This is a genomic window from Pseudomonas sp. TH04 (genome assembly GCF_016651355.1).
Classification (GTDB): Bacteria; Pseudomonadota; Gammaproteobacteria; order Pseudomonadales; family Pseudomonadaceae; genus Aquipseudomonas; species Aquipseudomonas fluorescens.
Genome location: NZ_JAEKEA010000001.1, coordinates 4,122,153 through 4,179,823 on the forward strand (window position 1 = coordinate 4,122,153; position 57,671 = coordinate 4,179,823).

45 protein-coding genes and 1 tRNA gene (2 of these 46 cut by a window edge) are annotated in these 57,671 nt (G+C 59.8%); 16 read left to right on the forward strand and 30 right to left on the reverse strand.

The window, feature by feature from the left end; translation table 11 throughout:
* Both JFT85_RS18470 and JFT85_RS18475 read right to left on the reverse strand, forming a co-directional pair.
* Positions 1–325, reverse strand: the 5' portion of a protein-coding gene (locus JFT85_RS18470) for a TOBE domain-containing protein (protein ID WP_187601251.1). 440 nt of this gene lie to the left of the window's left edge; only the first 325 of its 765 coding nucleotides appear in the window; it begins with the start codon at positions 323–325; the stop codon falls past the left edge of the window.
* Positions 326–382: 57 nt separating this feature from the next.
* Positions 383–1,120, reverse strand: a complete 738-nt coding sequence (locus tag JFT85_RS18475; RefSeq protein WP_201230253.1) for a ComF family protein — start codon at positions 1,118–1,120, stop codon at positions 383–385.
* A gap of 92 nt (positions 1,121–1,212) precedes the next feature.
* Between JFT85_RS18475 and bioB the strand changes: the two genes are divergently transcribed.
* From bioB to JFT85_RS18525, 10 genes are all read left to right on the forward strand, one after another.
* Entirely contained in the window at positions 1,213–2,268 is a 1,056-nt protein-coding gene (gene bioB, locus JFT85_RS18480) for a biotin synthase BioB (RefSeq protein ID WP_053258347.1), read from the forward strand.
* A gap of 144 nt (positions 2,269–2,412) precedes the next feature.
* The gene (bioF, locus tag JFT85_RS18485) at positions 2,413–3,594 is read left to right on the forward strand and encodes an 8-amino-7-oxononanoate synthase (protein ID WP_078827442.1); all 1,182 of its coding nucleotides are present in this window, start codon (positions 2,413–2,415) and stop codon (positions 3,592–3,594) included.
* Entirely contained in the window at positions 3,587–4,318 is a 732-nt protein-coding gene (locus tag JFT85_RS18490; RefSeq protein WP_078827441.1) for an alpha/beta fold hydrolase, read from the forward strand. The genes bioF and JFT85_RS18490 overlap by 8 nt, the downstream gene beginning before the upstream one ends.
* Positions 4,311–5,123 carry a malonyl-ACP O-methyltransferase BioC gene (gene bioC / locus JFT85_RS18495; protein WP_053258344.1) on the forward strand — a complete coding sequence of 271 codons (813 nt, stop codon included), beginning with the start codon at positions 4,311–4,313 and terminating at the stop codon, positions 5,121–5,123. The genes JFT85_RS18490 and bioC overlap by 8 nt, the downstream gene beginning before the upstream one ends.
* Entirely contained in the window at positions 5,120–5,800 is a 681-nt protein-coding gene (bioD, locus tag JFT85_RS18500; RefSeq protein ID WP_069551980.1) for a dethiobiotin synthase, read from the forward strand. Before bioC ends, bioD begins: the two co-directional genes overlap by 4 nt.
* Positions 5,801–5,906: 106 nt before the next feature.
* Positions 5,907–6,188, forward strand: a complete 282-nt coding sequence (locus tag JFT85_RS18505) for a hypothetical protein (protein ID WP_053258342.1) — start codon at positions 5,907–5,909, stop codon at positions 6,186–6,188.
* A gap of 281 nt (positions 6,189–6,469) precedes the next feature.
* Complete coding sequence (locus tag JFT85_RS18510) at positions 6,470–8,275, forward strand: phenylacyl-CoA dehydrogenase (RefSeq protein ID WP_053258341.1); 1,806 nt, start codon at positions 6,470–6,472, stop codon at positions 8,273–8,275.
* A 205-nt stretch (positions 8,276–8,480) separates the two neighbouring features.
* Positions 8,481–9,770: a GGDEF domain-containing protein gene (locus JFT85_RS18515; protein WP_053258340.1), complete on the forward strand. Its 1,290-nt coding sequence runs from the start codon at positions 8,481–8,483 to the stop codon at positions 9,768–9,770.
* Positions 9,771–9,860: 90 nt separating this feature from the next.
* Positions 9,861–11,630 carry an acyl-CoA dehydrogenase C-terminal domain-containing protein gene (locus JFT85_RS18520; RefSeq protein WP_078827440.1) on the forward strand — a complete coding sequence of 590 codons (1,770 nt, stop codon included), beginning with the start codon at positions 9,861–9,863 and terminating at the stop codon, positions 11,628–11,630.
* 122 nt (positions 11,631–11,752) lie between these two features.
* Positions 11,753–13,531, forward strand: a complete 1,779-nt coding sequence (locus tag JFT85_RS18525) for an acyl-CoA dehydrogenase C-terminal domain-containing protein (protein ID WP_069551978.1) — start codon at positions 11,753–11,755, stop codon at positions 13,529–13,531.
* A gap of 226 nt (positions 13,532–13,757) precedes the next feature.
* Here JFT85_RS18525 and JFT85_RS18530 read toward each other — a convergent pair whose 3' ends face one another.
* A complete protein-coding gene (locus JFT85_RS18530; protein ID WP_053258337.1) occupies positions 13,758–14,657 on the reverse strand; it encodes a LysR family transcriptional regulator in 900 nt (299 codons plus the stop codon).
* A gap of 209 nt (positions 14,658–14,866) precedes the next feature.
* Here JFT85_RS18530 and JFT85_RS18535 point away from each other — a divergent pair, with 209 nt between their 5' ends.
* Positions 14,867–16,126, forward strand: a complete 1,260-nt coding sequence (locus JFT85_RS18535) for an aspartate aminotransferase family protein (RefSeq protein ID WP_069551977.1) — start codon at positions 14,867–14,869, stop codon at positions 16,124–16,126.
* A 181-nt stretch (positions 16,127–16,307) separates the two neighbouring features.
* Positions 16,308–16,466: a YqaE/Pmp3 family membrane protein gene (locus JFT85_RS18540; RefSeq protein ID WP_010207008.1), complete on the forward strand. Its 159-nt coding sequence runs from the start codon at positions 16,308–16,310 to the stop codon at positions 16,464–16,466.
* 5 nt (positions 16,467–16,471) lie between these two features.
* Here the strand turns inward: JFT85_RS18540 and pqqE are convergent, their stop codons facing one another.
* The 10 genes from pqqE to JFT85_RS18590 form a co-directional block, all read right to left on the reverse strand.
* Entirely contained in the window at positions 16,472–17,602 is a 1,131-nt protein-coding gene (gene pqqE, locus JFT85_RS18545) for a pyrroloquinoline quinone biosynthesis protein PqqE (protein ID WP_064454410.1), read from the reverse strand.
* A complete protein-coding gene (pqqD, locus tag JFT85_RS18550; RefSeq protein WP_038843051.1) occupies positions 17,595–17,870 on the reverse strand; it encodes a pyrroloquinoline quinone biosynthesis peptide chaperone PqqD in 276 nt (91 codons plus the stop codon). Before pqqD ends, pqqE begins: the two co-directional genes overlap by 8 nt.
* Complete coding sequence (gene pqqC / locus JFT85_RS18555) at positions 17,867–18,619, reverse strand: pyrroloquinoline-quinone synthase PqqC (RefSeq protein WP_053258334.1); 753 nt, start codon at positions 18,617–18,619, stop codon at positions 17,867–17,869. The genes pqqD and pqqC overlap by 4 nt, the downstream gene beginning before the upstream one ends.
* Positions 18,620–18,630: 11 nt before the next feature.
* Complete coding sequence (pqqB, locus tag JFT85_RS18560; RefSeq protein WP_053258333.1) at positions 18,631–19,542, reverse strand: pyrroloquinoline quinone biosynthesis protein PqqB; 912 nt, start codon at positions 19,540–19,542, stop codon at positions 18,631–18,633.
* 71 nt (positions 19,543–19,613) lie between these two features.
* Positions 19,614–19,688: a pyrroloquinoline quinone precursor peptide PqqA gene (pqqA, locus tag JFT85_RS18565; protein ID WP_003194766.1), complete on the reverse strand. Its 75-nt coding sequence runs from the start codon at positions 19,686–19,688 to the stop codon at positions 19,614–19,616.
* Positions 19,689–19,846: 158 nt separating this feature from the next.
* On the reverse strand, positions 19,847–22,222 hold the full coding sequence (gene pqqF, locus JFT85_RS18570) for a pyrroloquinoline quinone biosynthesis protein PqqF (RefSeq protein ID WP_201230254.1): 2,376 nt from the start codon (positions 22,220–22,222) through the stop codon (positions 19,847–19,849).
* A gap of 48 nt (positions 22,223–22,270) precedes the next feature.
* The gene (locus JFT85_RS18575; protein WP_053258331.1) at positions 22,271–23,065 is read right to left on the reverse strand and encodes a carbon-nitrogen hydrolase family protein; all 795 of its coding nucleotides are present in this window, start codon (positions 23,063–23,065) and stop codon (positions 22,271–22,273) included.
* A 10-nt stretch (positions 23,066–23,075) separates the two neighbouring features.
* Entirely contained in the window at positions 23,076–24,758 is a 1,683-nt protein-coding gene (locus tag JFT85_RS18580) for a flavin monoamine oxidase family protein (RefSeq protein WP_053258806.1), read from the reverse strand.
* 167 nt (positions 24,759–24,925) lie between these two features.
* Positions 24,926–25,372 (reverse strand): Lrp/AsnC family transcriptional regulator, encoded by a 447-nt coding sequence (locus JFT85_RS18585; protein WP_053258330.1) that lies wholly within the window; start codon positions 25,370–25,372, stop codon positions 24,926–24,928.
* A gap of 134 nt (positions 25,373–25,506) precedes the next feature.
* Positions 25,507–26,729 (reverse strand): IS3 family transposase gene (locus tag JFT85_RS18590; RefSeq protein ID WP_167422752.1). Its coding sequence is split into 2 segments (ribosomal slippage): positions 25,507–26,378 and positions 26,378–26,729, totalling 1,224 coding nucleotides; the frame shifts between segments, so codons are not numbered across the junction.
* 444 nt (positions 26,730–27,173) lie between these two features.
* On the opposite strand from JFT85_RS18590, the gene JFT85_RS18595 reads away from it, so the two are divergent.
* Positions 27,174–32,546 (forward strand): NACHT domain-containing protein, encoded by a 5,373-nt coding sequence (locus JFT85_RS18595; protein WP_201230255.1) that lies wholly within the window; start codon positions 27,174–27,176, stop codon positions 32,544–32,546.
* Positions 32,547–32,741: 195 nt separating this feature from the next.
* On the opposite strand, the gene JFT85_RS18600 is transcribed toward JFT85_RS18595, so the two are convergent.
* The 5 genes from JFT85_RS18600 to rpsU all read right to left on the reverse strand — a co-directional run bounded on the left by JFT85_RS18600 (position 32,742) and on the right by rpsU (position 41,258).
* Positions 32,742–32,818, reverse strand: a tRNA-Ile gene (locus JFT85_RS18600).
* 15 nt (positions 32,819–32,833) lie between these two features.
* Positions 32,834–36,577, reverse strand: coding sequence for an EAL domain-containing protein (locus JFT85_RS18605; protein WP_053258329.1), 3,744 nt, complete (start codon positions 36,575–36,577; stop codon positions 32,834–32,836).
* 135 nt (positions 36,578–36,712) lie between these two features.
* The gene (gene rpoD / locus JFT85_RS18610) at positions 36,713–38,563 is read right to left on the reverse strand and encodes an RNA polymerase sigma factor RpoD (RefSeq protein ID WP_053258328.1); all 1,851 of its coding nucleotides are present in this window, start codon (positions 38,561–38,563) and stop codon (positions 36,713–36,715) included.
* Between the two features lie 67 nt (positions 38,564–38,630).
* Positions 38,631–40,601, reverse strand: a complete 1,971-nt coding sequence (gene dnaG, locus JFT85_RS18615; RefSeq protein WP_053258327.1) for a DNA primase — start codon at positions 40,599–40,601, stop codon at positions 38,631–38,633.
* 441 nt (positions 40,602–41,042) lie between these two features.
* Positions 41,043–41,258, reverse strand: a complete 216-nt coding sequence (gene rpsU / locus JFT85_RS18620) for a 30S ribosomal protein S21 (protein ID WP_002551877.1) — start codon at positions 41,256–41,258, stop codon at positions 41,043–41,045.
* Between the two features lie 203 nt (positions 41,259–41,461).
* Between rpsU and tsaD the strand changes: the two genes are divergently transcribed.
* A complete protein-coding gene (gene tsaD, locus JFT85_RS18625; RefSeq protein ID WP_053258326.1) occupies positions 41,462–42,487 on the forward strand; it encodes a tRNA (adenosine(37)-N6)-threonylcarbamoyltransferase complex transferase subunit TsaD in 1,026 nt (341 codons plus the stop codon).
* 33 nt (positions 42,488–42,520) lie between these two features.
* On the opposite strand, the gene plsY is transcribed toward tsaD, so the two are convergent.
* Complete coding sequence (gene plsY / locus JFT85_RS18630; RefSeq protein WP_053258325.1) at positions 42,521–43,090, reverse strand: glycerol-3-phosphate 1-O-acyltransferase PlsY; 570 nt, start codon at positions 43,088–43,090, stop codon at positions 42,521–42,523.
* A gap of 72 nt (positions 43,091–43,162) precedes the next feature.
* On the opposite strand from plsY, the gene folB reads away from it, so the two are divergent.
* Positions 43,163–43,516, forward strand: coding sequence for a dihydroneopterin aldolase (gene folB, locus JFT85_RS18635; protein ID WP_053258324.1), 354 nt, complete (start codon positions 43,163–43,165; stop codon positions 43,514–43,516).
* Complete coding sequence (gene folK, locus JFT85_RS18640) at positions 43,507–44,025, forward strand: 2-amino-4-hydroxy-6-hydroxymethyldihydropteridine diphosphokinase (protein WP_053258323.1); 519 nt, start codon at positions 43,507–43,509, stop codon at positions 44,023–44,025. Before folB ends, folK begins: the two co-directional genes overlap by 10 nt.
* Here folK and JFT85_RS18645 read toward each other — a convergent pair.
* From JFT85_RS18645 to JFT85_RS18695, 11 genes are all read right to left on the reverse strand, one after another.
* Positions 44,020–45,249 (reverse strand): multifunctional CCA addition/repair protein, encoded by a 1,230-nt coding sequence (locus JFT85_RS18645; RefSeq protein WP_053258322.1) that lies wholly within the window; start codon positions 45,247–45,249, stop codon positions 44,020–44,022. The two genes, folK and JFT85_RS18645, sit on opposite strands and share 6 nt — an antisense overlap.
* Before the next feature lie 63 nt (positions 45,250–45,312).
* Positions 45,313–46,875 (reverse strand): SpoVR family protein, encoded by a 1,563-nt coding sequence (locus JFT85_RS18650; RefSeq protein ID WP_053258321.1) that lies wholly within the window; start codon positions 46,873–46,875, stop codon positions 45,313–45,315.
* Positions 46,872–48,143 carry a YeaH/YhbH family protein gene (locus JFT85_RS18655; RefSeq protein ID WP_201230256.1) on the reverse strand — a complete coding sequence of 424 codons (1,272 nt, stop codon included), beginning with the start codon at positions 48,141–48,143 and terminating at the stop codon, positions 46,872–46,874. The genes JFT85_RS18650 and JFT85_RS18655 overlap by 4 nt, the downstream gene beginning before the upstream one ends.
* A 113-nt stretch (positions 48,144–48,256) precedes the next feature.
* Positions 48,257–50,179, reverse strand: coding sequence for a PrkA family serine protein kinase (locus JFT85_RS18660; protein ID WP_003194732.1), 1,923 nt, complete (start codon positions 50,177–50,179; stop codon positions 48,257–48,259).
* 284 nt (positions 50,180–50,463) lie between these two features.
* A complete protein-coding gene (gene glpE / locus JFT85_RS18665; protein WP_053258320.1) occupies positions 50,464–50,793 on the reverse strand; it encodes a thiosulfate sulfurtransferase GlpE in 330 nt (109 codons plus the stop codon).
* Positions 50,794–50,802: 9 nt separating this feature from the next.
* Complete coding sequence (locus JFT85_RS18670; protein WP_053258319.1) at positions 50,803–51,651, reverse strand: symmetrical bis(5'-nucleosyl)-tetraphosphatase; 849 nt, start codon at positions 51,649–51,651, stop codon at positions 50,803–50,805.
* Complete coding sequence (gene apaG, locus JFT85_RS18675) at positions 51,651–52,031, reverse strand: Co2+/Mg2+ efflux protein ApaG (RefSeq protein ID WP_069551974.1); 381 nt, start codon at positions 52,029–52,031, stop codon at positions 51,651–51,653. The genes JFT85_RS18670 and apaG overlap by 1 nt, the downstream gene beginning before the upstream one ends.
* A 106-nt stretch (positions 52,032–52,137) precedes the next feature.
* Complete coding sequence (gene rsmA, locus JFT85_RS18680; protein ID WP_053258317.1) at positions 52,138–52,950, reverse strand: 16S rRNA (adenine(1518)-N(6)/adenine(1519)-N(6))-dimethyltransferase RsmA; 813 nt, start codon at positions 52,948–52,950, stop codon at positions 52,138–52,140.
* Positions 52,947–53,936 (reverse strand): 4-hydroxythreonine-4-phosphate dehydrogenase PdxA, encoded by a 990-nt coding sequence (pdxA, locus tag JFT85_RS18685; protein ID WP_069551973.1) that lies wholly within the window; start codon positions 53,934–53,936, stop codon positions 52,947–52,949. Before pdxA ends, rsmA begins: the two co-directional genes overlap by 4 nt.
* Positions 53,933–55,267: a peptidylprolyl isomerase gene (locus JFT85_RS18690; RefSeq protein ID WP_073638414.1), complete on the reverse strand. Its 1,335-nt coding sequence runs from the start codon at positions 55,265–55,267 to the stop codon at positions 53,933–53,935. The genes pdxA and JFT85_RS18690 overlap by 4 nt, the downstream gene beginning before the upstream one ends.
* On the reverse strand, positions 55,248–57,671 hold the 3' portion of the coding sequence (locus JFT85_RS18695) for an LPS-assembly protein LptD (protein ID WP_201230257.1). 402 nt of this gene lie beyond the right edge of the window; the window shows 2,424 of its 2,826 coding nt (coding positions 403–2,826); its start codon lies beyond the right edge, outside the window; it ends in the stop codon at positions 55,248–55,250. Before JFT85_RS18695 ends, JFT85_RS18690 begins: the two co-directional genes overlap by 20 nt.

Sequence of the window (57,671 nt, forward strand, 5' to 3'; positions counted from 1 at the left end):
CCAGCAGGTTGAAGTCGCTGGCATCTTCGGCCGAACCGAGTACCTGCGCTTGCAGCACTTGCAGGCGCTGATAGAGGCGCAACACGCGCTCACCTTCGGCCGTCAGCCTGGCGCCGCCGCCGCCCTTGCCGCCGACGCTGCGTTCAACCAGCGGTTTTTGCGCCAGGTTATTCAGTTCATCGATGGCGTCCCAGGCCGCCTTGTAACTCAAACCAGCGCTTTTGGCCGCGCGGGTGATCGACCCCTGCTCGGCGATATGCGCCAGCAGGGCGATGCGCTGGGGACGGCGGAGGATGTGTTGGCTGAGGGAGGTCGGCAGAGACATGTGCGCACGCTTGGATAAGGTCAGCCGACGTTGCAGGCGTGGCGCACGGGAGTCAAGTCATGCACCGGGTTTTGGCGTGCGTGCCAGGCAATAGACGTCGACCTGGCGCGCACCGGCTTCCAGCAACAGCCGGGCCACACTGTGGGCGGTGGCGCCGGTGGTGAGTACGTCGTCCACCAGCGCGAAGTGGCGGCCTTGCACGTGGGCGCCGGGCGCCAGTGAAAACGCCGTGAGCAGGTTGCGTTTGCGGGTCTTGGCGTCCAGGGCTTGTTGCGCGACGGTTTCATGGGGGCGTAACAACACCTGTTCATTGTGTGGGAGGTCGAGGTCTTCGCTGAGCCAGCGGGCCAGCATCAAGGCCTGATTAAAACCCCGTTGCCGCAGGCGTTTGCGCGCCATGGGCACCGCCAGCAGGCAGTCGGGCCGGGTCAGTTCAGCATTGTCGAAGCGGTGTTGCAGGTGTTGTCCCAATAAACCCGCGAGCAGATGGCCGAGCGGCCAGCGCGACTGGTGTTTGAAGCGGCTGATAAGGGTGTCGACCGGGAAGCTGTAGATCCAGGGCGCAATCACTCGTTTAAAGGCCGGTGGTTGCTTCTGACATTGGCCGCAGACCAATCCATCCATCGGCAGCGGCAGCGCACAGATGTCGCAGGCGTCCATTAGCCACGGCAGCTCGATTTCGCAGACGTTGCACACGCAATGGCTCGATTCCGTGGCTTCATCGCAGATTAAACACGTCTGGTTGTTTTTTAACCAGATGTAAACCTTGTGTTTGTGTTCGGGTTGACAGTGCATGAATCTTCCTTAAATATGCCGAGCATCCGTGTCGTGCCTGTGGGTATTGCCCTTCCCACAGCGAAAGCCCAAGCATAATCAAGGAATCGCCCATGAGCGCCAGCACCACTGCCACCCTGCGTCACGATTGGTCCTTAGCCGAAGTCAAAGCGCTGTTTGTACAGCCCTTCAATGACCTGTTGTTCCAGGCGCAGACCGTGCACCGCGCGCATTTCGACGCCAACCGGGTGCAGGTGTCGACCTTGCTGTCGATCAAAACCGGTGCCTGCCCGGAAGATTGCAAATATTGTCCGCAGTCGGGCCACTACAACACTGGCCTGGAAAAAGAAAAGCTGATGGAGGTGCAGAAGGTCCTCGAAGAGGCCGCTCGCGCCAAGGCCATCGGTTCGACCCGCTTCTGCATGGGCGCCGCCTGGAAACACCCATCGGCCAAAGACATGCCGTACGTGCTGGAAATGGTCAAAGGCGTGAAGGCCATGGGCCTGGAAACCTGCATGACCCTCGGGCGTCTCGACCAGGACCAGACGCAAGCCCTGGCGCAGGCCGGCCTCGACTACTACAACCACAACCTCGACACCTCGCCCGAGTTCTACGGCAGCATCATCACCACCCGCACCTACGGCGAGCGTTTGCAAACCCTAGCTTATGTGCGCGATTCCGGGATGAAGATCTGTTCGGGCGGCATCCTCGGCATGGGCGAGTCCCTCGACGACCGCGCCAACCTGCTGATCCAGTTGGCCAACCTGCCGGAGCATCCGGAGTCGGTGCCGATCAACATGCTGGTGAAGGTGGCCGGTACGCCGCTGGAAAACGCTGAAGACATCGACCCGTTCGATTTCATCCGCATGTTGGCCGTGGCGCGCATCCTGATGCCGCAATCCCATGTGCGCCTGTCGGCCGGTCGTGAGGCGATGAACGAGCAAATGCAGGCCCTGGCGTTTTTTGCCGGTGCCAATTCGATCTTCTACGGCGACAAATTGCTGACCACCGCCAACCCTCAGGCAGACAAGGACATGCAACTGTTCGGGCGCCTGGGCATCCTGCCGGAAGCCCGCGAAGAGCATGCCGACGAAGTGCATCAGGCGGCGATTGAGCAGGCGCTGGTGGAGCAAAAGAGCAGCGAGCAGTTTTATAACGCTGTTGTTTGATTGAAATGCACTCCAAATGTGGGAGCGGGCTTGCTCGCGAAGGCGATCGGTCAGTTGATAGATGCAGTGACTGATACACCGCCTTCGCCAGCAACCTCGCTCCCACATTTTTGACCGAGTTCCACCTGATCTGCCGAGGCCTGCATGTCTTTTGATCTCGCCGCGCGTCTCGCTGCCCGCCGTGCCGAACACCTTTACCGTCAACGCCCCTTGCTGGACAGCCCGCAAGGTCCGCAAGTGGTGGTGGACGGCCAACCGCTGTTGGCGTTCTGCAATAACGATTACCTGGGCCTGGCCAATCACCCGCAAGTGATCGAAGCCTGGCGCGCCGGTGCGTCCCGTTGGGGCGTGGGCGGTGGCGCTTCGCACTTGGTGGTCGGCCATGCCACGCCGCACCACGAACTGGAAGAAGCCCTGGCCGACCTGACGGGGCGCCCGCGTGCGCTGCTGTTTACCACCGGCTATATGGCCAACCTCGGCGCGGTCACCGCGCTGGTAGGGCAGGGCGATACGGTCCTGGAAGACCGGCTCAACCATGCGTCGCTGCTGGACGCAGGCTTATTGTCGGGGGCGCGATTCAACCGCTATCTGCATAACGACGCCGACAGTCTGGCCAAACGGCTGGAGAAGGCGACCGGTAATACCCTGGTGGTCACCGATGGGGTGTTCAGCATGGACGGCGACCTGGCCGACCTGCCCGCGCTGGCCCGCGAAACCCGCGCGAAAGGCGCCTGGTTAATGGTGGACGACGCCCATGGTTTTGGCCCGTTGGGCGCCAAGGGTGGCGGGATCGTCGAGCACTTCGGCCTGAGCCAGGAGGACGTGCCGGTGCTGGTCGGCACCCTGGGCAAAGCATTTGGCACCGCCGGGGCGTTTGTGGCGGGCAGCGATGAGCTGATCGAGAGCCTGATCCAGTTCGCCCGGCCGTATATCTATACCACCAGCCAGCCGCCGGCATTGGCCTGTGCAACCTTGAAGAGCCTCGAGCTGCTGCGCACCGAACAGTGGCGACGCGAGCACCTCAATAACCTGATCCGCCAGTTCCGTCGGGGGGCCGAGCAGATCGGCCTGGCATTGATGGACAGCTTTACGCCGATCCAGCCGATCATGATCGGCGACAGCGCCAAGGCCATGCGCCTGTCACAGATGCTGCGCGAGCGCGGCCTGATGGTGACCGCTATCCGCCCGCCTACCGTGCCCGCCGGCAGTGCCCGACTGCGCGTGACATTGACGGCGGCCCACAGCGAGGCACAGGTGCAACTATTGTTAAGCGGGTTGGAAGAGTGTTTCCGGTTGTTAAGCATCACGGAGCCCGACCATGCGTGATCGACTGATATTGCTGCCTGGCTGGGGCCTTGGCGTTTCCCCGCTGGAGCCTTTGGCCGCCGCGTTGCGCGGCCTCGACGAACACCTGCACGTGCACATTGAGCCCTTGCCGACGCTGGCCTCGAGTGATCTGGATGAATGGCTCGACGAACTCGACGCCACGCTGCCGGACAACGCCTGGCTGGGCGGCTGGTCACTGGGCGGCATGCTCGCCTCCGAGTTGGCGGCGCGACGTGGCGAGCGTTGCTGCGGCCTGCTGACGTTGGCGAGCAACCCGAGTTTTGTCGCACATGCGCGCTGGCCCAACGCGATGCCCGCCGAAACGTTCGATGCGTTTCTTGCCGGTTGCCACGCTGATTCCCAGGTCACCCTCAAACGCTTCGGCCTGCTGTGCGCCAAGGGCGCCGAAGACCCGCGCGGGCTTTCGCGCTTGTTGGTCAGCGGGGCACCGAATACGCCTTCCAATGCGCTGATGCCGGGCCTGGAACTGCTCGCGCAACTGGATACCCGCGCGGCCTTGCAAGCCTACCGCGGCCCGCAACTGCACCTGTTTGGCGGTTTGGACGGCCTGGTGCCCGCCGAAGCCGCGAGCGACCTGCTGGCCCTGCTGCCTGATGTTGAAATCGGCCTGATTGAACAGGCCGGCCACGCTTTTCTTCTGGAGGACCCTCACGGTGTAGCGGGGGCCATCCAGGCTTTTTTGCATGAGTGCGTTGATGACTGATTTATCCCACCCCCCACTGCCGGGTGCCTTGCCGGACAAGCGCCAGGTGGCGGCGTCGTTTTCCCGTGCGGCGGCCAGTTATGACAGCGTGGCCGAGTTGCAGCGCGCAGTGGGGGCTGAACTGCTGGCTCGCTTGCCGCCGGGCAGCGCGCCGCAACGCTGGCTGGACCTGGGCTGCGGCACGGGATTTTTCAGCCGCGTATTGGCCGAACGGTTACCGGCCAGCCAGGGCGTGGCATTGGATATTGCCGAGGGCATGCTCAACCACGCGCGGCCATTGGGCGGTGCCGAGCATTTCATCGCCGGGGATGCCGAGCGCCTGCCTTTGCAGGCCGACAGTTGCGGGTTGATCTTTTCCAGCCTGGCGGTGCAATGGTGTGCGAACTTCGACGCTGTGCTCAGCGAGGCCCATCGCGTGCTGCATCCCGGCGGCGTGCTGGCGTTCGCGAGCCTGTGCGTGGGCACCCTGGATGAATTGCGCGAAAGTTGGCGGGCGGCGGATGGGTGGGTGCACGTCAACCGTTTCCGCACCTTCGAGGCTTATCAACAGCTGTGCGCCGCCAGCGGCTTGCGGGTGGTGAGCCTGGAGCGCCGGCCCCATGTGCTGCACTACCCGGATGTGCGCAGCCTCACCCACGAACTCAAAGCGTTGGGCGCACATAACCTCAACCCGGGTCGCCCGGGAGGGTTGACGGGACGCGCGCGGATTGTTGCACTGGTGGACGCTTACGAGCAGTTCCGTCAGGCCCGGGGCCTGCCCGCCACGTATCAAGTGGTGTATGCCGTACTGGAGAAACCTCTATGAGCGCCGCTTACTTCATCACGGGCACCGACACTGATGTCGGCAAGACCACCATCGCCGCCGGCCTGCTGCATGCCGCTCGGCTCGCGGGCAAAAGTACCGCGGCCGGAAAGCCGGTGGCCTCCGGCTGTCAGGTGACGCCCAAAGGTCTGCGCAATGCCGACGCGTTGGCGCTGCTGGCTGAATGTTCGTTGCCGCTGAGTTATGCCGAAGTCAACCCGGTGGCATTAGAGCCGGCCATCGCGCCTCACCTGGCGGCGCGCGAAGCGGGCGTTGCACTGACGGTGCAATCGCTCTTGAAGCCGATGCAGCAAATACTCGCCCGGCAGGCAGATTTCACCCTGATTGAAGGCGCGGGCGGCTGGCGTGTGCCGCTGGCCGATCAGGACAACCTGTCGGACCTGGCCATGGCGCTCAAGCTACCGGTGATCCTGGTGGTGGGCGTGCGCCTTGGCTGTATCAGTCATGCCCTGCTCACCGCTGAAGCCATCGCGCGCGACGGTTTGCCGTTGGCTGGCTGGGTGGCGAATATCATCGACCCGAAGACCTCTCGTCTGGAAGAGAACCTCGCCACCCTGGCGGAACGCTTGCCTGCGCCATGCCTGGGGCGAGTGCCGAAACTCAAGCACGCCAGCGCCGAAGCCGTGGCTGAGTACCTGGAATTGGACCTGCTTGACTGATTTTGGCTATCGCTAAGGCATTATGCCATTAGTGTTTTTGACGAGCGTTTTGCCAGGATCTCTGCTTCAATTCAGGTTCACGATTCTCTAAAGGCAGGCTTACGCCATGGAAATCTCTGGAAGCAGCGCGTTTTATTCGGGGCTGAGCACTATTCAGGCCGGGCAGAACCGCGTCGATCAGGCCGCCGGCAACATTGCCAGCGCCGCGACGACCCAGCCCTCCGACGCCCAAAGCGACCGTTTGCAAGCCAACGATCGCGCCCAGCCGTCCAACTCGGCGAGCAATATGGTCGAAATGGCCCAGGGCAAGTTTCAAGTGGAGCTGGGCGCCAAAGTCGCCAAGGCTTCGAATGAAATGCTCGGCACCTTGATCGACACCTACGCTTAAACGCCTCATAACCCGGCTCTCGCTGTCTGCGGGAGCTGGCGTGTGTGGGCGCTGGCTCCCACATTGTCCTGCGACATCTTGCTGAACTTCTAAACTCCTTTTAAACGTGGCACTGCGCCGCAGGCCTTGCCGTGCGTGGCATTGATGCGCGTCATGACAACGGCTTCGGTGCGATGCTTGACAACCCCAGGTCGTAAACGTATGTTTCAAACACCTGTTTGACCGCCATAACAAATCCACGCGGTTGTTCATCCCAGATACATCAGCAGAGGTTTATCGCTATGCCTGACTACAAGGCCCCCTTGCGTGATATTCGCTTCGTTCGTGACGAACTGCTCGGCTATGAAGCGCACTATCAGAGCCTGCCGGCTTGCCAGGACGCTACCCCGGACATGGTTGACGCCATTCTCGAGGAAGGCGCCAAGTTCTGTGAGCAAGTGCTGGCACCGTTGAACCGCGTGGGTGACATCGAAGGGTGCACCTGGAGCGAGTCAGGCGTTAAGACCCCTGCTGGTTTTAAAGAAGCCTACAAGCAGTTCGTCGAAGGCGGCTGGCCAAGCCTGGCTCACGACGTTGAGCACGGTGGCCAAGGCCTGCCGGAATCCCTGGGCCTGGCTGTCAGCGAAATGGTCGGTGAAGCCAACTGGTCGTGGGGCATGTACCCGGGCCTGTCCCACGGTGCGATGAACACCATCTCCGAGCACGGCACCCCGGAACAGCAGAACGCTTACCTGACCAAACTGGTCTCGGGTGAGTGGACCGGCACCATGTGCCTGACCGAGCCTCACTGCGGCACCGACCTGGGCATGCTCCGCACCAAGGCCGAGCCTCAGGCGGACGGCTCCTACAAAGTCTCCGGCACCAAGATCTTCATCTCGGCCGGTGAACACGACATGGCCGACAACATCGTCCACATCGTGCTGGCTCGCCTGCCGGACGCACCGGCCGGCACCAAAGGTATCTCGCTGTTTATCGTGCCCAAATTCCTGCCGAACGCAGATGGCTCGATCGGTGCGCGCAACGCGGTGACCTGTGGCTCCCTGGAGCACAAAATGGGCATCCACGGTAACGCCACCTGCGTGATGAACTTTGACGCGGCCACCGGTTTCCTGATCGGCCCGGCGAACAAAGGCCTGAACTGCATGTTCACCTTTATGAACACCGCTCGCCTGGGCACCGCACTGCAAGGCCTGGCCCACGCTGAAATCGGCTTCCAGGGCGGCCTGAAATACGCTCGCGATCGTCTGCAAATGCGCTCCCTGACTGGCCCGAAAGCGCCGGACAAAGCGGCTGACCCGATCATCGTGCACCCTGACGTGCGCCGCATGCTGCTGACCATGAAAGCCTTCGCCGAAGGCAACCGTGCGATGGTGTACTTCACCGCCAAGCAAGTGGACATCGTCAAGTACGGCACCGACGACGAAGCCAAAAAACAGGCCGACGGCCTGCTGGCATTCATGACGCCGATCGCCAAGGCATTCATGACCGAAGTCGGTTTTGAGTCCGCCAACCACGGCGTGCAGATCTACGGCGGCCACGGCTTTATCGCCGAGTGGGGCATGGAGCAGAACGTTCGCGACAGCCGCATTTCGATGCTGTACGAAGGCACCACCGGCATTCAGGCGCTGGACCTGCTCGGCCGTAAAGTGCTGATGACTCAAGGCGAAGCGCTCAAGGGCTTCACCAAGATCGTGCACAAGTTCTGCCAGGCCAACGAAGGTGTTGAAGCGGTCAAAGAGTTTGTGACACCGCTGGCTGCACTGAACAAGGAATGGGGCGAGTTGACCATGAAGGTCGGCATGGCCGCGATGAAAGACCGTGAAGAAGTCGGCGCCGCTTCGGTGGATTACCTGATGTACTCCGGCTACGCGTGCCTGGCTTACTTCTGGGCCGACATGGCGCGCCTGGCTGCCGAGAAACTGGCTGCCGGCACCACTGAAGAAGCGTTCTACACCGCCAAACTGCAGACTGCGCGCTTCTACTTCCAGCGCATTCTGCCGCGTACCCGCACCCACGTTGCAACCATGCTGTCGGGCGCCAGCAACCTGATGGACATGAAAGAAGAAGACTTCGGCCTGGCTTACTAAGCCTTACCGGGTCTTTCGAGAGCCGCCGCTTCCCTTGGGAGCGGCGGTTTTTTGTTGGCTGATAAAAAACACAGCCCCGCACTCAGGGATTGCTATTGGCTGCCGTTACAGTGATGGCAATGTGATACAGGTCACACTGAGTGTGCTTAACTGTGCGCAGTCAGGGCACTGTGCCATCTTTTTTGAGCGGGTCGGAGCTTTACCCTTGTTGCGCGTGTCGGCTGTACGTTTCAGTCATTTTCTTCCTTCATTACTGCTGTTACTGGCCGGGCTCTCGGCTGCGTACGTCAAAGATCTCAACGTCTTCTTCACCTCACTGTTCAACGTGTTGCCTACCCTTGTGCTGTTGCTCGGCGGTTCGTACTGCGCGGTGTATCGTCGCCAACGTGAGCTGTTCCTGATGATCACGGTGTATGTGGTTTACTTCCTGTTGGACGCCCAGACCGATTACTACCGCGACAACGGCCGTGTCCGCGAAGACGCGGCGGTGGTCTTTCATCTGTGTTGCCTGTTGCTGCCGCTGCTGTTCAGCATCTATGCGCTGTGGCAGGAGAAAACCCACCTGTTCCGCGACTTCGTGGCCCGTTGCGCGGTGCTGCTTGCCATCAGCAGTGTGGCGCTGGCGCTGGAGCAAAGTTTCCCACAGGCCTTGCTGAACTGGCTGGCGGAGATTCGTTGGCCGGCGTTGCACGGCAGTTGGATGAGCCTGATCCAATTGTCGTACCCCATGTTCCTGATAGGTTTTGTCACCCTGGCAGCGCAGTACTGGTACCAGCCGCGGCCTCTGCACGCTGCGCAGTTGGTCGGTTTGCTGGGGCTGTTCTGGATGTTGCCGCAAACCTTCATCCTGCCGTTCACCCTGAACATCATGTGCAGCCAGGTCATGCTGATGATCGCGGCCGGTGTGGCGCATGAGGCCTATCAAATGGCCTTTCGTGATGAACTCACCGGCTTGCCGGGCCGCCGCGCACTTAACGAGCGGATGCAGCGCCTGGGGCGCAATTATGTGTTGGCGATGAGTGATGTCGATCACTTCAAACGGTTTAACGACACCCACGGGCATGACGTCGGCGACCAGGTATTGCGCCTGGTGGCCAGCAAGCTGTCCAAGGTCAATGGTGGCGGGCGGGCCTATCGATACGGCGGGGAAGAGTTTGCCGTGGTCTTTGCAGGCAAGACCCTCGATGAATGCATGCCGCACCTGGAGGAGATCCGCGAGATCATCGCCAGCTACGACATCAAGCTGCGCAACCCAGACCGTCCCCATGACGACCAACAGGGCCGTCAACGCCGCGCAGGCAGCGGCGCGTCGAGTGTGTCGGTGACGGTCAGCATCGGTGTGGCCGAGCGCCAGGCTGAACAGCGCAGCCCTGAGGAAGTGCTCAAGTCCGCCGACCAGGCGCTGTACGCCGCCAAGGGCGCCGGGCGTAACTGCGTGGTCGCGGCCGGGCAAACCCGGCGCGGCGCGGTACGCATGGAAAGCGCTGCCGGTTGAGTGATGGTGGTGTATTCAGCGGTTCTACAGTGATTGTTTGCGGTCGTGGCCGGCAGTAGGTTGAAACCATCTGCTGCCGGAGACATCGCCATGCCTGAGTACAAAGCTCCCCTGCGCGACATGCGCTTTCTGATCGACAACGTGTTTGATTTCCACGGCCATTACGCTGCCTTGGGCGCTACCGACGCCAGCCCGGACATGGTCAGTGCGATCCTCGAGGAAGGCGCCAAATTCTGCGAGAACGTGCTCGCGCCGCTCAATCGCAGTGGTGATGAAGAGGGCTGCCATTTCGATAATGGCGTGGTCACCACGCCCAAGGGCTTCAAGCAAGCCTTTGCCCAGTACGTGGAAGGCGGCTGGCACGGCGTGGCGGCGGACCCGGCCTACGGCGGTCAGGGTTTGCCGCATTCATTGGGCCTGGTGCTGAGCGAAATGATCGGTTCCAGCAACACCTCGTGGGGCATGTACCCGGGGCTCACGCACGGCGCGATGTCGGCGATCCATGCCCACGGCACCGCAGAACAGAAAGCCACCTTCCTGAACAAACTCACCGCCGGTGAATGGACCGGCACCATGTGCCTGACCGAAGCCCACTGCGGCACCGACCTGGGGCTGATCAAGACCCGCGCCGTGCCTCAGGCGGATGGCAGTTACGCGGTCACCGGCAGCAAGATCTTCATCTCGGCCGGCGAGCATGACCTGAGCGCCAATATCATCCATCTGGTCCTGGCCAAGTTGCCGGATGCGCCGGCAGGCACCAAAGGCATCTCCTTGTTTATCGTGCCCAAGTTCCACGCGGATTCGGGCGAGCGCAACGCGGTGCACTGCGGCTCAATCGAGCACAAGATGGGCATCAAGGCTTCGGCGACGTGCGTGCTGAACTTCGACGGTGCCAAAGGCTTCCTGATCGGCGAGGCGAACAAAGGCCTCAACTGCATGTTCACGATGATGAACCACGCCCGCTTGGGCACTGGCATGCAGGGCTTGTGCAATGGCGAGACGAGTTTTCAGGGCGCGGTCAAGTACGCTAACGACCGCCTGCAAATGCGTTCGCTGACCGGCGCCAAAGCCCCGGACAAAGCCGCCGACCCGATCATCGTGCACGCCGATGTGCGCCGTATGTTGCTGACCATGAAAGCCTTCAATGAGGGCAACCGGGCGCTGACCTATTTCACTGCACAATTACTTGATACGGCGCACCTGAGCAGTGACGCCACGCAACGTCAGGAAGCTGAAGACCTGCTGGCGTTCCTCACGCCGATCTGCAAAGCCTTTATGACCGAAACCGGGCTGGAAGTGACCAACCACGGCATGCAGGTATTTGGCGGCCATGGCTACATTCGCGAATGGGGCATGGAGCAGTTGGTGCGCGATTGCCGGATTGCGCCGATCTATGAAGGCACCAACGGCATCCAGGCCCTCGACCTGCTGGGGCGCAAGGTGCTGGGTAGCCAGGGCAAGCTGCTGCGCGGGTTTACCAAGCTTGTGCATAAGTTCTGTGCGGCGAATGCCGGGCATCCGCAGCTCAAGGCCCATGTGGAGCAGCTTAATCAGCTGAATCAGCAGTGGGGCGAGTTGACCGTCAAGGTGGGGATGGCGGCGATGAAAAACCCGGATGAAGTGGGCGCAGCGGCGGTGGATTACTTGATGTACAGCGGCTACATCATCCTTGGTTACCTGTGGTTGCGTATGGCGATCACCGCCCAGGCACTCGACGACACCGAGTTTGCCAACGCCAAGCTGGCGACATGCGACTTCTACTTCAAGCGTTTGCTGCCGCGCACAACGATGCACCAAGCGGCAGTGGAAGCGGGCAGTGACTGCCTGATGAGCTTGCCGGCTGAAGCATTTGGCTTGTAGTGACTAAAAAATACCAATCAGTCACAAGTGGACCCTATGTGTCTGAAAAGTTGTTCGGGTACACTCGGAGTCTGTAAAACCGATCCTATCGAATCACTTTTCATGTTCTCACGAGGTTTGCCATGGCTGATTACAAAGCGCCGCTGCGTGATATGCGCTTCGTCCTCAACGAAGTGTTTGAGGTCGCTGATACTTGGGCCCAATTGCCGGCATTGGCAGACACCGTGGATGCCGAAACCGTTGAGGCGATCCTTGAGGAAGCGGGCAAGGTTACCGCTAAATCCATCGCGCCCCTGAGCCGCAACGGCGATGAGCAAGGCTGCCGCTGGGCCGACAGCGTGGTCAGCACGCCGGAGGGTTTCCCTGCAGCGTACAAAACCTACGCCGAAGGCGGTTGGGTGGGTGTCGGCGGCGATCCGGTGTTCGGCGGTATGGGCATGCCCAAAGCTGTCTCGGCCCAGGTTGAAGAGATGATCAACTCGTCGAGCCTGGCGTTTGGCCTGTACCCGATGCTGACGTCCGGCGCTTGCGTGTCGATCAACACCCATGCCAGCGAAGCGCTCAAGGCGACCTACCTGCCGAAGATGTACTCGGGTGAGTGGTCCGGTTCCATGTGCCTGACGGAAGCCCATGCCGGGACTGACCTGGGCATGATCCGCACCAAAGCTGAGCCTCAGGCGGACGGTTCCTACACGATCAGCGGCACCAAGATCTTTATCACCGGTGGCGAACACGACCTGACCGAAAACATTATCCACCTGGTGCTGGCCAAGCTGCCGGATGCGCCGGCGGGCCCCAAGGGCATCTCGCTGTTTCTGGTGCCGAAGTTCATGGTCAATGCCGACGGCAGCCTGGGCGCGCGTAACCCGGTCACCTGCGGCTCGATCGAACACAAAATGGGTATCCAGGCGTCTGCCACCTGCGTAATGAACTTCGACGCAGCGGTGGGTTACCTGGTGGGTGAGCCCAACCGTGGGTTGGCGGCGATGTTCACCATGATGAACTACGAGCGTTTGGGGGTGGGTATCCAAGGCTTGGCATCCGGCGAACGTTCCTACCAGAACGCGATTGAATATGCGCGTGACCGCCTGCAAAGCCGTTCGCCGACCGGCGCCAAGGCCAAGGATAAAGTGGCTGACCCGATCATCGTGCACCCCGACGTGCGCCGCATGCTGCTGACCATGAAGGCTTCGAACGAAGGCGGCCGTGCGTTCTCCACCTATGTGGCCACACAGTTGGACATCGCCAAGTTCAGCGAAGATGCCGCCGCCCGTCAGCGCGCCGACAACCTGGTGGCGTTGCTGACGCCAGTCGCCAAGGCCTTCCTCACCGACCTCGGGCTGGAAACCACTGTGCTCGGCCAGCAGGTGTTTGGCGGCCACGGCTACATTCGTGAGTGGGGCCAGGAGCAACTGGTGCGTGACGTGCGCATCACCCAGATCTACGAAGGCACCAACGGCATTCAGGCGCTGGACTTGATGGGGCGCAAGATCGTCGGCAGCGGCGGTGCGTTTTATAACGTGTTCGCCGACGAAATCCGCCAGTTCATCGCCTCGGCAGACGCCGAGCTGAGCGAATTCACCCGACCGCTCAGCGCGGCGGTGGATAACCTGGATGAGCTGACGGCCTGGGTGTTGGACCGCGCCAAGACCAACCCGAATGAAATCGGCGCGGCTTCGGTGGAGTACCTGCATGCCTTCGGCTATATGGCTTACGCCTACATGTGGGCGCGCATGGCCAAGGCGGCGTGGGGCAAGGAGTCTGAAGAAGACTTCTACGCCAGCAAGCTGGGCACCGCACGCTTCTACTTTGCCCGTCTGCTGCCACGTATTCATTCGCTGAGTGCGTCGGTCAAAGCGGGCAGTGAATCACTGTTTTTGCTGGATGAGGCACTGTTTTAAGGGCTTGGAGGGCGTGTAAGCATTCTCTTACATGACGTGCTGCTATTCGTCCTCTATCGCCAAATTGGATCCACGGATAATCTACTTCACATGGACGTCGCGCAGGAAGCGCAAAGCAACAACACGGACACGTAGGATTCTGCCAGGACGGCGGAGTGAAATGGATGTCAGGGAAACAGTCTGCAAAGCCCCGCTTCGGCGGGGTTTTCTTTTGCCCGCGAAAAAGTCAGGCCGGCGCCTGAGGGGCATTCATCACGTCCTCCAGCAGCGTGCGCAACAGCGCTACGGTCGCTTGCTGGCGCTGTACGTCGCGGCACACCAACCCCACTTTCAGCGGCACCCTCGGTTCACTCAAGGGTTTCCACAACAATGCTTTGCTGTTGTGTTCATCCTGGGAGCGCCCCGGCAATACGGTGGCAAGTTTGGTATGGGGCAGGCTGTCGAGAATCCCCACCATGGTATTCAATTCCGCTTGCACCTGCGGTCGTCGCCCAAGGTTGGATAGCTGGCCTTGCCAGATCTGCCGCACCTGGAACTCCTCCCCCAGCAACAACATCGGCAACTCGGCCGCCTGTTTCAGCGAGACTTTTTTGAACGCCCGTAGCGGATGGTCTTCGGGGATGACCACCTTCAACTCATCTTCATACAACAGCACGCCATGCAGCCCTGGCTGGCGCGGCGGCAAGTAGCTGATGCCGATGTCCAGCGAGCCGTTAAGCAACCGGCGTTCGATTTCCAGCCCGGTCAATTCGTAAATCTGCACCACCAAATGCGGCTGGGCCTTGCGCACGCGCTCCAGCATTTGCGGGACCAGGCTGGTGTGCACGGTTTGCAGTACGCCAATGGCCAAGGTGCGCATCGCCTGGCCCTTGAAGTTGCGCAGGGCTTCGACGGCGTGCTGCATGCCATCAATCAAAGGCAACGCATGGTTGTACAAGGTATGCGCCGCCAGCGTGGGTAAGAGGCGCTTGCTGCTGCGCTCGAACAGGCTCACATCCAGGTTCTGCTCCAGTTGGCGAATCTGTTGCGACAGCGCCGGTTGCGAGATCGAAAGTCGCTCCGCGGCACGGCCGACGTGGCCTTCCTCATACACCGCGACGAAATAACGCAGTTGCTTGAAATCCATAAGACTTACTTATCGAAAAAGCTGGAAAATCGAAATGGCCGCTGGCCCTTGAGACGCCTAGTCTAGCGCCTATTCGCAGGGCTTACAGGGCCGGATCGGGCAATGAACAACGTTTATCTTGATAGCGTTTACATAGGCAAGGCAAAAAACCTTCAGGCAGTGTTTGCACGGAACGCCGACCAACGTCGGGTTGCCATGGGGGGTGAGCTGTGAATCTGTTTCGTCGCCCTGCGCCGAGCCTGGATGATTTGATCCTGGACGCGCCGCATGAATTGCCCAGTGAATCCTTGATGCCGACGGTGGCCAGGCCTGCGCAGGTTTTCGTGCGTGGCCAGGGCTCCTGGCTCTGGGACAGCGACGACCGAGCCTACCTGGATTTCAGCCAGGGCAGCGCCGCCAACAGCCTCGGCCACAGCCCACGGGTATTGATCAACGCCCTGGCCGATCAGGCTCAGGCGCTGATCAACCCGGGCAGCGGCCTGCACAACCGCGCCCAACTGAACCTCGTCGACCGGCTGTGCCAGCACACCGGCAGCGATCAGGGTTACCTGCTCAACAGTGGCGCGGAAGCCTGTGAAGCTGCGATCAAGCTGGCACGCAAATGGGGGCAACTGCATCGTGGCGGCGCGTATCGCATCATCAGTGCGAGCACCGGTTGCCATGGCGGTAGTTTTGCGGCGATGGCGGCTTCGGCCAGCGCGGGTACAAGCCGATTTGAACCGCTGTTGCCGGGCTTCAGCCATGTGCCCTTTAACGATTTGCCCGCCCTGCATGCGGCGGTGGACGCGCAGACCGTCGCCATCATGCTGGAGCCGATCCAGGGCGAAGCCGGCGTAATCCCCGCCTCGGAACTTTACCTCAAGGGTGTTGAGCGCCTGTGCCGCGAGTTGGGCATCCTGCTGATCCTCGACGAAGTGCACACCGGTATCGGGCGTTGCGGCACCTTGCTTGCCGAACAGCAGTACGGCGTGCGCGCCGACATCGTCACCCTGGGCAAAGGCCTCGGCGGCGGCGTGCCGTTGGCAGCACTGCTGGCGCGTGGCAAGGCGTGTTGCTTCGAAGCGGGCGAGATGGCCGGCACCCATCACGGCAATGCGTTGATGGCCTCGGCCGGGGTGGCGGTACTCGAATCGGTGCTGGCGGACGGTTTTCTGCAACACGTCCGTGAATCCGGCCTGTACCTCGGCGAAGGCCTCGCCCGGTTGGCCTATCGATACGACCACGGCCAATTACGCGGCCATGGCCTGATGTGGGGCCTGACGTTATCGGACGATTGCGCTGATGCCGTGGTAAAAGCCGCTTTGCACGAAGGCCTGATCCTTAATGCCCCGCAACCTGACTGCCTGCGCTTTACTCCGGCGCTCACGGTCAGCAAAAACCACATCGACGAAATGCTCCTGCGCCTGGCCCGTACCTTCGCGCGCGTGCGCACCGCGCAACTGCAATGCCGCAAGGGCATCGCCGTTTAACCCTCCTTCCAGAACCGTCTCGCGGCATACGCGGCGCCTCCAGCCTGATTCTTTTGGCTGGGGGCGTTTTTTTGTCTGCTCACTGTGGGATGGCCCAATGCCAGATTCCACTGAACCCTCACGAACGGCCAAGGTCGATTAGCTACACGGCTCACACGAGCCGACTTTTTGGAGCTGACCCATGGACATCATTCGCATCATCATCGCCATTCTGCTGCCGCCACTGGGTGTGTTCCTGCAAGTGGGTTTCGCCGGCGCGTTCTGGTTGAACATCCTGCTGACCCTGTGCGGTTATTTCCCGGGCATCATTCACGCGGTGTACATCATCGCCAAACGCTGAAGCCGTCAGCCTTTTGCGATGAGCCGTGAGTTGCGCTCATTGCGAAAGGCCAGTTGCTCAATGGTCTGAGTGGCGTGTTCGGCCTCTTCCCGCGCTTGCAGGATGATGCCGTGCTGCTCGGACTTGCTGCACACCGGGTCGGCATTGCTCGCGTCGCCCGTGAGCATGAAGGCCTGGCAACGGCAGCCGCCAAAGTCCTTTTCTTTTTCATCGCATGAGCGGCAAGGCTCGGGCATCCAGTCGTAGCCGCGAAAGCGGTTGAAGCCAAACGAGTCGTACCAGATGTGCTGCATGCTGTGGTCACGCACATTGGGAAATTGCACCGGCATCTGTCGGGCACCGTGGCAGGGCAGGGCAGTGCCGTCCGGCGTTACCGTCAGAAAAATACTCCCCCAGCCATTCATGCAGGCTTTTGGGCGTTCCTCGTAATAATCTGGTGTGACGAAAATCAGCTTGCATGGATGGCCTTCGGCTTCCAGCTTGGCGCGGTACTCGTTGGTGATGCGTTCGGCGCGCACCAGCTGTTCTTTGGTCGGCAGCAACCCAACACGATTGAGCTGCGCCCAGCCATAGAACTGGCAGGTGGCGAGTTCGACGAAGTCTGCTTCCAGTGCGATGCACAGCTCGATGATGCGGTCGATTTTATCGATATTGTGCCGATGGGTGACGAAGTTCAGCACCATCGGATAGCCATGCGCTTTCACCGCACGGGCCATTTCGAGTTTTTGCGCGAAAGCTTTTTTCGAGCCTGCGAGCAAGTTGTTCACCTGTTCATCACTGGCTTGGAAGCTGATCTGGATATGGTCCAGGCCGGCTTTCTTGAAGTCACTGATCTTCTGTTCAGTGAGGCCAATCCCGGAGGTGATGAGGTTGGTGTAGAAGCCCAGCTTGCGCGCCTCGGCGATCAGCTCGGCAAGGTCCTGGCGCACCAACGGTTCACCGCCGGAAAAGCCCAATTGCGCAGCACCCATCTCCCGGGCTTCGCGAAATACCTTGATCCACTGCTCAGTGCTCAGCTCCTTGCCTTGCTCGGCAAAATCCAGTGGATTGGAGCAATACGGGCACTGTAGCGGGCAGCGGTAGGTCAGCTCGGCGAGCAGCCACAGCGGCAGGCCAATGGGCGGTTTTTCAGGCAAGGGTAATCCAGTGCTCAGCACGGGCGACCTCCATGAAATCCTCGATGTCTTTACCGAGCTCAGGCACGCCAGGGAATTGTTTATCCAGTTCGGCGATGATGGCCGCTACGTCGCGCTCGCCGTCGATCAAGCCACCGATCAACGCGGCGCTGTCGTTGAGCTTGATCATGCCTTCGGGGTAGAGCAACACGTGGCCTTTTTGCGCTGGCTCGTACTGGTAGCGGTAGCCCTGGCGCCACGTCGGTGTTTTGCTGCGATCAAAGCTCATAGGGTGATCCCTTTATGCCAGACCCGCTGCTCGGTCACGCTGTGATAGGGCGGGCGGTTCAGTTCATAGGCCATGCTCATGGCATCCAGCATGCTCCACAGTATGTCCAGTTTGAACTGGAGAATTTCCAGCATGCGCTCCTGGCCTTCGCGGGTGGTGTAGTGCTGCAAGGTGATCGCCAAACCGTGCTCCACGTCGCGACGGGCCTGGCCCAGGCGGGTGCGGAAATACTCATAACCGGCAGGGTCGATCCAGGGGTAGTGCTGCGGCCAGCTGTCGAGGCGCGACTGGTGGATCTGCGGCGCGAACAGTTCGGTCAGCGAGCTGCTGGCGGCTTCTTGCCAGCTGGCGCGGCGGGCGAAGTTGACGTAAGCGTCCACGGCAAACCGCACGCCGGGCAGCACCAGCTCCTGGGAGCGCAGCTGGTCCGGGTCGAGGCCGACCGCCTGACCCAAACGCAGCCAGGCTTCGATGCCGCCATCCTCACCGGGGGCACCGTCGTGGTCGAGCAGGCGCTGGATCCACTCGCGGCGGATTTCGCGGTCCGGGCAATTGGCCAGGATGGCGGCATCCTTCAAGGGGATGTTCACCTGATAGTAAAAACGGTTGGCAACCCAGCCCTGGATCTGCTCGCGGGTGGCGCGGCCTTCATACATCGCCACGTGGTATGGGTGATGGATATGGTAGAAGGCGCCTTTGGCCCGTAAGGCGTGCTCGAACTCGGCGGGCGTCAGTGGTGTGTCAGTCATTTCGGTTGCTCCTACAATTCGAGGCTCATGCCGTCGTAAGCCACTTCAACGTTACGTCGCACCAGCTCGGCCCTTTCGGGGGAGTCTTCATCGAGGATCGGGTTGGTGTTGTTGATGTGAATCAGCACTTTGCGTTGCTTGGGCAACTGCTCCAGCACTTCCAGCATGCCGCCGGGGCCGTTTTGCGCCAGGTGGCCCATCTCGCGACCGGTGCGCGTGCCGACGCCACGGCGCTGCATTTCGTCGTCGTCCCACATCGTGCCGTCCACCAGCAGGCAATCGCTGCCGGCCATGATCTCCAGCAATGGCGCGTCGACTTTGCCCAGGCCCGGGGCGTAGAACAGTTTGCCGCCGGTGCGCAGGTCTTCAACGATCAGGCCGATGTTATCGCCAGGGTGCGGGTCGAAGCGGTGCGGCGAGTAGGGCGGTGCGGCGCTGCGCAGTGGCAGCGGGGTGAAACGCAGGTTAGGGCACGCCGGGATGGTGAAGCTGGCGTCCAGTTCGATGCGGTTCCAGGCCAGGCCGCCGTTCCAGTGCGTGAGCATGGTGAACAGCGGGAAACCGGTGCTCAGGTCTTCATGGACCATGTCGGTGCACCACACCTGGTGCGGGCAGCCTTCGCGCAGGCTCAACAGGCCGGTGGTGTGGTCGATCTGGCTGTCCATCAAGATGATTGCGCTGATGCCGGTATCGCGCAGGGCGCGGCCGGGTTGCATCGGTGCAAAGCCCTGCAGTTGCGCGCGGATATCCGGCGAAGCATTGCACAGCACCCAGTTAACCCCATCGTCAGAGATCGCGATGGACGACTGAGTACGCGCCTGCGCCCGCAGGCTGCCAGCGCGAAAGCCTGCGCAGTTCACGCAGTTGCAGTTCCACTGCGGGAAGCCACCGCCGGCGGCGGAACCTAGAATCTGGACAAACATGGTCGCTCCATCAAGCAAAACTCAAAACAAAAACGCCCCGGGCGAGCCGAGGCGTTGTCTTACCCAGCCAATCAGCGGCTGGCGAAGTACATGGTGACTTCAAAACCGATACGCAGATCAGTGTAAGCAGGTTTGGACCAAGTCATATTCATACTCCTACCAAAGGATGGGACGTTCACTACTGAGTCATACATATAGTCCACCTCCAATCGGAGATGTTCAGATATTGCCTATTAATGTTACGCAATTCTTTTCAAGTTAGCGCTGTCTTGGTGGAAAAAGCCTGTTGCAGGGTTGGCAATGATCAACCTGCCGGTTGCCAGGCGTCCGTGATGCGCGGGCCGTTGGCCACACAGCGCCAGCCACCTGTCGCGTCGTTGAGTTGCTGGGCGGCGTGCTGCAAATCCTCGCGCGTCAGGGTTTGGATCAGGTGCTGAAGGTGCCCCAGATAATCCGACGTGTGGCCCGCCAGGTGGGCATGCCAAAGCAGCTCGGCGGCTTGGGCGACAGGTAGCTCCGCGGCAGAGAATTGCTGCGCCAGCCGCTGGTTGTCGAAGTCGGCGCTGCGCTCGACCAATGCCGGCAACTGTTCCAGGAAGGTGTTCAGGTGATCAACGATCCCGCTCAGCGACACGCTGGGGGATTGCACGCCAAACAGCAGCCCGGTTTGCCCGTTGACCTGTCGGATGCCGCTGAATACCGCGTAGCCGATTTGCAGTTCGACGCGCAGGCGCTGGTAAAACGGACCCTGCAGCAGGTGCCCAAGCAGTCGCCATGCCGCTTCGTCTGCCAGCGCGCGCGTCGGCGTTGGGCAAAACAGCAACAACGCGGCCTCGTTGGAGTCGGTGCTTATCGCGTGCCATAGCTTCTGGCCGCTGAGCGTGGGTGAGGTGGACTCAAGGTTCGCCGGCTGCCCAGGCAGCCGCGCTGCCGCGACTTTGATCGCAGCTTCACAGGCGGCGGGTAAACCGATACCCAACCCTTGCCACCGGGCGGTCGTCCATGTGCCTGGCGCCTCGCACGTGCCGGAATGATCACCGCTGCAGCAAGCAGGCAACGCCTTGAGCAATGCACGAATAGCGATCAGCGGCGTTGGGGCGGGTGACGCCAGGTGTTCATCCAGTGAGCCAAGGCGACGAGCCAGTTCTTCAAGCACTGCCGGCATGGGCTCGTGAAGGCCGATCATTTTCACCTGCCAGTCATTGCCAGTGGTTTCGAAAGACAACTCGATTCCGGCCTGATGGGCATTCTCACGTAAAGACTGCAATGCGCTTTCCAGCCCGGCGGGTACGGCTGCGTCAAACCGCCAGTGCAGGTAGAGCGCGCCTTCATCGGTGTCATCTGCCACTGCCTGGCTGAATACCAGCGCCGAGACCTCGCGGCGGCCGCGGGAGCGGTCCTGGGCAAAGGTGCGCAAACCACGGTGGGCACTGGTCTGGCCGCGAATCAGGCCGGCGCGTTCTGCTTTGACGGGCGGGCGCAGAAACGGGTTGTGGGGTGCCAATTGCCAGGGGTATTCAGACGGCGGCAAGTGCAGGGCATCCAGCATGGTCTTCAGGGCCGCGCAATCTTGTTGCGACAGGCCTTTGCTGTCGTGGCGAGCCAATGCCAGGGCGCCTTGGACCTGTTGTTGGCGAGCCGCAAGCAGGGCGAATTCTTCGCGCAACGAAGACCAGTCGCTGTGTACGAAAAAGCTCAGCCAGTCGTGCAGCAGCGCTTCGATTCGAGTCGCCGAACTGTCTTGGTTGCCAAGGGTAAAGTCGATATCCAGCACGGCCTGGTCAGCGAAGTGATAAAGCACCGACGCCTGCACTGCGCTGGCCAGTTTTCGTGCTTTCAGTTCGGCCAGCAGCCCGCCCGGCGCCGAGGCGTTGAGCCACGTGCAGAGAAAATCCAGTGCTTCACGGGGGGCGTCACAGGCAATGACGTGGTGCAGGTGGTGGTGGGCGGTGTGTTGATAAACCCGTGCCTCGCCCTGCATCAGCGCTGGCGGCGCAGCCTGTGGGCGCGCTGGCCCTGAAGCCAATGCTTGGCTGAACTGTTGGGCCAACGCGTGCAGCGCCTCCAGCGGCTGCGGGCCGGCGAGGCTCAAGGTCATCTGCCCGGTCCGATAGAACCCGGCGTGGAATTCCCGCAAGGCCTGTTGAAATGCCTCACGCTCCAGCGGCAGGCTGTCGCGATTGCCGGCATGAAAGCCTCGCAGGGGATGGTCGGCTGCCAAACCTTCCAGCAGTGCGACTTGCTGTTGCGCGTTGGCGTCTTCAGACCAGGCAACAAACTCCGCTTGCAGCACTTCGCGTTCACGCCGCTGGTCCTCAAGCGCCAGGCGCGGATGGGCGAGCATATCGGCCAGCCGTTCCAAGCCCCCCGCAAAGGGCGCTACCGGCAACTCAAAGAAGAAGTCCGTGGTGCGTTCGCGGGTGCTGGCGTTGACCTGCCCGCCATGGCGCTGCACGTAGGCCATCAACCCTTCGTTTGTCGGAAACCGTTGGGTGCCGAGAAACAACAAATGCTCAAGAAAATGCGCCAACCCTGGCCAGGCCAATGGCACGTCATGGCTGCCGGCGGCCACGCGTAACACCGCGGCGCAACGCTTCAAACGCGGCGCATGGTGCAAGGAAACTCGCAAGCCGTTGGCCAGCGTCAGGTGCAGGTGATGAGGGTGGGCCGGCGCAGGCATGGGCACTTCCAAAACGTAGAATGTGCCTATGCTAACAAACCGGCCGGGTCAGGGCTTGTGCAGTGCGCCGTATAGCTCGGGGCGTCGATCCTGAAGGTAGTGATTGGCAGTGCGTGCGTCCGTGATGGCTTGGCGGTCCAACTGCCCGACGATCAAGGCTTCATCCAGGCCGGCCTGGGCGATTCGCTGACCATTTGGCGCGGCAATGCTGCTTTGTCCGCAGTATTGAATCGTGTCTTCGTGCCCGCAGTAGTTGGCATAGGCCACATAACACTGGTTTTCAAAGGCCCGCGCTCGCACGGTCACGTCGGCGACGAAGTCGAACGGCACCATGTTGGCGGTGGGCACCAGGATCAGTTCGGCCCCGGCCAGGGCCAGGCGACGGGTGTTTTCCGGGAATTCCAGGTCATAGCAGATCAGAAAACCGAGCGTCCAACCGTTCAGTTCCACCAGCGGGAAATCATCCTCCCCGGCACTGAACATCGAGTGATCCAGGTCGCCAAACAGGTGGGTCTTGCGATAGTTGCACAAGCGCCGGCCGTGGGCGTCGATCAACTGCACGGCGTTGTAGATCTGCCCGTCCTCGGCACGCTCCGGGTAGCCATAGAGGATCGCCAGCCCGGCGCTTTTCGCCAGGTCGGCAATCGTCTGTGCTGACGGCCCATCCTGAGCTTCGGCCAACGCGCCAACCGCTTCGGCACCGATGTTGTAGCCGCTGAGGAACATCTCCGGCAGCACCAGCACATCGGCACCCGACGCTTCATGCGCGAGTGAATGCAGGCGCGTGAGATTGCCGGCGACATCCAACGGCAGCGGTGGGCATTGGTACAGGGCGACGCGCATGTTCAACTCCTTAATCGGCCAGGGCGATCGGTCCGATTTCATCAAATACGTCACCCGGCCCCGGGTTCTCCGGGTGAGTGCTGCCACCGAAGTGAGTCATGATGCCCCACACCGCGTTCAGCGAAGTCTGCACCGCGCCTTCCACCCAGGCGGGGGTCCAGGACACGTCGTCACCGGCGATAAAAATCCCACGTTGTTCGGCGGGCATGTCCTTCTGCATGAAGTGCGCATACATCCGCTGGTTGTAACGATAGTGGCCGGGCAATGCGCCTTTGAAAGCCCCGAGGAAATGCGGGTCGGCTTCCCACGATACGGTAATCGGGTCGCCGATGATGCGCGCCTTGATGTCGACTTTCGGGTAAATCTTCTTCAGCGCGTCGAGGGCCAGCTTGACGCGTTTGTCGATGGGCTGCGGGAGCATTTTCAGCGCGTCGCTCATCCACGAGTACGACAGGCAGATAACCCCAGGCTTGTCGTCGCCGTTGTCGAACAGGTACGTGCCACGGGTCAGGCGATCGGTGAGGGTCATGCTCATCAGGTCGCGGCCGGTTTCCGGGTCTTTGTCTTTCCAGAACGGGCGGTCGACCATCACGAAGGTTTTCGACGACTGCATGTAGCGCGTGCGGTCCAGGGCCATCCACATTTTTTGCGAAAACAGGCTTTCGTCGCATTCGATCTGGGTGGTCAGCAGCCAGCTTTGGCAGGTGGTCAGCACGGCGGCGTATTCGCGGGTGTCGCCGTAGTTGTCGGTGACTGCGAAACGGCCATCGGCGGCGTGGGCAATGCGTTTCACCCCCGCCCGTGGCGCGCCGCGATGCAGCGAGCTGAGGCTGGTGCCCGCCGGCCAGTGGGCGCAACGCTCAGGCACATGGCGCCAAATGCCCATGGGCACCTGCGCCACACCGCCGACCACCAGGTGTTGATGGTCGTCGCAGTTGGTCATCACCACGCGGAAGATCTCGAGCATCGAGTTGGGGAAGTCCGAGTCCCAGCCGCCGGTGCCGAAACCGACCTGGCCGAACACTTCGCGATGATGGAACGACAGCTTGGCGAAGGCCTTCGAGGTGGCGACGAAGTCATAGAAGGTGCGGTCGTCCCACAGTGGCACCAGCTTATTCCACAGCGCTTTGAGGCGCGGCACGTCGCGGTCGCGGATGGCCTGCTGGATATCACCGAATTGTGAACCGGCTTCCAGCGCATCCGCCCAGGCATCGGCAACTTCCTGGAACAGTACCGGCAAGTCGGAGATTTTTTGCGCGTAGTGAGTCTGGCCTTCGAGGTCGATCACCGTGCTGCCGGAGGCCGGCGTCAGCGGGTTGGGGAAGGGTTTGGTTTCCAGGCCCAGCTTGTCTACATAGTGGTAGAACGCGGTGGACGACACCGGAAAACGCATGCCACCCAACTCGGCGATGATGCCTTCGGCCCCTTCAAACGCCTGGGAGCGCAGGCGACCACCCATTTTCGAGGCTTCATACACCACGGGCTTGAGGCCCAGCTTCATCAGCTCGTAGGCAGCCACCAGACCGGCGATCCCGGCACCGACAATCGCTACTTCGGCGCCATGGTTGGCCGCCGGGATGCTACCCAGACCGGCCGGGTGCTCGATCCAGTCATCAAAGGCAAACGGAAAGTCCGGGCCAAAGATGGTGATGGGTTTTTTACCGTCGGCGGGGTGGCGATTGGTCTTACTGATGGTGCTGGACGGAATGCTCATGGCTGACCTTACTGGCGACTCGGCGGGATTCGGCCCGTTGAGTATAGGAAAAGATGGCAGCCAGTTTAGGCAGCGTTGCGTTCGTTAATAAGACGCAAAGTGTCGTCGGATTGGATTGTTTTTAGTCAAAGTGACGAAGTTTTCAGTCAAATTGGTTGGCCGCGATCCAATTTGTTACTGAGGATGATCGAGGTAGTGGTTTTCTCCACGCCGTCGACGCTGCCGATCTGGTCCAGCAACTGATCGAGCTGTTCCGGCGAATCGGTGCGCAGCCAGGCCACGTAATCGAATTCACCACTCACCGCACACAGTTGCTGCACCTGCGCCATGGCGCTCAGCCGGCGCAACACTTCCTTGCCCGAACGCGCTTGAACGGTGATCCCGACATACGCCTGCAAACCACCATCGATCACACGTTGCCCGAGGCGCACGCCATACCCGGTAATCACCTGGGTTTTCTCCAGACGTGCCAGGCGCGACGTCACCGTGGTGCGCGCAATACCCAACTGCCGGGCAAGCATGGCCACGCTTTCGCGGGCGTTGATCTGCAAGGCGGCGATCAATTGGCGATCAATTTCATCCAGGGTGGGCAAGGGCAGGGCTCCAGTGCGGGCGGCAATGGGTGGCCATGTTACAGGTTTGCGTGGGTGTCGAGGGGGTAGGCGAACAGCCGACAAACCATCTGCGCCATGTCTAGTCCTGAAATAGGTTTACACCTGTTTCAGTCTCAAAACGCCCGATGCACCGCATCGGGCGTTTTGTATTTCAGGGATAAGTGCGGCCGCTCCCGATTGTAGATTTGCACCGATTCATCCACCATTTTCACTGCATCCGCCAGGTCTTTGGGACGATGCAGCAAAAACTCAGTCTTCAAAATCCCATTTATCCTCTCCGCCATCGCGTTCTGATAGCAATCATAGCCGTCAGTCATTGAGCACCTGATTCCGTGCCGGGCATGCATCCGTTGGTATAAATCGGAGCAATACTGGGCTCCGCGATCTGAATGATGAATGAGCGGTTGATTGGATTTTCGCTGACTAACAGCCTTCTGCAGTGCCCTGACCACCGACTCCGTATGCAGGCTGCCGTGCACATGATGACCCACGATTTTGCGGGAGTACGCGTCTGTTATCAGGCTGACGTAAGCGACACTTTCCCGCGTTGGGAGATAGGTAATGTCTGCGACCCAAACCTGCTCAGGTCTGCTGGCTACAACTTGTTCCGGGCCAGCTTTGAGTAGGTTGGGGTGACGGCGGAAGCGATGATGGCTATGCGTGGTTTTATGATAAGCACGTTTGCGAGGGACCAGCTCTCGCGCCTCACGCAAGATGGAAAACAGGCGGTCTCGACCGACACGTAGCGCCGCTGCGGCTTCAATTACCATCAGGTGGTGTAGTTTGCGCGTCCCAAGCCTCGGCTGGCGACGACGCTTTTCCAGAACGAATTCCACTACCTGCTGGTCTTGGCAAACTCTCGCATCAAAGGCTCGGTTGCGCTTGTAATACGCTTGGCGCGAAATGCCCATAAACAGGCAAGCCCTGGTAATGCTCAGGTCTTGGATTTGCCCTTGCGAGAGGACTTGCCGGGTCGCTTTTTTACGATGGACACACCGTAATCATTTTTCAAGACGTTCACGACAGCTTCAAAGAACTGGGCCTTCTGATTGCTCAGCGCCAATTGTTCTTCAAGCTCTTTGATCCGCTGTTCGGGTGTCAGCGGGAGGTTGGGGTCGGTCATCGGCCTGCTCCGCGGCGCTCGGATTGAGGCGCCTTGGCTCCAGTCCTGTCGGCCGTGCTTGCGTAACCAAACCAGCACCGTGGACCGGCCTTGAATGCCAAAGCGCCGTTGAGCCTCTTTATAACTCAACTCGCCTTTTTCGACTTGATCTACGACTGACAATTTAAAAGCTAGCGTGTAATCGCGCTGGCTCCGCCTTTTTCCCGTATCCATTGAATCCTCCTGAAGATCGGTCAGAAGGTGTAAACCTTATTCAGGACGGGACACCAGACACACAAAAGCCGCGCAATGCGCGGCTTTGAGTATGGTGGGCCCAGTAGGACTCGAACCTACGACCAAGGGATTATGAGTTGCTGGGCGAGCTGGTATGCCTAGAGAAAGCGTTCGAAGGTGAACGTAGGTTGGCATAGCTGGAGGCCCCGTCGTTACTGGTGTTGAGCGTAATTTTGAGAAGGTTGCTCAAGCTGGGTACTGTACCGTGATTGTACCGATCATTAAGAGGGAAGGCTAAGGCTTCGATCTAGCTCACATTGATCGTATAAGATTGTTCGCAGCTCATTCAAATTTACTCCTTTGGCCCTAGCAAGTTGAGAGCTTCCAAAGGCGGTCATGCTTGAGAGCGCTTTTAGGACGAGACTATAAGGGGCACGGACAAGCATGACTTCGCCTGAACTTACTGGTGGCGCTGGATTCACCTACGAGGACGCTGTCACGGCGCAGTACCTGGCGGCCATGGTCGGTGATACGACTGCAGCCGCCCTTGATGGAAGGGTTGTGAAGCGGGTTGCACAGCAGCAGGCTGACTTTGGTGAGCCACTCGATGACGTGATCGTCGATGCGGCGTCCTTGGCGGATGGAACAATCATGCGCTTGTCGCTCCAGGTTAAGCGTTCGCTCACTATTTCGGGGGCGGAGACCAACACCGACTTCCGAGATGTTATTCAGCACAGTTGGCAAACGTTACAAAAGCCCGACTTTCGCGAGCACATAGATCGTGTTGGGGTGGTAACAGGGGCTGTGGCGGAAGAGACATCCCGGGCTTTCACGACCGTCTGTGAGTGGGCACGTGGTTCTGATACAACTGCGTCCTTCATGCCTCGGTTTGAAGAGGGCGGGAGTGCCTCGGCCGCTCACCGTGCTGTAGTCGCGGCGGTTCGAATGATTGCTGTGAGCGCAGGCAAACCTCTGTCTGACGATCAGTTGCATCGCCTTTTTTCGCACTTAGTACTGATCCGATTTGACTTCCTTCACGTCGGATCGACGCACGAAGCGGAGGCAATTGCCAGCCTGCAGCGTGCGCTTGCCCCTGGGCAAGTGGCGCGTGCTAGAGATTTGTGGGATCTGCTGCGCCAGATTGCTCGCGATGGCGCAGGTAGCAGCACCGTGCATACCCGCGCATCGCTGGTGCTCGCGTTGGCAGGTTGGCGTTTCGCAGGAGCTCCCGCTTTTGTCGGCGACATGCAGATTTTGCGCGAGGGTACCCGCCACTGGCTTGATCAACAGGCCAATGACATCGGAGGGACGCACCTAACTCGTCAGGTGCTACGCGACCAGCTCAGTAATCAAATTGCGGCCCACCGCCTGACGCTGATCAAAGGGCTTCCCGGTACCGGAAAGACAGTTCTGTTACGCGATCTTGTGCATGAGTTGGCCGCCGAGGGAACCACTTTGTTTCTCACGGCTAACCGGATTTCTAGCCGCAGTTGGTCGGAGCATGCTCGCGCGATAGGCTTAACGACAACCTCGATTGAGCCGTTGCTCATAGAGGTTGCGGCCACCGGTCATGCCTTGCTGCTCATCGATGGTCTAGACCGTATTGCGCCGGAACAGAGGTCTATTGTGACCGACTTGTTTGGCCAGCTTCTGACGAATCCGACGCTTTCTAATTGGCGCGTTGTCGCTACCGCGCGCGATGCTGGTATCGAGCCTCTACGCAACTGGGTTCCTCCTCTGCTGCTGGCGAGTGGTGTGGGTTATGTGGATGTGGAGAACCTGACGGACGAAGAGGCTAGCGCGCTCGCGGATTCTCTACCGGCGTTGCAGCCCCTCCTCATCGGTGGAAACGAGCGTGTACGCATACTGGCACGACGCCCGTTCTTTGCAGCTGTTCTGGCACGAGGATTTTCCCAGGCGGCCTATCCATCAGGATTCGCGCCTCAGTCGGAGGTGGATCTCGTAGACGCTTGGTGGACTCGCGGTGGCTACGACGCACATGTGCCCCAGGCGCTAGCGAGGCAGCGGGGTCTGATTGAGCTAGCACAGCGCAGCGCGCCGGATTTGGGGCGCAATATTCGCATACGTGACCTTTCGCCCGCGACACAGGAGGTACTTCCGGTGTTAGAGGAGGACGGCTTGGTGCAGCAGGTGCGTAAGGGTCATACAGCGCAATTCAGTCACGACATATTCTTCGAATGGTCGTTTCTCCACCTGTTGTTGGATCAGGGAGATGACTGGATTGATGCCCTGACCGCGGCTGGTGAACCACCGGCATTGGCGCGGGTGGCAGAACTGCTGTCGCAGGCCACTTATCTGATACCTGACCAATGGTCGCGCGAACTCCGCGCGCTCGAGCAGGCTCAGGTGAGGCCGCAGTGGTTGCGTGCTTGGCTCGTATCGCCTGTGTTCAGTCCACGCTTCGCCGAGCACGTCGACATGTTTGCTGCGGCATTGGCAGCCAACACCCATCAGCTCTTCGGGAAACTCTTGGTGTGGATGCAGGCCGAGAAGACAACGCCTAATCCAATGGTGTTGTCCGGAGTCCTTGGGGGCGATCTTGATGCTGCAGCACGCATTCGTATTGCGGATTCGCTAGGGTGGCCGTCGGACTTCGGGGCATGGCGTCGCTTGTTGATATGGGTTATCCAAGAGATCGACTCGATCCCGGATGCATACTTAAGCGATCTCGTCACACTGTTCGAAACTTGGCAGACCGCTTGCGCGGACTACCCCAACGCAGTGTCGCAGCGCATCGTCACGCAGTGTGCTGCCTGGTTGAATGCGATTGAGGATGACGAGGTGGAACGCCGGGGCAGGTACAGCAAGCCGACGAGCAATTCTGCGCCGCGCGCTCCCCGAGAACTACAGACTGAGCTGCGGGCGTTGATCTTACGCGCGGCACGGGCCTACCCGGATGTAGTGGCCGATTATCTTGCTAGGGTTGAGACAGTTGAACGCTGGTCCGACAGTGCTTTTCGCGAGCTCATGACCTACGCGCCGGTGTTGGCAGAAACACACCCGGCACAGCTAGCGAGAGTTGCCTGCCAATGGTTTTTGGAGGAGCTGCCCGATGCCACGTTGGAGAGGTGGCGCCGCGAAGCGATCCAGCAGAGCCACCGGCGCAAAGAAATCGAAGCGATTCCACCAGAGAAACGGACTCGATTCGACGAGCTAGAGATCTCGAGCCCCTTCCTAGGGCACTCTTTCTCCCATCACGACTGGGACCGGTTATCGATCGGCGCTGATCATCACGGCTACTTCCCTGCGTCGCCTCTGCGCGAACCGTTTCATTCATTGCTGATGTGCGATCCAGAAGTGGCGCTCACGCTGATCCGCGATCTGGTTAACCACGCCACCATGGCGTGGAGTCAGTTGCATAGGCACTGGCATCGCAGTAATACACCTTTACCGCTCGTACTGGAGTTTCCTTGGGGAAGGCACGAGTTTTGGGGCAGTGACCAGCATTACGCTTGGTTCCGTGGCCATGGTGGACCGCAGGTGGTGGAGTGTGCGCTTATGGCGCTGGAGCGTTGGGCCATTGCTCAGCTCGATGCCGGTCGCCCGCTGGAAGATGTGTTGCGACAGATCCTGTATGGGCACAACAGTATTGGCGTTCTGGGCATTGCAGTGCACCTCGCTCTGCGAGCCAAGGAAGCTTCGCCTACTACGCTGGCGCTGATAAGGAGCATCCGGCTGTGTCGGCTCGACTTGCAGCGCAAGGTTCAAGAGCACCAATTGCAGAGTGCCGGACTGATCGGCTTTGAGAAGGGAAGCGTTGATGCAACGCATCGACAAGCTGTTGCTGACAACATGCAGATGCCATCGCGCTCTTTGGAGCTGCGTGACTTAGTGCCGCTCTTCGTTCTTGGTGGTGATGTGACGCTGCGAGATGCATGTCGTGAGGCACTAGACGATTTTCCGAAGAAGTTGGGGTTCGCCTCTCAGGAAGAAGCGCAGGACCCCGAGCATGTGGCTGAGCTTCAGCGTACGGCGGAGCTTTGGTCTGAACTAGGCCATAGCGAAAACTACAAAGCTGAGCCGATTCCCGGCCGCAGTGATGCGGTCCAGATTTCTATGAGTAGTCCCCGGCATGAAGCTCCTGAAGTGCAAGCGGCTCTACAGCGTCATGCGCAGGTGGGGCGCGAGATGGAGTTGTGGCTGTGGGTGGAGAAGTGCTTCAGCTCGCGTCAATGGGCGCCTGGATTTTCGGCGGATGAAGCGGTCGAGCGTGCAGTGGAGCTGATTGAAGCGGCTGCGGCAGGACGATCAATTTCGCTGATGCCCGGCAGCGGGCTCACCGAAGGAGCAATTGCAGGAACCGCTGCGGCCGTAATTTGCTTTTCCGATGCGGGCGAGCATAGGGCCTGGGCTGACTCCACAGTAGAGAGTTTCTGCCTCATGCGTGAGGAGGAGGCCGATGACATATTTGCCAGATCCGTGATTCCTTGGCACCCGAAGATCTTTGTGGTGCGTGCATTGGCCGCGCGTATTAAGTCGGGCAGCGAATATCCTGATGACCGCGAGGAGCTCTATCTTCTCATCACCCATCCCCTCGACTCGATTTCCTTAGTTGCGCTCGAAGAAGTTGCTAGCTGTTGGGAGTGCGATGCACGCTTTGCCTGGTGCGGTCTAAACCTCGGGCTGCGGTTGGCACAACTCGTAAGGAGGCGAGACATGTACCGGCTCGACACCGATGCGAGGCGGCAAATAGAAACAGATCGCCGAGTCACTGCACTAGCAGCTGTGCTCGATGAGTACAGGGGGCAAGAGCCATTGCCTGTTTGGGTACGCCCCCTGCCTTCTTGGCGGCAGATCGCCTCGGATGCCGAGAGTTCGTCGGTTTTTGATGAGGACGAGGAAGACGGTTGGGCAAGCACCGATGATCTTTGGGACGGCCAATACGCCGCGAATGTCCTAAAGAGCGTCCCGGTGGGGGCGGTCATGGCGAGTTCGTATCGACTGCATTATGAGGATACCCTTGAGGCGCTTGTAAGCTGGACGCTAGACACGATTAACCCGGCATGGCGGACCGAAAGGCGCCGGGGGCGCGAGCGTGGCGACGGAAACCTCTATGGGTGGAAAGATCAGTTAGGACGGATGCTGGCAAGCGTTGCCCCCCATCTGTCTGGCAACGAAACCTTGCGGAGGCTTTTACGGCCAATCCTTGAGCAGCCCGATGAGATTGCAATGCGGCTGCTCGCCCCGTTCACTGTATCGCTGGTTTGTAGTGAAGTTCTTGATGCGCAGGAGATCCGGGATGACACGCTACATTTGCTGCAGGCTGTGCTCGAACGAACGCTAGAGACTGATGACCTCCGCCGCTCGCGATATAGCGATGGGCGCATTGGTGGATTCGACCTGCCGGAGCTGATCAAATCACTTCTCTTCGTGATCGTTGAGCGTGCGCCCGGGGCTACTCGATTCGCTAACGGTAATTGGCATGATCTTTTGAAAGTCATGCCGTTGATCGACCGTATGGTGCGTCACGCTGGCTGGCACCCCTATGTAACGCGCCAGTTCGTCACGCTATGTGAGCGTTCCGGTGCTGCCTACCCAGCTGACACGTTCGCTGACCAAATTCTGTCGCAGATCGTTGACGGACGCCTGCCCGCGGGTTGGAAGGGTAGCTCGATACCGGCCGCGATTGCGGCTCTGGTGCAGGCGCATGCTGATCGCTTGCATCCGCTGCCCGCCCCCCTGGCTCGTAAGCTGCTGCAGGTGCTTGATGCACTTGTCGACCTTGGTGATCGCCGCAGTGCCGCCTTGCAGCAAAGCGAGTCGTTTCGCGGAGTGTGTCTTGCTGGGGCAGTTTGAGTCGATCCATGTGGGGCGGTCATAGCCAAGAGCCGTACTGCGATGTAGGGAGGTCCACCTATGCACGGTGCATAGCTCACTGGAACCCTGAATCGCCCCGGGTTTCGTAGACACCTCCATGCCTTGGACCATAGGACTGTATCTGAGATGGTTCCGCCAGACACACAAAAGCCGCGCAATGCGCGGCTTTGAGTATGGTGGGCCCAGTAGGACTCGAACCTACGACCAAGGGATTATGAGTCCCCTGCTCTAACCAACTGAGCTATAGGCCCTCAGTAGGTCGCGGATTATAACGACGGTTTCCCCGCTGTGCCATCCGAAAAGTCTGAAACCCGCATATGAAGAAAGGCCTCGGCAAAAAGCTCGGGCGGCAGCGGTAGGCTGACGATGTAGCCTTGCATCTGTTCACAGCCTTCGGCGGCGAGGAAGGCCTGTTGCGCGGCGTTTTCCACGCCTTCGGCGATGATGGTGAATTGCATGCTGTGGCCCAGGGCGATGATGGCGCGCACGATGGCGGCGTCGTGGGGGTCGTCGGGCAGGCCGCGTACGAAAGACTGGTCGATCTTGAGGAAGTCCAGCGGCAGGCGCTTGAGGTAGCTGAGCGATGAATAGCCAGTGCCGAAATCATCAATCGCCAATTGCACGCCCAGGTGTTTGAGCTGGTGCAACACCTCCAGCGCTTCTTCGGCCTGGCTCATGATGAAGTTCTCGGTGATTTCCAGTTGCAGGCAGCCGGGCTCCAGGCGGTAGTCCCGCAACAGTTGTTCGATGCGCGCCAACAGGCCGGGATGACGCAGTTGCGCGCCGGCGAGGTTCACCGACAGTGGGCCGAAATCCTCGAACGTGTCTTTCCACAGGTGCATCTGGCTGCACGCTTGTTCCAGTACCCAGTCGCCAATCTGCAGGATCATGCCGTTCTCTTCGGCCAGGGCGATGAAGTGCTCGGGCGGTACGTCGCCGAAGGTCGGGTGGTGCCAGCGGATCAACGCTTCGGCGCCGATCAGTGCCTGCGTGTCCAGGCTCAGTTTCGGTTGGTAATACAAAAACAGCTCTTCACGCTCGATGGCGCGGCGCAGTTCGTGCTCCAGTGCCACGCGCTCGTTGGCTTGAGCGGTGAGGTCGCGGGTATAGCTTTCGACGCGGTTGCGGCCCTTGGCCTTGGAGCGGTACATGGCGGCGTCGGCGTTTTTGACCAGAGTGGCAACGTCGGTGCCGTCCTGCGGGTACAGGCTGGTGCCGATACTGGCGCTGATAAAAAACTCATGCTCGCCGGCCTGGAACGGTGGGGTAAAGCAGGCGAGCAGCTTGTTAGCCAGGTGCTCGGCATCGCTGGCTTGTTGCAGGCCGGGCAGCAGGATGATGAATTCGTCGCCGCCCAGGCGCGCCACGGTGTCGACGTCGCGCAGTTGCTCCTTGAGCCGCACGGCGATGTCCTTGAGCAACAGGTCGCCAACGGGATGGCCAAGGCTGTCGTTAATGTGTTTGAAACGGTCCAGGTCGAGGAACAACACGGCACCCTGGTTACCGCTTTCCTGCTGGCCATTAAGTGCCGCCTGCAAACGGCTTTCAAACAGGGTGCGATTGGGCAGCCCGGTCAGCGGATCATGATGGGCCTGGTAGTCGAGGCGGGCCTGGGCATGCTTGAGGCTGGAGATGTCGGCAAACACCGCGACAAAGTGTGTGACCACTTGATCGCGGTTGCGCACGGCACTGATGGTCAGCCAACTGGGGTACAGTTCGCCGTTCTTGCGGCGGTTGGAAATCTCACCTTGCCAGTGTCCATAAGCGGTCAACTGGTGCCACATTGCCGCATAGAATGCGCTGTCATGCAGGCCGGAGGCGAGCAGACGCGGCGTACTGCCGAGGGCTTCGGCTTCGCTGTAGCCGGTGATTTCGCTGAAGGCGCGGTTGACGGCGCTGATGTTCTGCCGGGTGTCGGTGATCAATACCCCTTCGGCCGTACTTTCGAACACGGTGGCGGCCTGTTGCAGTTTTTCCTGCATGAGTTGGCGCTCGGTAATGTCCCGCGCGATGGTCAGCATGCAATTTTCATCGGCAATGGGCAGCGGGCGGCTGGACACTTCGCACAGACGAATTTGCCCATCACTGCGTCGTATATGGCAGACGAAATCGCGGACAAAACCGTCGCGCTTCAACAGTTCCAGCATGTGCCTGCGCTCGTTGAGGTCGACCCAGATGCCCAGGTCCAGGGTTGACTGGTCAAGTGAGGTTGCGCTGGTGTACCCGGTCAGTCGGCTGAAACCCTCGTTCACTTCAATCAGTAACCCATCGCTTTGGCGGCTCAGCAGCAAGCCATCGGGGGACGCGTGGAAGGCTTTGGCGAATTTCTCTTCGGAGGTTTGTAGCTGTTGTTGGGTTTCCTTGAGCTGGCTGATGTCACGCACCACCACGACCAGGGCTTCGGTGGTGTCGAGCTGGAACGGCTCCGCGGAGATCAGCCCGGTAAACGCTTGGCCGTTGCTGCGCCGAAAGGGCATTTCCAGGTTGCGCACGCTGCTGCTTTGGACCCGTTGCAGCAGGTCGGGGCCGACGCCCTGGATGCCCCAGATATTCAGTTCGGTGGCGGTTTTGCCGACGACTTCTTCGGCGCTAAGGCCAATCTGGTCCTCGAACGCTTTATTCACTTCAAGCAGGCAGCCATCGGACATCCGCGCAATCACCAGGATGTCCGGGCATTGCTGGAACACCGAGGCAAATTTCTGCTCGGACAGTTGCAAGGCTTCTTCGGTGCGCTTGGCTTCGCTGATATCGATCATCAGGCCGCGTAGCACCGGCTCATGCCCGTGCTCGATGAGGCTGACAATGTCGCGCACCCACAAGCAGCGGCCGTCGGCGGTAATCACTCGATAATCGATGCTGTGGTCGCGGTTGGCGCGCGTTTCCCGGTAGCAATAGGCTTCAGCGCGCGTCAGGTCGGCAGGGTGGATGATGTTGCGCCAAAAACCTGGAATCAGCCAATGGGCGCGCGGGTAGCCCAGCAGTTCTTCGGCATGGGGTGATACGTAGCTGTAGGTGAAATCGCTGATGCTGGCTTCCCAGGCGATGGCGGACAGGCTCTCGACCAGGCCGCGATAGTGATATTCACTGCTGCGCAATTCCTGCTCAAGGGCGACCCGCCGGGAAATTTCCGAGCTGAGTCGCCGATTGATCCGAATCACAATGGCCAGCACGGTGCTCAACAACAACACCGCCGGTAGGCCGTATTTCAGTAAGTCGACCCAGAAGGTGCGGTGATCGGTGACGCTGCCGACCCAGTGTTGCTGGATCGCGTCGGTTTCGTCTGAACTGAGGTCGGCGAGGACTTTGTCCAGAATGCCCACCAGCATTTTCTGATCGCGCGGCACCCCCATCGCCAACTGATAGCGGTAGGGGGTTTCGCCGCTGACGTACAACCCATCGAGTTTGAGCTGGCGCAGGCTCCAGACGCTGGATGCCAGATCGCTGATTACGGCATCCACTTCGTCAGTGGCCAGTGCTTGCAGGGTCGAGCTGACATTGGGCATCGCCACTAAATTGAGGTCGGGGTGGTGGGTGCGCAGCAATTCATGAGGCGCGTAGTTCTCGACGACCGCGATCTTCAAGCCATACAGGTCCTTGAGGTTGCGCGGTTGTGCGCCGCCCTCATGGGCGAGGATGATGATGGGGAAGTCCAGATAGGGCCGTGTGAAGGCCAGGTAGTTCTGGCGCTCCGGTGTGGACATGATGCCGGGCAGCAGGTCGAGCTGGTTGTTCTTTGCCTGCTCAAGCACGGCGGTCCAGTTGACGGGCTCGACCAGCTTGATCCTGACGCCCAGGCGGTCCTGGATCAGGCGAACATAATCGGCAGCCAGGCCTTGGTAACGGCCATTTTCATCACGGTATTCGAAGGGTGGCCAGGAAGCGTCCACCCCCAGGCGCAGCTCCTGATGGTCCGCCAGCCAGCCACGCTCTTCATCGGTGAGAGTCAACGCGCCAGCCGTTGCGGTCCAGGTCAGCAGCGACAGCAGTATCACAGTCGGCAGTCTGGGCATAACGGTCTCGTTATGGCACGGGGAATGGTTCGAGTGTAGACGGGCATTGCGGGGGAGGGGGATTGCGCGGCAGTAAATCTGTAGAAAGTAATCTGCAGAAAGCAAAACCCCCGGCCTGGGCCGGGGGTTCTGGTATCACTCGTCGAGGAAGGAGCGTAGATGCTCGCTTCGCGTCGGGTGGCGCAACTTGCGCAGTGCCTTGGCTTCGATCTGACGGATCCGTTCACGGGTCACGTCAAACTGCTTACCGACTTCCTCAAGGGTGTGGTCGGTATTCATGTCGATGCCGAAACGCATGCGCAGTACCTTGGCTTCACGGGCAGTGAGGCCGGACAGTACGTCGCGAGTCGCTTCTTTAAGGCTCTCAACGGTAGCCACATCGATGGGCGACTGCATGGTCGAGTCTTCGATGAAGTCACCCAGATGGGAGTCTTCGTCATCACCAATCGGCGTTTCCATGGAGATCGGCTCTTTAGCGATCTTCAATACCTTACGGATTTTATCCTCAGGCATTTCCATGCGTTCGCCCAGCTCTTCCGGCGTCGGTTCGCGACCCATTTCCTGCAACATCTGCCGGGAAATACGGTTGAGCTTGTTGATGGTCTCGATCATGTGCACCGGAATACGGATGGTGCGGGCCTGGTCGGCGATCGAGCGAGTGATCGCCTGACGGATCCACCAGGTGGCATAAGTCGAGAACTTGTAGCCGCGACGGTATTCGAACTTGTCCACAGCCTTCATCAAGCCGATGTTGCCTTCCTGGATCAGATCGAGGAATTGCAGGCCACGGTTGGTGTACTTCTTGGCGATGGAGATCACCAGACGCAAGTTCGCTTCAACCATCTCTTTCTTCGCGCGGCGGGCCTTGGCCTCACCGATCGACATGCGACGGTTGATGTCCTTGATCTCAGCAATCGTCAGACCGGTTTCGGTTTGAAGCGCGGTCAGCTTCTGCTGGCAACGGATGATGTCCGGCTGCAGGCGACCAATGGCTTCGGCGTACTTCGCCTTGCCTTTGGCCAGTGCGTCGGTCCAGCTTTCATCCACTTCGTTGCCCGGGAACTGGCGCAGGAAGTCGGCACGCGGCATGCGTGCATCACGTACACAGAGCTGCATGATTGCGCGCTCTTGGGCACGCAGACGCTCAAGAGCACTGCGCACACGCTCAACCAGGCCTTCGAATTGCTTCGGCACCAGCTTGATTGGCATGAACAGCTCAGCCAGGGCCACCAGCTCGGCAATTGCCAGCTTGTTGCCGCGACCGTGCTTTTTCAGAGCCTTGCGGGTGATTTCCATTTGATCGGAAACCGCACCGAAACGCTGGGCAGCGATGATCGGGTCCGGGCCGCTTTCGACTTCATCTTCGTCGTCGCTGCTGGCTTCAGCATCGTCGTCGTCGGTGTCGTCGTCGGCTTTAGGGGCCTTCGGGTCGACGGGCGGCGGTACTTCGGCGGCAGGCGGCGCAATGCCGTCGTCCGGGTCGATATAACCGCTCAGAACGTCGGACAGGCGACCACCTTCGGTGGTGACGCGGGTGTACTCGGAGAGAATGTGGTCAACCGTGCCAGGGAAGTGCGCAATTGCGCCCATCACTTCGCGGATACCCTCTTCGATACGCTTGGCGATTTCAATTTCGCCTTCGCGTGTCAGCAGCTCGACAGTACCCATTTCACGCATATACATGCGCACCGGGTCTGTCGTGCGGCCAATATCGGTCTCTACTGCAGCCAGCGCGGCAGCGGCTTCTTCAGCGGCGGCCTCGTCGGTATCAGCGTCGGCCAGCATAAGGGAATCCTTATCTGGCGCGACTTCGAATACGTTGATCCCCATGTCATTAATCATGCGGATGATGTCTTCCACCTGCTCTGGATCTGAAATATCCTCAGGCAGGTGGTCGTTGACCTCCGCGTAAGTCAGGTAACCCTGCTCACGACCGAGTGTGATCAACTCTTTGATACGAGACTGCTGTTGCGCTTTTCCGGACATAACACCCTATCCACTGAAGGTCTTGGCGGGCAAAAAACAAGCCGAGGATTATACCCGAGCTATGACCTCACACGCCAGCTGAGGTCGGGTTTGATGCGGAAACATTCTGTTTTAAGAGGTCACGCATCTGTTTTGCTATCTGAATTTGCTCTTCAGCCGACAATCCCGGCTGCCTCGCTCTTTTGATGAGTTCATCGAGGGTCTGCGTATGCTGACCCGCTGATAACCTAGTAATGGTGTCTAAAAACTGTTGTTCAAGGTTATCGCCGTCAATTAGCCACTCCTTTTCCGCAAGTGCTTTAAGAAGGCGGCCTTGTTCGGTGCCATGCCAACGAGCCATCAACTGAATTGAGTTTAGCTTAGGATTTTTCTGTACCGCCTCGATCAAGGCGATCAGTACCTGAGCATAGGTGTTGCTCTCGTTGGCAAAATGCTCGGCGCTTTCGACCCTTTCCGCCAATTGCGGGTGGTGAATAAGCGTACGCAACGCAATAAGCGTCGGGGCTTCTACCGCGACGGGGGTGCGTGGAGCGTAGGGCTCATCGCGATCACCGCGCTTACCGTTCTTGCTCCAGGGTTTCTTGTCCCATTTTTTACCGCCGGCGCCGGGCTTTTTCGGTGTCCACTCCTGCTGGGGCGCGTAGGCCTCCTGCGGTTGGTGGAAGTCGGAATAGTCCGGCATGGCGTCGTAATCCATGCCTGGGTCGTACGCGGGTGGCGCGTCTTGCGGTGCGTTGTGTACCAGCTGGCTGACGGCTTCGCCGCTCAAGCCGGTGATTTCCAGCAGTCGCATGCGCATCAGTGATTTCAGGTTGGCGCCCGGCACTTTGTCGATCAGCGGTGCCGCAAGGGTGGCCATGTGGGCCTTGCCTTCGAGGGAGCGCGGGTCGGCTTCTTCAGTCAGCTGCTGGAAGAAATAGTCCGCCAGGGGCTGCGCATGCTGATTAATGCGCGCGCGGAAAGCGTCGGTGCCTTCGGAGCGCACCAGGGTGTCCGGGTCTTCGCCTTCCGGCAGAAACAAAAAGCGCGCACGGCGGCCATCCTGCAGGCTCGACAGCGTGGCTTCGAGTGCGCGCCAGGCGGCGTTACGGCCAGCCTGGTCACCGTCGAAGCAGAACAATACGCTGGGCACAACGCGAAACAGGCGTTTCATGTGTTCTTCGCTGGTGGCGGTCCCCAGCGTGGCGACGGCATTGCGCAGGCCCTGCTGGGCGAGGGCAATCACGTCCATGTAGCCTTCCACCACGATGATTTCATCGAGGTTGCGATTGTTTTTGCGCGCCTCGAACAGGCCGTAGAGTTCCTGGCCTTTATGAAATACCGGGGTTTCCGGGGAGTTCAGGTACTTGGGTTTATCGTCCCCCAGCACTCGGCCGCCGAAAGCGATGATCCGGCCACGGCTGTCGCGGATCGGGAACATCACGCGGTCGCGGAACCGGTCGTAGCGCTTGCCCGTCTCGGCGTTTTCCACCAGCAGGCCGGCGTCGATCATCGCCTTCTGTTGCAGCGTGTCACTGCTCAGGTGCTTGTACAGGTTGTCCCAGCCAGGCGGGGCGAAGCCGAGGCCGAAGTCCCTGGCGATCTCGCCCGTGAGGCCGCGGCCCTTGAGGTAATCGACGGCAGCCTTGCGCTGCGGATGGCTTTTAAGCGCCTGACGATAGAAGTCGGCAGCGGCCGTCAGCAGCGGGTACAGCGGCGAATCGGTGGGTTGTCGCGGTTTGTGCGGGCGACCACTTTCTTCGCGAGGGATCTCCATGCCGGCGGCTTTCGCCAGTTCCTCGACAGCCTGGGGGAAGTCCAGGTTGTCGTGGTCCATGATGAAGCCGAGGGCATTGCCGCCCGCGCCGCAGCCGAAACAGTAGTAGAACTGCTTGTCGGGGCTGACGCTGAACGACGGGGTTTTTTCTTTGTGAAACGGGCAGCAGGCGGTGTAGTTCTTGCCAGCCTTCTTCATTTGCACGCGCGAGCTGACAACATCGACGATGTCGGTGCGGTTCAGAAGGTCGTCAATAAAGCTCTGGGGAATTAGCCCGGCCATGGCGTTCTCGTCATCACTGCGTGTCAATGAGGCCCGTGAAGTGCTCGGGCGCGCAAATTGTGCGGCTCGATCAACTGTCGTCTGCTTGGGCTGTCAGGAAGTGTATCTGCCGAACATTCACTGACGTTAATTTCAATCAGATTTCGGCATGGAAATGTTGCCCGGGAGTCCGGTCTTGGCCGTTTGCGGGCCTCGGAAGCTCATCGGTGGGCGCAGTCGATCTGTTGATCGCCTGTTAAAAAATAAGTGTGCTCGTCAGTAGCCTTGTTAGGCTCGTCAGAAGAGACGCGCACCGCTGGCAGAAGAGCCAGTCCTGACGTTTGAAGCAGTGTCTCGGTCGCGTGTGCGGCGTCGACGATGAAGCATCAAGCGATATCCGCAAATGCCAACAGCCCAGCTGAGGGCCGGGCTTGGCAGAAGCTTGCTACGAACGTCTGTGTATTAGTACAGACGAACGGCGCGGCGCTGTTCGCGCTGAACTTTCTTGGCGTGACGCTTAACAGCGGCTGCTGCTTTACGCTTACGCTCAGAAGTTGGCTTCTCATAAAATTCGCGGCTACGAACTTCAGCCAGAACACCGGCTTTTTCGCAGGAGCGCTTGAAACGACGCAGAGCTACGTCGAAGGGTTCGTTCTCTTTTACTTTGACGGCTGGCATCCAGAGCTACCTTCTTTCATTACCGGGAATCAACGTTCTCGTCGCAAAAAATTCGCGGCTGAGGTCGTCGGTTTTTAAGGGTTGCGGATGTTAACCCCTCATTGCCCGGAATGCAAAGCCTCTGATCGAAAACCGCTAGTCGGGAGGGGGAGTGGCGACTATTATGCGCGCCTTCGAATTCAGCCTCTACAAGGCGCAAACCCATGCTAGTACTGGGACTTGAAACCTCCTGCGACGAAACCGGTGTCGCACTTTACGACAGTGAACGCGGGCTTTTGGCCGATGCGCTGTTCAGTCAGATCGACCTGCATCGCGCCTACGGCGGCGTGGTGCCGGAGCTGGCCAGCCGTGATCACGTCAAACGCATGCTGCCGTTGATTCGCCAGGTGTTGGACGAGGCCGGCTGCGTGCCGACCGAGATCGATGCAATCGCTTACACCGCCGGCCCTGGATTGGTCGGAGCCCTGCTGGTTGGGGCCTCTTGCGCTCAGGCACTGGCGTTTGCCTGGGGCATTCCTGCCCTGGGTGTGCACCACATGGAGGGGCATTTGCTGGCCCCGATGTTGGAAAAAACACCGCCAGAGTTCCCGTTCGTCGCTTTGTTGGTTTCCGGCGGCCATACGCAGCTGGTTCAGGTCGATGGAATAGGCCAATACACGCTTTTGGGCGAGTCTCTGGATGACGCGGCCGGCGAAGCTTTCGACAAAACCGCGAAGATGATGGGCCTCAATTACCCTGGTGGGCCGGAAATCGCCCGTCTTGCCGAAAAAGGCGTCCCGGGCCGCTACACGTTCCCGCGCCCGATGTGTGATCGCCCTGGCCTGATGTTCAGCTTCAGCGGCTTGAAAACCTCGGCGCTCAACACTTGGCAGCAGAGCGTCAGCGCCGGGGACGACAGTGAGCAAGCCCGTTGCGACATCGCGCTGGCGTTCCAGCAGGCCGTGGTGGAGACTTTAACCATCAAGTGCAAGCGAGCCCTCAAGCAGGCCGGCATGAAGCGCCTGGTGATCGCGGGCGGCGTCAGCGCCAACAAGGCCCTGCGCACCTCGCTGGAAAAAATGCTCGGCGACATGAAGGGCGATGTGTTTTACGCGCGCCCTGAGTTCTGCACCGACAACGGCGCAATGATTGCGTATGCCGGTTGCCAGCGCCTGCAGGCCGGCCAGCATGAGAGCCTGGCGATCAGCGTGCAGGCACGCTGGCCGATGGAACAACTGACACCGTTGTAAGCGGCGGATGTGAGCCGGGCTCATCGAAGGTATTTAAAAATGCCGTTCGCGCCCGGCAAACAGGTCGCGTAAATTGCCGCGGTGGCGCCAGACGATCAGCAGCGTCAGTACGCTCATCGGCAGCAGCGCTGCCGGTTCTTGCCAAGCCAGTAATGGCAGGGTGAGCGGCGTGGCGATCAGTGCGGCCAGGGAGCTTGTACGGGTCAGGTAGAACGTCAGTAACCAGGCGAGCACGGCCAGCAGCGCTGCCGGAGGGTAAATCCCCAGCAACATGCCGGCCGCCGTGGCGACACCCTTGCCACCGCGAAAGCGGAAGTACAGCGGAAACAGATGGCCCAGGACGGCAGACACGCCCACCCAGGCTTGTTGTTGCAGGCTAAGGCCGAGGTAGTTGGCGAGCAGCACGGGCAGCAGGCCCTTGCACACGTCGCCCAGCAGCGTCAGCACGGCGAGTTTCTTGCCGGCCAGGCGCAACATATTGGTGGCGCCGGCATTGCCTGAGCCACTCATTCGCGGGTCGGGATTTCCCGTCAGGCGGCTGAGCAAAATGGCGAAGGACAGCGAGCCGAGCAGGTAGGCGAGAGTCGCCAGTAACCAAAACATGCTAACTATTCCGGGCGAGGACGCCCTGATTCTAACGGGGCAACGCGCCCTTGTCGTGCTGCGGAGAAGAGCTTGGACAGAGTGTTTATCGAAGGCCTGGAAGTCGACACCGTGATCGGGGCCTACGACTGGGAGCGCGGCATCAAGCAATGTCTGCGTCTGGACCTGAGCTTTGCCTGGGACAACCGCCCGGCTGCGGCGGGTGACGATCTGACCCTGGCGCTCGACTACGCCAGCGTATCTGCGCGTATCCAGGCCTTTGCCGAGCAATCCCAGTACCAGTTGGTAGAAACCTTTGCCGAGCGTCTGGCCGAAGTGCTGATGCGTGAATTTCAGATTCCCTGGCTGCACCTCAAGTTGACCAAGCCCGGCGCCGTACCGGCCGCCAAAGGCGTGGGCGTGGAGATCGAGCGCGGATGTCGCTAACTCAGATTTACCTTGGCCTTGGCAGCAATATCGAGCGCGAGCGCCATTTGGTCGCTGGCCTGGATGCGCTGGCGAGCTTCTTGATCGATGTGCGCTGTTCTCCAGTGTTCGAAAGCCAGCCGGTGGGCATCAAAAGCGGGCCATTCTTCAATCTGGTGGTGTCGGCCTATACCGACCTGCCGCTGATGGAGCTGGATCGTCGGTTGAAATTCATCGAGGCCGATAATGGTCGCTATGCCCCGGACCGCAAGGGGCTGCCGCTGGACATCGATGTGTTGCTGTACGGCGAGCTGGTGGGCAATTTCGATGGCTTGATCCTGCCGCGAGCAGAGATCCTGAAAAACGCCTTTGTGCTGTGGCCGCTGTCGTTGATGGCGCCCGATCGTGTGCACCCGGAGGCGGGCAAGACATTGGCGCAGCTATGGCGCGATGCGCAGATTGATCAAGTGCTGGCGCCCGTCGGTTTTGAGTGGCAGGGCCAGCAGCTGACGCCGGACGCGCCCCTATAGGGCGCGTTGTTCTTTGTAGACTTTCAACACCCTGAGCCGCTCACGCTTGAGCGCCTCACCGAGCTCGGGGCCTTTGAAACCTTTCTCCAGTAAAGGCGCCACAGGCACCTCGCGTGCCGCTTTCGCCGCGCCGCGTAAATAATCCGCTTGTGGATAACTTCTTTGCTCCAGGCCTTTGCGGCCCCGCGCGTCCATTTCACAGCTCACCACGAATTCTTCAAAACGCTGTGGCCTGCGATAAACATCGAAACTCTGCAGCAACTCCAACAATGTCGAAGCTTTCAGCTCCAGCGCGCGATGGCCATGGGTGTGATATTGGCCGACAAGCAGGGCCAGTTCCTGACAATCCTTCGGCACCTTGAAGCGCTCGTTCATCGCCTTGATCAGCTTCAGGCCGGTATGTTCGTGGGCAATATGCTGCGGCAACTTATCCACAGGTGTCAGGCCTTTGCCCACGTCATGCAGCAGGCAAGCCCAGCGCACGGTGAGCGGCTGTTGGTGCAGGGCCGCCTGTTCCAGCACGCTCAGGGTATGTAGGCCGGTGTCGATTTCCGGGTGATGGGCTGCGGGTTGCGGTACGCCGAACAGGGCGTCCACTTCCGGCATCAGGGTTTTCAGCGCGTTGCAGTCGCGCAGTACTTGAATAAAGACCTGAGGCTGATCCTCCATCAGCGCCCGGGAAATTTCTTTCCAACTGCGCTCGGGTGTCAGGGCGTCCAGTTCGCCGGATTCGCTGAGCTGGCGCATCAGCTCTATCGTTGGCGGCGCGACGGTAAACCCGAGGTGAGCGTAACGTGCTGAAAAGCGTGCAACGCGCAGTACGCGGAGGGGATCTTCGGCAAACGCGGGGGAAACGTGACGCAAAAGACGCGCTGCCAAATCACGCTGGCCGTGATAGGGATCGGTCAGGTTGCCGTCGTCATCCTCCGCCATGGCATTGATGGTCAGGTCGCGACGAATCAGGTCTTCTTCCAGCGTCACCTCGGGGCTGGCATGGAACACAAACCCCCCATAACCCCGGCCGCTCTTGCGTTCGGTGCGGGCGAGGGCGTATTCGTCGCCGTTTTTGGGGTCCAGGAATACCGGAAAGTCAGCACCCACCGGCTTATAGCCCTTGGCGAGCATTTCTTCGGTGGTTGCGCCGACAACAACCCGGTCGATGTCGGTGACCTTGATGCCCAGCAAGCGGTCACGCACCGCACCGCCGACTTTGTAGATTTTCATGAAAAAGCCTCCATTAGCGGCACAGGATAACGCCTGTGCCTGACCAATGGAGGCTTTGCTGTTTCAGAGATGAACGACGGCCAGGTCCAGGCGGCCGTAGTCGTTGTCGTTGTGATCACTGCGTGGCGGTACGTGGTGGGTCTTCATCACTTGATCGCCCTGCAGGGTTTCCAGGTGAATGTCGAAGCCCCATAACCGATGCAGGTGCTTGAGCACTTCCTCGGTGGATTCGCCCAGAGGTTTGCGGTCGTGCTGTTGATGGCGCAGGGTCAGCGAGCGGTCGCCGCGTACATCGATGCTGTAGATCTGCACGTTAGGCTCACGGTTGCCCAGGTTGTACTGCGCCGCCAGGGTTTCACGGATGGTGCGGTAGCCGGGTTCGTCATGAATTGCCGGCACCACCAAGTCATCCTTGAGGTCGTCATCCATGATGCTGAACAGCTTGAGGTCGCGAATCACCTGGGGTGACAGGTACTGCAGGATGAAGCTCTCATCCTTGAAGCTGCTCATGGCGAACTTGATGGTCGACAGCCAATCGCTGCCGGCGATTTCCGGGAACCAGCGACGGTCCTCTTCGGTGGGGTGCTCGCACATGCGCCGGATATCGCGATACATCGCAAAGCCCAGCGCGTAAGGGTTGATGCCACTGTAATACGGGCTGTCAAAACCGGGCTGGAACACCACGCTGGTATGCGAGGTGAGGAACTCCATCATGAAGCCGTCGGTGACCAGGCCCTCGTCATACAGGTCATTCATCAAGGTGTAGTGCCAGAACGTGGCCCAGCCTTCGTTCATCACCTGGGTCTGACGCTGTGGATAAAAGTACTGGGCGATCTTGCGCACAATGCGCACGATTTCCCGCTGCCACGGTTCCAGCAGTGGCGCGTGTTTTTCCAGGAAATAGAGGATGTTTTCCTGAGGTTCGGCGGGGAAGCGCGCATTGTCTTTGTCGCTGTTCTTGCCGGCGCGTTTTGGAATGGTGCGCCACAGGTCGTTGATCTGTTTCTGCAAGTGCTCCTCACGCTCCTTCTGGCGCAGACGTTCTTCCTCGGCAGAAATCGGGTACGGACGTTTGTAGCGATCAACCCCGTAGTTCATCAGGGCGTGGCAGGAATCGAGCAAGTCCTCCACCGCGTCGATGCCATGGCGCTCCTCGCACTGCATGATGTACTGCTTGGCGAACACCAGATAATCGATGATCGAGCTGGCATCGGTCCAGGTGCGGAACAGGTAATTGCCTTTGAAGAAGCTGTTATGCCCGTAGCAGGCATGGGCCACCACCAAGGCCTGCATGCAGATGGTGTTTTCCTCCATCAGATAGGCGATGCACGGGTCGGAGTTGATGACGATCTCGTAGGCCAGGCCCATCTGGCCGCGGGTGTAGGACTTTTCAGTGCTGAGGAAGTGCTTGCCATAGGACCAGTGGTGATAACCCAAGGGCATGCCGACCGACGCATACGCATCCATCATCTGTTCAGCGGTGATGACTTCGATCTGGTTAGGGTAAGTGTCCAAGGCATAACCCGCCGCAATACGGCTGATTTCCCGGTCATAGGCCTGGATCAGTTCAAAGGTCCACTCGGACCCCGTGGAAATGGGTTGGCGCTTATGCGCTTTGGCCGTCATGTCACTAACCTGCGCTGGAAGAGTTCACGGAAGACCGGGTAGATATCGCCGGCCGAGACCAGTTGCTGCTGGGCGAAGGTATCGGCAAAGGCTTCGCCGATGCGCTCGTACTCGAACCACAGGGCCTGGTGCTCACGGGGAGTAATTTCGACATACGTGTAGTACTGCACAAACGGCATGATCTGGTTGATCAGGATGTCGCGGCAGATGGGCGAATCATCGTTCCAGTTGTCGCCATCGGAAGCCTGGGCGGCGTAGATATTCCACTCGTTGGCCGGGTAGCGCTCGGCCATGATCTCCTGCATCAGCTTCAACGCACTGGACACGATGGTGCCGCCGGTTTCCCGCGAGTAAAAGAACTCCTCTTCGTCCACTTCCCGGGCGCTGGTGTGATGGCGGATAAACACCACGTCGATCTTGTCGTAGTTCCGCTTCAGAAACAGGTACAGCAGGATGAAGAAGCGCTTGGCGATGTCCTTGGTGGCTTGGGTCATGGAGCCCGACACGTCCATCAGGCAGAACATGACCGCCTTGGAACTCGGGTTGGGTTGCTTCACCAGCAGGTTGTATTTGAGGTCAAAGGTATCAAGAAACGGCACACGGTGAATTCGCGCGCTGAGCTTCTCGATTTCTGCCTCGATTTCCTGGATATCGCCGAAGTTGTCCGGTTCTTCTCGCTTCAAACGCGCCAACTCTTCCTTGGCCTGTTTCAGTTTGGCGCGGCTGCTGCCCGACAGTGCGATGCGGCGTGCATGAGCCGAGCGCAGGGTGCGGATGATGTTGATCCGTGACGGATTACCCTCGTTGCTGATCCCGGCGCGCACGGTTTTGAACGTATCGGTGCCGGTCAGGTTGCGTTTGACCAGGTTGGGCAGCTCCAGGTCCTCGAACATGAATTCGAGGAATTCTTCCTGGGTAATCTGGAACACGAACTCATCCATGCCTTCGCCGGAGTTACCGGCTTTGCCCGGGCCCTTGCCGCCGCCGCCACCTTGGGGGCGTTGGATGTGCTCGCCGGTGGTGAACTCCTTGTTGCCGGGGTGCACGACGCTCTGTTTGCCGCCCCGGCCATGGTGCAGCACCGGTTCGTCGATGTCCCGTCCGGGAATGCTGATTTGTTCGCCGTGCTCCATGTCGGTGATGGAGCGGCGGCTGACGGCCTCTTCAACCGCCTTTTTGATGTGGTCACGGTAACGCCGCAGGAAACGCTGGCGGTTTACCGTGCTCTTGTTCTTGCCATTAAGGCGTCGGTCGATCACATAGCTCATGGGGAGCCCTCCGGGCAGCTTCACGTTACAAGCTTCAAGCCGCGAGCTGGAAGCTTAGAGACAAGCGGTAAGCCGCCAGGCCTGGGGCCCGGCAGCATGCGCCCGTCGCTGCCTTACTGTGATTTGCGAACCCGCAGATACCACTCGGAGAGCAGCCGTACCTGTTTGTCGGTGTAGCCGCGCTCGACCATTCGTGTAACGAAGTCGTTGTGTTTTTGCTGGTCCTCTTTGCTGGCCTTGGCGTTGAAGCTGATGACCGGCAGCAGATCCTCGGTGTTGGAGAACATTTTCTTCTCGATAACCACCCGCAGCTTCTCGTAGCTGAGCCAGGTAGGGTTCTTGCCGTTGTTGTTGGCCCGGGCACGCAGTACGAAGTTGACGATTTCGTTGCGGAAATCCTTCGGATTGCTGATGCCGGCTGGTTTCTCGATCTTTTCCAACTCCTCGTTGAGGGCCACGCGGTTGAGGATTTCGCCGGTTTCCGGGTCGCGGTATTCCTGGTCCTGAATCCAGAAGTCGGCGTACAGCACGTAGCGGTCGAAGATGTTCTGGCCGTACTCGCTATAGGACTCCAGGTAGGCGGTCTGGATTTCCTTGCCGATAAACTCGATGTAGCGCGGCGCCAGGTATTCCTTGAGGAAGCGCAGGTAGCGTTCGCGGGTTTCCGCCTGGAATTGCTCCTGTTCGATCTGCTGCTCCAGCACATAGAGCAGGTGCACCGGGTTGGCGGCGATCTCGTGCGGGTCGAAGTTGAAGACCTTGGAGAGGATCTTGAACGCGAAACGGGTGGAAAGGCCGTTCATGCCCTCATCCACGCCTGCCGTGTCGCGGTATTCCTGGATCGACTTGGCCTTGGGGTCGGTGTCCTTGAGGTTTTCGCCGTCGTACACGCGCATCTTCGAGTAGATGTTCGAGTTTTCCGGCTCCTTGAGGCGCGAGAGCACGGTGAATTGCGCAAGCATCTTCAGGGTGTCAGGCGCGCAATGGGCCTTGGCCAGCGAGCTGTTGAACAGCAGCTTGTCGTAAATCTTGATCTCGTCGCTGACCCGCAGGCAGTACGGCACCTTGACGATGTAGATCCGGTCGATGAAGGCTTCGTTGTTCTTGTTGTTGCGGAAGGTATGCCATTCCGATTCGTTGGAGTGGGCCAGCAGGATCCCGGTGAACGGAATCGCGCCCAGACCTTCGGTACTGTTGTAGTTGCCTTCCTGGGTTGCGGTCAGCAGTGGGTGCAGCACCTTGATCGGCGCCTTGAACATCTCCACGAATTCCATCAGGCCCTGGTTGGCCCGGCACAGTGCGCCCGAATAGCTGTAGGCGTCGGCGTCGTTCTGCGGGAATTCTTCGAGTTTGCGGATATCGACTTTACCCACCAGGGCCGAAATGTCCTGGTTGTTCTCATCGCCGGGCTCGGTTTTGGCGACGCCGATCTGGTTGAGGATCGACGGGTACAGTTTCACCACGCGGAACTGGCTGATGTCACCGCCGAACTCGGCGAGGCGCTTGGTGGCCCAGGGCGACATGATGGTATTGAGGTAGCGGCGCGGAATGCCGAAGTCCTCTTCGAGGATCGCGCCATCTTCCGTGGCGTTGAACAGGCCCAGTGGCGACTCGAATACCGGCGAGCCCTTGATCGCGTAGAAGGGCACCTTCTCGATCAGTTGTTTGAGTTTTTCAGCCAGGGACGACTTGCCGCCGCCGACCGGGCCGAGCAGGTAGAGGATCTGTTTCTTCTCTTCCAGGCCTTGGGCGGCATGGCGGAAGTAGGAGACGATCTGGTCGATGCATTCTTCCATGCCATGGAAGTCTTCAAAGGCCGGATAGCGGCGAATCACCTTGTTGGAAAATATTCGCGACAAGCGCGAATTGTTGGCGGTTTCCACCAGTTCCGGCTCACCAATTGCCAATAGCAGACGTTCGGCGGCAGACGCGTAGGTGCTGCGGTCCTGCTTGCACAGCTCAAGATACTCTTGCAGCGTGAGCTCTTCCTGCTGTGTGGACGCGAAGCGTTGTTGGAAGTGGCTAAAGATACTCATGACGTCGTCACCTCGCTCGATACGTGGAGCCGACGCCGGATCAATCAGTCGATGCTGGCAGTCATTGGTGATCGCCAATGCCTGTTTTCCCCCCAGAACACCCTCAAACGCTACCGATGACCCGCACGCCGGTGTACCGGCTCTCCCCTGATTCGGATGGCCTGCGCTTAAGGATAGTTCGGAATCCGGGAGTTCAAGGCGCGATGCGCAATTAGTTGGCTGCGCCGTTCGTCAGAAACGGCGCGAGCCCAAGCGTCACGCGGGGTAGCGGGGTGTGAAAAAAATTATTGCGAATCGCCGGAGGCAATTTCTGCAGGATAGGTCGTACGCCACAGCTCAAAGCCGCCGTCCAGGCTATAGACGTCGGAGAAGCCCTGGCTGATCAGGTAGGCGGCCGCGCTCTGGCTGGAGTTACCGTGATAGCAGGCCACGATCACCGGTGCGTCGAGGTCGGCGGCGCGGATGAAGTCGGCGATGTTGTGGTTGTCCAGATGCTGCGCGCCGCTGATGTGAGCCGCTGCATAGGTCGGCTGGTCACGGATGTCGACCACCACGGCACCTTGCTCGCGCAGGGCCTGGGCTTGTTCGGGAGGGATACGTTTGAATTCGCTCATGGCGGGCTCCTATGGCTTTGCGGCCGGCAGTGTCACGGAAAGGGGGGATTCACACTGGCAGCTCAGGCGCTCGCCGGTGTCGATGTTCATCAGGGTCATGGCACCGCCCCACACACAGCCGGTATCGAGGGCGAATACACCCGGCTCGTCGCACTTGCCTTCAAGGGCAGCCCAGTGGCCGAAGATGATTTGCGTGTCGTGGGTCTTGCGCTCCTTGTGGGCAAACCAGGGCTTATAGCCAGGCAGCGCGGTGTCGGCGCCTTCCTTGCTTTTGAGGTCCAGTTTGCCATCGGCGGTGCAGAAGCGCATGCGCGTGAAGTAGTTGGTGATCACGCGCAAGCGGGCCACGCCGGTAAGGTCGCTGTCCCACTTGATGGGCTCATTGCCATACATGCCGTCGAGGTAGGCGGTGTAGAGGCTGTCATCGGCCAGTGCGCTTTCCACTTCAGCGGCACACTTGAGGGCTTTCTTCAGTGTCCATTGGGGTGGGATGCCAGCATGGACCAAAGCCATGTTGCGGCCTTCGTCGTAATGCATGAGCTTTTGCCTGCGCAGCCAATCCAGCAGTTGCGCGCGATCCGGCGCTTCAAGGATTTCGCGCAGGGTGTCACTTTTTTTCAGGCGTTCGATGTTGTTGCCGGCGGCTAACAAGTGCAGATCATGGTTGCCCAGTACACACACCAGGGAATCGCGCAGGCCATACAGAAAGCGCAGGGTTTCCAGGGACTCGGGGCCGCGATTGACCAGGTCACCCACCAGCCACAGGCGATCGCTTGCCGGGTTGAAGGCAACCCGCTCCAGCAGGCACTTGAGGGGTTTCAGGCAGCCTTGCAGGTCGCCGACCGCGTACGTCGCCATCAGTGCAGGGCTCCAGGCACGGCGAGGCGGAAGGGCGCGATGATGGCGTCGAACAATTTGCCGTCGGTGGCTTTCATCTGATACGAGCCTTGCATGGTGCCGACTTTGGAGGTCATCACCGTGCCGCTGCTGTAGGTATGGCTGGCGCCGATGTCGATCAATGGTTGCTGGCCAACCACACCGGCGCCGCGCACTTCCTCAACCTGACCGTCACCGTCGGTGATCACCCAGTGGCGCGACAGCAACTTGGCCGGCACCTGCCCGTTGTTCTTCACCGTGATGGTGTAGGCAAAGGCGAAACGGTTATGTTCGGGTTGCGATTGGTCAGCAAGAAAGCGGGTGACGACGCTGACGTCGATCTGGTAGCGAGGATCGGACATGCAAGAGGCCTTAAAAGCAAAAGCGGAGGACAGCAGATGCGGATCAGTCTAGGCCATCAGCAGGGCACTAGGCCAGACATGCTGTCTGGCCCATGCATGGCAGGCTTCAGTCCGCGGTGGGCGCAGGCTGGATGGCAAGCTGGTCGGCCAGGCGCACGAACGCGGCCAGGTCCAGTTGCTCGGGGCGCAGGCTGCCATCGACGCCGGCCGCTTCGATCTCAGCGTTGCTAAGCAGCGCCTTGAGCGTGTTGCGCAGGGTTTTGCGGCGCTGGTTGAATGCTTCGCGCACCACCCGCTCCAGTAACTTGTGGTCCTTGGCCGGGTGCGGCAGTACGGCGTGAGGCACCAGGCGCACGATGGCCGAGTCGACCTTCGGCGGCGGATTAAACGCGCCAGGGCCAACGTTGAACAGGTGTTCCACACGGCAATGGTACTGAACCATGATCGACAGGCGGCCCCAATCACCACCACCAGGGCCCGCCGCCAAACGCTCAACCACTTCTTTTTGCAGCATGAAGTGCATGTCGCGGATGATCCCGGCGTTGTTCAGCAGGTGGAAAATCAGCGGTGTGGAGATGTTGTAAGGCAGGTTACCGACCACTCGCAGGCTGTTGGGCGCGGCATTGAGGCTGTTGAAGTCGAACTTCAGCGCATCGCCCTGGTGCAGGTTGAAGTTGGACTTGCCCGCAAACTGCTGGTTGAGGATCGGGATCAGGTCCTTGTCCAGTTCAACCACGTCCAGTTGACCGCCACTGGCCAGCAGGCCTTGGGTCAATGCGCCCTGGCCCGGGCCGATTTCCAGCAGGCGGTCTTCAGGTTTGGCATGGATGGAGCGCAGAATGCGGTCGATCACGCCAGCGTCGTGCAGGAAGTTCTGCCCGAAGCGCTTGCGCGCCCGGTGTTGGTAATGCTCGGTCATATACGGGTCTCGGCCATCTGATAGGCGGTTTCCAGGGCCACGTGCAGGCTGCCGGTATCGATCTTGCCACTGCCCGCCAGGTCCAGGGCCGTGCCATGGTCGACGGAGGTGCGGATGATCGGCAGGCCCAGAGTCACGTTGACTGCGGCGCCGAAGCCTTTGTATTTCAGCACGGGCAGCCCCTGGTCATGGTACATCGCCAGCACTGCGTCGCAGTGCTCCAGATATTTGGGGGTAAACAGAGTGTCCGCAGGCAGTGGGCCACGCAGGTCCATGCCTTCTTGGCGCAGACGCTCTAATGTCGGTTCAATGATGTCGATTTCTTCATGGCCCAAATGGCCGCCTTCACCGGCGTGCGGGTTAAGCCCGCAGACCAGGATTCGGGGTTGGGCAATGCCGAATTTTTGTTGCAGGTCGGTGTACAGGATGCGCGTGACGCGCTCCACGCGCTCGGCGGAGATGGCGTCGGCGATATCGCGCAGCGGCAGGTGCGTGGTCACCAGGGCCACGCGCAGGCCGCGTGTGGCAAGCATCATCACGACTTGAGCCGTGTGGGTCAGTTCGGCAAGGAACTCGGTATGGCCGGAAAAGGCGATGCCGGAGTCGTTGATGACACCTTTGTGCACAGGGGCGGTGATCATGCCGGCGAAGTCGCCGTCGATACAGCCTTGGCCGGCACGGGTCAGGGTTTCCAGCACAAACGCCGCATTGGCCTTGTTCAGTTGCCCGGCAACGACCTTGGCCGCAAGGGGGGTATCCCACACATACAGGCTGCCTGCGGGGGCCGGCAGGTCTGGCCAATGGCCCGGCGCCACGTCCAGCAAACTGACGGCCACGCCCAGCTGCGCGGCCCGCTCAAGGAGCAGGTCGCGGCTGGTAATGGCAATCAGGGGATGTGGCTGGGGTTGCGAGGCGAGGAGCAGGCACAGGTCTGGACCAATGCCGGCCGGCTCGCCGGGTGTGACCGCGAAACGCTGTGGTTTCACTTCGGTGCCTGGTCGGTGCCTGTTTGCTCGGCGCCTGGCAGCTTGTTTTCCACGTAGGCTTCGTCACGGATCTGACGCAACCAGGTTTGCAGCTCTTCGTCGTACTTGCGGTTACGCAATACGCTCAGGGCTTGTTGCTCGCGGGCCTGGGTGGTGTTGTCGGTCGCGCGGCGGCCAAGAACTTCCAGTACATGCCAGCCATATTGAGTCTTGAACGGCTTGGACAAAACGCCTTGCGGGGTCTTGGCCATCACGTCCTGGAACTCCGGCACCAGCGCTTTCGGGTCAATCCAGTTCAGGTCGCCACCGTTGAGGGCCGAGCCCGGGTCTTCCGAGAAGCTCTTGGCCAAGGTGGCGAAGTCTTCACCGCCTTCAATGCGGTCATAGATCTTCTGGGCCAGTTCCTTGGTTTGCGCCTCGGTACGGATTTCGCTTGGTTTGACCAGGATGTGACGAACATGTACTTCGTCTTTCAGCGAGGTCTCGCCGCCGCGTTTTCCCAGCAACTTGAGGATGATGAAGCCGCCCGGTGTGCGTGCTGGCTGGGTAATTTCACCCGGCTGCATGGCGCTCAGTTCACGGTCAAACGGAGGTGGCAATTGAGCGGCTTTACGCCAGCCCATGTCACCGCCGTCCAGGGCGTTGTCGCTGCCGGAGACGGCAATTGCCGTCTGGGCAAAGTCAGCGCCGGCTTTCAAACGGTCATAAACGGCCTGAGTCTTTGCGGCGGCGGCATTGAGCTGCTCGGCGTTAGCGCTGTCCGGTGTCGGGATCAGGATGTTGGCCAGGTGCAGTTCTTCGGAGAGCTGCATCTTGCCCAGGTCCGACGCCAGGAAGTTTTTCACTTCCTGCTCGGACACCTGAACCCGCTCGGCCACACGGCGCTGACGCACACGGCTGATGATCATTTCACGCTTGATCTGGTCACGGGCGTCCTCATAGGACAGGCCGTCGTGGGCCAGAGCGGCTTTGAACTGGTCAATGCTCATGTTGTTGCGCTGAGCGATGGTGCCTACTGCCTGGTTGAGTTCTTCGTCCGAAATACGGATGCCGGAACGATCGCCGATCTGCAGTTGCAGGTTTTCGACGATCAGGCGTTCCAGCACCTGTGGATCGAGCACGCTGGTCGGCGGCACGCCGCCACCACGTTTGGCGATGGTCTGCTGAACTTCCTTGACCCGTTGGTCGAGTTGGCTCTGCATGATCACGTCGTTATCGACAATGGCCACAACTTTGTCCAGCTGTTGAACCGCAGCGTGTGCCGATGCGGCCCCCAGGAACAGCGCGCCCAATACTAGCGGGCGCACGCAATCAGAAAGCTTGGTCTTCACGTTCACGATAACCTTCAATGCCTTTGTCGAGGAAGCTCTCTACCTTGGCGCCGGTCAGGCCGCCGAGTCCTTTAAGGACGATCTGGAAGAAGAGCCCGTGGTCACCCTTTTCGTTCAGCGGGGCGATCTGGCTGTATTCGTCGTTGGAAACCCAGTAACGGTTGATCACACGCAGTTTCCAGCAGCAGTTGTCGTACTCGAAACCACCGAAGGCTTCCAAAGTGCGGTTGCGGGCATAGTCATACTGCCAGCGGGTGATCAGGTTCCACTGGGGAATGATCGGCCACATCATCGAGAAGTCGTGTTGCTGGATTTTGTAGTAATCCTTCACGTAGTTAGGATCGCCAGGCTGACCGAAGTCACCGCCAAACTGGTACTTACCGGTCAACTGGTTATAAACCACTTGGTCGTTGCGATAGCGATAACCGAGGTTAACAACCTTGTTCGGGTTGTCTTCCGGCTGGTAGTGGAACATTGCGCTGCCGGAACGTGGGGAGCGGCTCTCCGGGTCCCAGTTGTAGTCGGCAGTAGCGCGCCAGTCATGGTTGAAGCGGTATTCGTATTCCAAGGCGATTGGCGAAACGTTCGAGTGAGCGTCATCGCGGGTCTTGGCATCGATACCAGGCAGTTGCACTTCACGATCTTTGAAATATACCGCCTGGCCGATGGATGCTCGTTGGCGTTCGAAGCCGTTTTCTTGAATCCAGCGGCTGGTCAAGCCAAACGACAGCTTGTTCTCGTCGCCGATACGGTCCGAGCCGGAGAAACGGTTATCCCTGAACAGCGAGGAGTAGCTGAAGGTGTTTTCGCTGGTGTCGAATACCGGAATGTCCTTCTGGTCTGTCTCTGGTACGTAGAGATAGAACATGCGCGGTTCAAGGGTCTGGCGATAGTTTTCGCCGAACCATTGGGTATTGCGATCGAAGTACAGGCCGCTGTCGATGCTGGCGATCGGGACTGCGCGATCCTGTGAACTGTTGAAACGCTCACCCAGTTGCGAAGCGCCGCCTCTATTGGTCACCAAATCGGCCTTGCCAGTGCTGTCCAGGTCAAGATCGTACTTGGTGTAAACGTACTTGAGCTTCGGCGTGATGTACCCGTAGGTTGCAGTCATCGGCAGGGACATGCTTGGCGCCAGGTTCAGACGCGTACCGTTGGCGCGGTTCAAGCCAAATACGTAAGTGTCCAGGCGAGGGGTGCCGTTATCCAAAGGTGGCGTATTGAAAGGGCCGCCGTCTTTTTCCGTGTAGTTGCCGGTCTGAAGATCCCGGTCAAAGCGGACAGCCTCGGTCTCGTAGGCAAAGTCCACGCCGCCCGGGTGGTAAGGCAGCGTACCGTTGAAGGTCAGCTGCGGCAGCCGGTCATATGGAGTGATCTGCGAAACGGTCGCCAGTTGATAAGACTGGACGTTCAAGCGCGCCTGATAGGAGTCGCCGCGATAGGTCAAGGCGCCCTGTTGGTTCACGAAGTCCTGAGCTTTAACACCTTCCTGGTTGGTCTTCAGATCCTGGTAGAAGTACGGATCGCTTATCTTGGTGTAGTCGACCAGGGTCGTCAGTCGCGAATCCAGCCCACCTTTATGCTGCCAGTTGAGCATATAGCGGGTTTTTTCGTAGTCGCTCTGCTTTTTGCGTTCGTCGCTGTCGTCATTCAGGTACGCGCCGCCAAACTGACCTTCGCTGGACTTGGTGAGGTAGCGGAATTCGCCTTCCATCATCAAACCGCGTTTGGTCATGTATTGCGGGTACAACGTGGCGTCGTAGTTCGGCGCCAGGTTGAAGTAATACGGCGTAATCAGGGTAAAGCCAGTTTCCCCACCGGTGCTGAAGCTCGGCGGCAGGAAGCCGGATTGACGACGGTTGTCGATCGGGAAATAGATGTACGGGGTGTACAGGATCGGGATGTTCTTGATCCGCAACGTCGCGTTGGTCGCCGTACCGAAACCGGTGGCCGGGTTCAACGTGATGTTGTTGCCCTTGAGCTGCCAGGCGTTGCTGTCCGGCTCGCAGGTGGTGTACGTACCGTCTTTAAGACGGATGATCGCGTTCTCGGCACGCTTGGCGTACAGCGCGTTACCGCGGATGCGCGACTTGTGCAGCACGTATTCGGCGTTGTCGATCTGAGCGGCGCCGGTGTCGAGCTGGACCTCTGCGTGGTCGCCCACGATCAGGGCACCGTTGTCGCGCAGACGAACGTCGCCATTCAGCTCGCCACGGTTCTCGGCCTGATACAGACTGGCTTCCTGAGCCTCCATCTGCATGCTGCCCTGGCGCATGACGACGTCACCGGCCAGGGTTGCGACTTGTTGTTCCTGCTCGTAGCGAGAGGCCTTGGCACCGATGAAGGTCGGCGTATCGCTTTTGTCCGTCTTGTCGTTCATGCCAGGACGGGTCGGCTCGATGTA

Bases quoted from the DNA above. Each gene is read 5' to 3' on its own strand.
- pqqB (WP_053258333.1), bottom strand. From the start codon at position 19,542: ATGTTTGTCCAGATTCTAGGTTCCGCCGCCGGCGGTGGCTTCCCGCAG.
- tsaD (WP_053258326.1), top strand. From the start codon at position 41,462: ATGCTAGTACTGGGACTTGAAACCTCCTGCGACGAAACCGGTGTCGCA.
- glpE (WP_053258320.1), bottom strand. From the start codon at position 50,793: ATGAGCGAATTCAAACGTATCCCTCCCGAACAAGCCCAGGCCCTGCGC.
- JFT85_RS18540 (WP_010207008.1), top strand. From the start codon at position 16,308: ATGGACATCATTCGCATCATCATCGCCATTCTGCTGCCGCCACTGGGT.
- JFT85_RS18510 (WP_053258341.1), top strand. From the start codon at position 6,470: ATGCCTGACTACAAGGCCCCCTTGCGTGATATTCGCTTCGTTCGTGAC.
- plsY (WP_053258325.1), bottom strand. From the start codon at position 43,090: ATGTTTTGGTTACTGGCGACTCTCGCCTACCTGCTCGGCTCGCTGTCC.
- pqqC (WP_053258334.1), bottom strand. From the start codon at position 18,619: ATGACTGACACACCACTGACGCCCGCCGAGTTCGAGCACGCCTTACGG.
- JFT85_RS18645 (WP_053258322.1), bottom strand. From the start codon at position 45,249: ATGAAAATCTACAAAGTCGGCGGTGCGGTGCGTGACCGCTTGCTGGGC.
- rpsU (WP_002551877.1), bottom strand. From the start codon at position 41,258: ATGCCAGCCGTCAAAGTAAAAGAGAACGAACCCTTCGACGTAGCTCTG.
- JFT85_RS18525 (WP_069551978.1), top strand. From the start codon at position 11,753: ATGGCTGATTACAAAGCGCCGCTGCGTGATATGCGCTTCGTCCTCAAC.
- JFT85_RS18505 (WP_053258342.1), top strand. From the start codon at position 5,907: ATGGAAATCTCTGGAAGCAGCGCGTTTTATTCGGGGCTGAGCACTATT.
- JFT85_RS18655 (WP_201230256.1), bottom strand. From the start codon at position 48,143: ATGAGCTATGTGATCGACCGACGCCTTAATGGCAAGAACAAGAGCACG.
- JFT85_RS18605 (WP_053258329.1), bottom strand. From the start codon at position 36,577: ATGCCCAGACTGCCGACTGTGATACTGCTGTCGCTGCTGACCTGGACC.
- JFT85_RS18490 (WP_078827441.1), top strand. From the start codon at position 3,587: ATGCGTGATCGACTGATATTGCTGCCTGGCTGGGGCCTTGGCGTTTCC.
- rsmA (WP_053258317.1), bottom strand. From the start codon at position 52,950: ATGACCGAGCATTACCAACACCGGGCGCGCAAGCGCTTCGGGCAGAAC.
- apaG (WP_069551974.1), bottom strand. From the start codon at position 52,031: ATGTCCGATCCTCGCTACCAGATCGACGTCAGCGTCGTCACCCGCTTT.
- folK (WP_053258323.1), top strand. From the start codon at position 43,507: ATGTCGCTAACTCAGATTTACCTTGGCCTTGGCAGCAATATCGAGCGC.
- JFT85_RS18475 (WP_201230253.1), bottom strand. From the start codon at position 1,120: ATGCACTGTCAACCCGAACACAAACACAAGGTTTACATCTGGTTAAAA.
- rpoD (WP_053258328.1), bottom strand. From the start codon at position 38,563: ATGTCCGGAAAAGCGCAACAGCAGTCTCGTATCAAAGAGTTGATCACA.
- JFT85_RS18595 (WP_201230255.1), top strand. From the start codon at position 27,174: ATGACTTCGCCTGAACTTACTGGTGGCGCTGGATTCACCTACGAGGAC.
- dnaG (WP_053258327.1), bottom strand. From the start codon at position 40,601: ATGGCCGGGCTAATTCCCCAGAGCTTTATTGACGACCTTCTGAACCGC.
- JFT85_RS18530 (WP_053258337.1), bottom strand. From the start codon at position 14,657: ATGGATTTCAAGCAACTGCGTTATTTCGTCGCGGTGTATGAGGAAGGC.
- JFT85_RS18575 (WP_053258331.1), bottom strand. From the start codon at position 23,065: ATGCGCGTCGCCCTGTACCAATGCCCACCGCTGCCGTTGGATGTCGCC.
- JFT85_RS18670 (WP_053258319.1), bottom strand. From the start codon at position 51,651: ATGGCGACGTACGCGGTCGGCGACCTGCAAGGCTGCCTGAAACCCCTC.
- JFT85_RS18520 (WP_078827440.1), top strand. From the start codon at position 9,861: ATGCCTGAGTACAAAGCTCCCCTGCGCGACATGCGCTTTCTGATCGAC.
- pqqF (WP_201230254.1), bottom strand. From the start codon at position 22,222: ATGCCTGCGCCGGCCCACCCTCATCACCTGCACCTGACGCTGGCCAAC.
- JFT85_RS18660 (WP_003194732.1), bottom strand. From the start codon at position 50,179: ATGAGTATCTTTAGCCACTTCCAACAACGCTTCGCGTCCACACAGCAG.
- bioF (WP_078827442.1), top strand. From the start codon at position 2,413: ATGTCTTTTGATCTCGCCGCGCGTCTCGCTGCCCGCCGTGCCGAACAC.
- pqqD (WP_038843051.1), bottom strand. From the start codon at position 17,870: ATGAGCTTTGATCGCAGCAAAACACCGACGTGGCGCCAGGGCTACCGC.
- bioB (WP_053258347.1), top strand. From the start codon at position 1,213: ATGAGCGCCAGCACCACTGCCACCCTGCGTCACGATTGGTCCTTAGCC.
- bioD (WP_069551980.1), top strand. From the start codon at position 5,120: ATGAGCGCCGCTTACTTCATCACGGGCACCGACACTGATGTCGGCAAG.
- JFT85_RS18650 (WP_053258321.1), bottom strand. From the start codon at position 46,875: ATGACGGCCAAAGCGCATAAGCGCCAACCCATTTCCACGGGGTCCGAG.
- bioC (WP_053258344.1), top strand. From the start codon at position 4,311: ATGACTGATTTATCCCACCCCCCACTGCCGGGTGCCTTGCCGGACAAG.